The organism is Neisseria sp. P0019.S002 (genome assembly GCF_051957155.1).
GTDB lineage: Bacteria > Pseudomonadota > Gammaproteobacteria > Burkholderiales > Neisseriaceae > Neisseria > Neisseria perflava.
In genome coordinates this window covers 337,322-393,846 of the sequence record NZ_JBQCWS010000003.1, presented here as the reverse complement: position 1 = coordinate 393,846, position 56,525 = coordinate 337,322, and the positions used below count along the sequence as shown (strand labels likewise).

Below are 56,525 nucleotides of genomic sequence, written 5' to 3'. Positions count from 1 at the left end.
CCCGGAAGGGCGATTTCGTCGCCATAAGTTTTATCCGTCTTACTGGCATTAAAGACAAAAGCAGGTTTGCGGTTGAGGCGTACGTCTTTGGCAACGGTCTTGGCACCGCCGAGGTCGGCAAAGAGTGGGAAGGGGATGGGTGGAACGGAAGGGGGAGCGGGTGGAGGCGGCCAACAGAAATCGGGGACGGTAAAGACAACGCGGAACTTGCTACTTTTACGGGCGATTTTATTGACGGCCATGGGGTGCTCCTGTTGTGAATATAGAGGCCGTCTGAAAAGTTGGCTGCAATTGGTTGGGAATCAGACGGCCTTTTAGTTGTTTACGCGAGTGCCGCAAGAGAAGGCGGTATCGGGATAAATTTGTCTTTTGAAATACGGCATGCAACTGCGGCTGCAATTTGTTCTGCCCGTTCATGTCGAGCAATAAACCTGAGTTGACATGCAGAAATTTCAAGCTCTTCTGCAAAAGAAGCCCGGTATGTACAGTCAATGCGGCGTTGCTCTACATCAACGAGTACGGTATCCAACACCATGTCTTTACACAAAGACATATTAGATGCAGTATGGGCATGTACAAATACAGTCTCTACCGGCAGATCGACAGTAAAGTACTGATTGGGCGCTTGAAAGGAATGTACCATGCCGGTAAATCCCAGTGTATAGATATGGTTAGGCTTTAGATGTGGCAATTGAAGGGAAGGATGAGCACCGTTCCAATAAGCCATAGAAAAATCTTTCGGCAATAAAGGTGCACGGTTAGCAATCCATTCTGCATCAGCAGTACCTGAGTGTTGTGCCCGTTGCGCAAAATAACGGGGCATAAAGCCGAATCCTTCGGGAGCAACATTTTCAGCAGGATCTCGTACCGGATGGCTTGGGTCATAAATCTGGTGGGCCTTTAATATTCGTTTGAACCCATTTTGTTTGAGTTGGGATTTGGGATAATAACCAATACCGACAGGATTTTGCTGATGTCCCTCATGATCGTCTTCAACTGCACTACCTCCAAAGGCAAATTCATAGCGGATAGGTAAGGAGAGAATAGGATCTGGTTCGCTTAGAGACCATCCGGCTATCTCTCTTACCCAGTAGCGCTCGCCAGTAAGAGCCAGACTCTTTTGGTAATCGCCAACACTCACCGCTACGGCAAGTTGCCGAGCGGGAGTGTCATCAGGTGCATAGGCGATTGCATTGACCACTAAATCAGTTTTAGGTTTATAAAGGCAAAAGTCGCTTTCAAACTGCGTTGAAGTTTGAGATGGTTCACCGTAAAACGTATCTGCAAATGTAAGAGGAGTCTGCGTTTGGGCAAACTCAAGTACAGTTTTTCCAGTTACAGGATCGATTTCAAACTCATAACTGACTTTAGCAACTACAACATCATACGTTCGATCTAACTGGTCGATGTTTTTAAATTGCTGAGTATGAAAGCAGGTAAAGTTCTCCAATTCGAACATTGATATACCTTTTCTTTTAGTTGATATCGACTTTTTTGCCGTCCATATCTACTACACTAGTGCCAACGATCTTAACTTTTTTACTAACGATAGAGATTTTATTTTTATCTATTACAATCATTGAGTTGCCTACTTGAAGGGTAATTTTGCTCCCAGCAGATAAGGTAATTTTATTGCCGGCATTAAGGCCAATATTTAAACCTGCATTAAGTCCCATAACTAGGCCAACGCTATGCATTTCGGCACCAACAACGTTGGTCATCCAACCACCTCCGACGTTTAGCATATAGCCAGCGCCAATGTTGGTCATTTGTCCGATACCAACGTTGCTCATACCATTTAGGCTGACGGTTTCCTGCTTATTGCCACCAATGCTGCTTACCTCGTTGGATACAATGGTTTTGTTACGATTGGCACCAACGGTCAACGCTTGATTTTTGCCGATAGAAACGTTTTGATCCAAGCCTACGGTTAAAGCCTGATTTTTTCCGATGCCAATGTTTTCATCGAGACCAACAGAATGGGTTCGATTTTTAGCGATAGAAACACTCTGATCTTTACCCACAGAAGTACTTTGGTTTTGACCAACACTAATGCTTTGGTTTTGGGTAATACTGGAAGTTTCGTTTTGGCCGACTGATTTGGTACGGTTTTGGGTAATTGAGGCAGTTTCGTTTTTTTGAACGGTTTTAGCTCGATCACCTACTACTGTTACAGTTTCATTATTACCAATTGTAGTGGTTCGGTCGTTGTTGACGTTACGGGTTTCATTGTTCTTAACAAGTGAGGTCAAGTCTTTCTGTGCCTGGAAGTTGACCATTTCAGACCCAGCAGTATCATTGAACATCAGTTCGTTAAAGTTGGCTAATGGAGAGTTAAAACTTTTACTCTTGATACCGGATTGCTTAGCTGCAGCAGGAAATCCCCATGGTGGCGACATTGCGCTGTTATACAGACGGCCTAATACAATAGGTCGATCAGCATCGCCATTAATAAAATCAACCAGTACTTCTTCGCCAATGCGTGGTGTATTAATAGAGCCATAGCCAGCACCAGCAGAGCCCTGAGTTACTCGTACCCAGTTGGAACTGTTTTCATCCATTTTTCCATAGCGATCCCAGTGGAACTGGACTTTAATATCGCCATATTCATTGGTGTAGACCTCTTCACCTGCAGGTCCTGTTACCGTAGCTGCTTGTGTCCCTAAAACTTTTGGCTTGGGAGTTTTAAGAGGAGGGCGGTATGGATAAGATTTAGGTAATACGCGGAATGAAATTCTAAATTTGCCAATACGGTCTCCAGACGTATAGCCTGCCTCTTCGAAATCATAATCAGCTTTTAAAATAGTATATTCGGTATTGGAAGATGCATGAGGGTGTTTGCTCAGGATAAACGTATAACCTGGAGCAAGTGTCAGTGCAGTGCCTGAGCCAGTAATAATCTTGGTTTGGCTTTTCAAATCTTCACTACGAACCTGACTGTAATTTTGTGCTTCTGCCACATCACTAAAACCTGTGTAGAAGTCATAGTGTTCCATAGATACCGAATTAAAGTCATGAACTGAGTCTGAAGACATCATCGGTACTTTGGCATTTTTATAATTGTATTCTTGAGTAACAAATTGACTAGATTTTAAAGCATCTCGTTCTTCCCAAATATCAATATAGGCAATATTTGGTGCCCCTGGTGCAGTATTTCGAGAGTGGTAGGGGATGTTAGGGGATGAAATAGCTTCTAAAACACCGACATCATCAGTAATAACCAGCTCATGTGAACCGTTACTGTGGGCAAAATAATAGTAGATACCTTCTTGTTCAAATAGGCGGTTTAAGAAATCAAAGCTATTTTCTTGATATTGAACACAAAAGCCTCTTGTTCGATACCCTTTTTGACATTTTATCTGGTATGGGAATCCGAATGGTGCTAAGACTTCATTAGCGATATCTAATACAGACTTATCAACGAAAACCCTGCTGTCCGTATTTTGAGTGAGGTACCACATGAATGGACGAGTGGTACAGGTATAGGCATGATAACCTTCTTCATCCTCATCTTCTCCAATGTAGCCAAAATCGGTAACTAGACCATTTAGGTAACGAGGATTACTTGCTTCGGTATCAATTTCCAATGTTACAGACTGACCAATAATATCTTTGCCTTGTAAATTTGGGTTTTGGGAGACCAATGTAATATTGAACTCAAACAGATTTGAAACGGATTCTGTTCCAAGCATTTTTTTGAATAATAGTTGTGATCCCAAAGGCGTATGAGCAACGATAGTTCTATTCATTTCGGGAAACTCCTTGTCAATCTTAAACCAATATTCCGGTTACAAGTATTTTTATACTATATTTTAAATAGGGATAAAATATGCGAATGTAATATTTTAGACAATATTATTTACATCTCTATTGAGACTTTTAAATACACTGAAAATTCCTTAATTTACTTAAATTAAAGGGATTGAAGGCAGTAGAAGTAGTAAATTCAAGTACAACATTTTTTCCTTTAATATTGTATTCGACAACGGTAGTATTTCCTGTTTGGCGAATAATTTTACCTTTTTCAATAAGGCGAAAGATTGACCAAGGCCCAGTTGAACTAATACCTGCGCTGTTAATTTGGGGAGAGGAGATGTCTATTTTAGCTAAAGCATTTTCACTCTTCGATGGCCAAGTAAAGGTTACAGGATTTACAGGACCATGGCTGTATACATAGCTCTTACCTGCATATGAAATATTTACACTTTCTAAACTGGTATCGAGAATTAAAACTTTAATCGAAAAGTCGAATGTAGGAGTTTCTGACCCTTTATCAAAATACCCTTGTTGAATGTCTGCTATATCATTTAGCTTTGCAAAACGATCTTTAAACGCATCATTTTTAGCAGTTAAAGTTTCCAGTTTTTCTGAGCGTGCCAATACGGCAGCTTCACCAGTCAAGTTGGTAAATTTACTGTAGATACCATTGGGACCAAATATACTGGTGAAACTCTCTAATGCGACATTGTCCTCCGATCCTTTATCGAAAGGGTATCCTTGTTGATGTATTTCTTGACAACTATTAGTCAATGTGGCCATTTGTTTTTCTAAAGTAGATAAAATTTTTTCATCAACAATTTTGTTAGTGTTTTTCAGAATAATTTCAGAAAAGTTATCTAACATTTGGCGAAAGGGAGGTGGCAGTCTATTTACTTCAGCCTTGTATTTTACGAAAGGATCATCAGGTGGTAAGTCCACTCCTTTTTCTACAGCAACATTAACGGCAACTAAATAAACATATAAATCATTTATAGCTTCTGTAACGTTATTAATAGCTGGAGGTTGATCATTAGTGGTTTCAGTTAATATATGGAAATCTGCAAAAGCATCATCGACTGGAGTTGCTTGTTTTAAAGCAGCTAATTCATTCTTTACATTATTCCCCTCTTCACTCTCTAAGAGTTTCGAGAGTCCTGCTCTATTTAACCAATCAGTAATTTTGCTTCCAGCTTTTTCTGTTATTCGTTTGTCAATAGTTAAAGTCGTATTATCACTAATTCCTTTAATAATATTGACTAAAGGTGAGTTCTTTTCAGATAGCAGCTTAGCAATTTGAGTACTCTCTCGTGATGACTTTGGTGTTACTAATGACAAATCAGATAAATAACTATTCCAAACTTTGATGTAATTACTGAAATAGATTCTTTGGGCATCAGAAAGGACAGATGCCTTGCTTTGACTTAAAGAAGCATAGTCACCTAATACCCAGTTGTCTTCATTAAAAAACTGCTCTGCAGATTTAACCATAGCAGGTAAAACTTTAGTAATGTAGGCTTCTTTGGTATAAATAAAGTTAATAGGTTCTTTTAAAGCCCCACCAGTCTTACGTCGGAATAGCAAGTGACTTTGCACACCACCCATACTTGAAAAAGATACAGGTGTAACTCCTCCCTTTCCAGAGAGAGTAACTGTATTTATGGTATCTTCTAATACCATGGTTGCAATGTCTCTTTGCGCAATTTCCTGTCTACGACGTTCTACTAATTCTTCATCATAGGGAACGCTTGGTGTAATGCTTTGTTTTGAAAGAATCTGATTCAGAGCTTTTTCAACAGATTTTTTTTGTTGGTCACTCATACCTGATGATTCTGTTTTAGACAAATTGGACATTAACCAGTTTTGCATAAAAGCAGCATCAAAATGTTCTTTGTGGAACATCATAAGATAAGCTTTTAATGCATCATAGCTATTAATATTGTTGGAGCCATTAGCTGTGCGTAGAAGTTCATCTAACTTATAGCTGATTAATGGCATTACGTTGTCTTGAAGAATTCTATAATAGGCTGACTCCCCAACATCTTTCATTTGGTTGCCTTGATAAAGGCCCATACGATAGCTGAGCGGAGGGGATAATAAATCTGGAATTTCTTTACTGGTAGTTGTATCTCTAACTTGTTCAGCAAATGTTACAGCCTTAAGTAAATCAGGGCCGTCTGTATATTTTTTTACATCTGAAGCTAAGCCAGTTGCTTTTTTATCAACCTGTTCAAGATATGATTGGTTATTGGAGTAACTATTCAGCATCATTGTTAAACATGCAATTACAACAGCTACAATAGCTCCAATACCTAGCCAATACAAGATTTGTTTTTTGACAAACCAAGATTTATTCTCACCAGCTAAATTTGCCTCGCTAAGAATAACGTCAGCAAATAGTTTATTTAAGAAAAAGCTATGTTCGTTATTCTGAGTAGAGGTCTGGTTTGAATCCAAGTATTTTTTAGATAATTGGAAATCACTTTGCAAACCTTCCAGTATAGGGTTGAGATGTTGTCCTGTTTGTGTTGCACTTGAAAAATAAACACCTCTCCATGTGATAGGTTGCTCGAATTTTGAAGATTTAGACAGCTCTTTAAATAGGGAAAGTACTGCTTGATTAAGGCGCTCAAATTCCTCGGGGAATGCAAAAGCTGCAGCCTTATCTTCAGTGGATTCTAATTGATGAACTGTGCCCAACATAGAGGAGCGTAATTTATCTACAATATCTGCTAAGGCATTAGAAGCAGTAGCGATAGGAGTTTCCATTCCTTCGGTATTAGATAGAGGAATCCCTAAATATTGATTTCTTTGTTCTTCAGTTAGATGGTCAAAGAATTCATTAAAACCATGCAATAAATCCAGTTTGGTTATCATAAGATAAACTGGGAAATGTATACCCAATTTAGTATGCATTTCATGGATTCTTTTACGCAGTTCTACTGAGATTTCTGTTATATTGGTTTTCCCGCCCAACAAATCATCTACACCTACAGTAACCAATACGCCATTTATTGGCTGTTTCGGTCGGTAACGTTGTAGCAGCGTTACAAACTCTTCCCAGTCGCTAGAGTCTTTACTGCTATGATTGTCATGTAAAGATAATCTACCAGCTGTATCGAGAAATACTATTTCATCCGACAGAAACCAATCACAATCTCGTGTACCTGCTAGGCCACTTACAGATGTCCCTAAAGTGCTCTCTAAAGGGAAGTTAAGACCAGAGCGTTTGAGTGCAGTTGTCTTACCAGATCCTGCTGCCCCTAGGACAACATACCATGGCATTTGATAAAGGTATTGACCTTCTTCTAGTCTAGCCAACAAACTGTTTTTAGATTTAGAAAATTTAGCATTTTTTAATACTTTGTCCATTTCAGCAAACTGGCGACTCATAGAGCTAACATCATTTGCACTTTTTAAAATAGGCTCTTGTGCTGCTCGAATTTCTTTCAATAAAGCAGCGTTTCGTCGAGATTCACGATATTGGCGAAATATAGCTTTAGCCAACCAAATACCAATAATAATGGTACACACTGCAAAACGAATAGTTTTGCTTACTAAAGGGCGAACTTCACCTATGGAGATCAATGGTCCAATAAACCATACTAATATAATCAGGCCGGTAATACCCAACATCACCCATAAAGAGCGAGAACCTAGAAAATAAATAATTTTTTTCATGTCTATTTTTTCCGTATCAATCTAAAATAGATTATTGTGTGCTTACACTACCGTTTGGTTGAGAATTGGAGGTATCGTTTTTTATTTCGACTGAACTACCTAGTTTGGGTCCAGTTTCTGTAGTAAATAATGTAATTTCAACTCTTCGGTTTTTAGCTCTGTTTTCCAAAGTATCGTTTGGTGCGACAGGATCGGTCGAGCCTCGTCCTTCAGAACGGATGCGTGTTCCGCCATTTTTAACGTAATTCAATAAAATTTCTTTTACTGCGTCTGCCCGAGCCTGTGATAAATGCCAGTTAGATGGAAAATTTAAGCTCTGAATTGGCTGATTGTCAGTGTATCCCGTAACAATAATTTGTCCTTCTACACTATCTAAGGCTTGGCTAACCGCAGCCAAAACAGGATAATATTGGTCTTGAATTTGTGCAGAGCCGGATTCAAATAAGCCATCACCTAAAATAGTAACAGTGCTTCTGTCTTGAAAATCTTCCACAGATACTAATTTTCTAGCAATCTCATTTTCCAATAAAGGCCGTAGTCGGACTGTTTTTTGTGTATCCTGTTGTTTGGTGATTACTGAAGGGAGTTTGAGGCTGTTTACTTTTGTACTGGCTGTATTGAATTTATCTCCTAATGACCATTGCATTGTAAAATAGCCTACACCTAATGCAACAGCTCCTAATACGCCTACTACCCATAAAGGAATAGCAAGCCTGCGTTTCCTTTGAATATTATTTGTAATAATCGGGTTATGTTTAAAAAGATTAACAGTTTGGTCAGGTCGTTTACTGTGAATTAAGGCAAGTAAGTCCCTTTTAATTTTATCGATCTCAAGCTCCCCATTGTTTAGAACCTGGTACTTACCTTTGTAACCAAATTGCAGGCATAAATACATAAACTCTAATAAATCAATATTCTTATCAGAATCTTGTTTCAAATTTTGAATGATTTCAAAAAAACGTTCTCCACCCCAAGTTTCATCATAAAAAGATACCAATAAGCTATTCTTTGACCAAGTTTCATCAGCCCAGCCTGCACGGACTGCTAATTCATCTACAAATGTACAAAGACAGTATTTTGCAGCCTGAATGGCATCATATTTAGCTCCATTTTTTTCAGCATTCTCTTCAAAATTATTAATTAAGAGAGAGAATTTATTAATTAGGCTGTCAGTAGATAATTGACTAGTAGTTTGCTGCATAGAGTTAGCCAAGATAAGAACAGGTTTAGCAGCTTCAATTAAAGGGTTATAAACATTTACTGCGTTGTTTGCAGTATTATTCTGGTTATTCATAATGAAATTCCAAATTAAATCAAATTAACTTAAAGACTTAATCGCCCAAAATTCAACATCTAAATTAGGGAAATTACCAGCCAAATGGAAAGCCATACCTGAGGAAGTATCAAACATATCCCATAATTCATGTTTTTTATCTAATTCAAAATAAACATAACCACTATGGTATGGTAATTCTCTTGGTGCCACGGATAACGCATGAACTTTAATTCCAGGTAAATGGTAAGCAACCAATTCCTTAACTTTTTCTACAGTACCTATTTTTACTACACTTGGAATTTTTTGGCGTAAGGCTTCGTTAGGCATATCAGCTTTGATGGCTAGGACAAATGAAGCTTTATCCAGTAAGCTTTGATCAGGAGTTTGGGCGACTCGGGTTGCTTCATCACGCAGATCTAATGGAATTCTAATTGCTCTTTGTTCAAGTACAATAGACAGTGATTTGCGCAAGTTAAAAAATAATTTACCAAAACATGATGCTAGATCATTGTGTTCATAAATAGGAACATCTCCTACTTTGCGTGAAGGAAGGAAAGTCATTAAATCAGCACATAATTTTGATAAGTTGACAAATAATTGTTCTGGATGAGTTTGACGAGCGCCTTCATTTTCATGATGCAAATAAGCCAGATATCGATTGATGGTCTGAAGCATCATAAAGTCCATTACTTCAACAGAACCTCCGGTATTTGGGTCGTTTACAGCGTTAGCTAGACTATTGCTTTTTTGCATTAATAAGCCGTATATTTCTGAAATGTAAGCTTTTAGGTGTTGTTGCTTTTGGCTTCCTAGGGAAGGTGGAATATATGATTCGTCTAGAATGATTTCAAAGTCTGCTGAACTGGATCGGATAACTGCAATAGGAAGGGCAGTTTGATTGCTAGTTAAATCATTTTCTAAAATCAATGTAGGATTAAGATCTGCTAGTGTAATTTGGCGACCGTCTAATTCAGAGTTTGTTGTATCTGCAAGGGTTTTCTCAAATGCTTTATATCGGTAAGAGTGAGCAGAATTTTGATTTAGAAAGTCAATCTCATTATTGACAGAGGATGGCAGAGTAATGGCTAAGCAAACTTTGGTATCTTTTATGTTTGCAGGTACTTTTAAGCTTAAATTTTCAAGTTGTTTTTGGGAAAACACAAATATAGAACCATCAGGAAAAATACCTTCTGCTTCAAGAATACCGAGAACACCATGTTTAAGGCTGTCTGAATCCAGTACTAAAGATGAAAACCCCCAAAAATAACCTTCTTTAGAAACAGCTAGTTGACGTAATCCAGACTCAAGATAACGTTCAAATTGCTGGAAATGCTGTGGGGTAATAAAGATTCCCTCTGACCAAACTACTTTTGCTTCAATTGCCATGCATTCAACCTCAAATTATTTATATATAAGTATTTATTCCTCGCGGAAAATGCCTTTGCTCAGGTCACTATTATTCTTACGAGTTTTCCCATTTTCTTTGATAAACAGATCATCAGGATGGCGCTCTTTATATTCTTTTAGCATTTCTTGCATCTCTGATTTCGATAATTGATATAATTCATTTTTCCCAATATTCACGTAGAAATAGTGTTTACCAAACTGATACCATCGTTGTTTTTGTTTTAATAAAATTAATTTCCATTGACTATTATCCAAATCACGATAACTGGCAACAACACCTAGGTATTTCAGATGAGAATCCATCTTGATAGGTAATACAGAAACCGTATCAGGGTGTAACATGAATTGGTTTTGTTGAATTAATTTGTCTCCTAAAGTTTCTTTAGCATTATTAGTAAGATCAAAATAGTTTGCTTTTTTAAATTCACCATCAGATGACAGTTGATACAAATCCAATCTGATAGGGGAGGGTTGATCAACTAAATTTGGATTGACATCGGGAGAAACTATAATTTGGACATCGATTTTTTCTCCACTTTCGTCAGATTCTTTTGGCGGTTTATGGTTGGACGCACATGCGCTTACCATCAAAGATATCATTACAAATGATGTGTATTTTATCAGTTTTCCATGCATTTTGGTTACCTAGGTACATCAATAGTGATTGTATTTAATGATAGAAATTTTAAATTAATCGACAGCCTAGACTTTAGGAACTAGTTGGTCTATGACTGTCGATCGAATACTAAGATTTCTTATTCTGCTTAGAATTATAAAGTATTTTTCTTTCTAAGTTTATATTTATATTGGTAATTGAAGTCATGATTGCTTATGTCGATATTTACGCTCAAAACTTGTTTCCCCTGTGTTGCGCAAGTAAGTAGTTCTTGGCTGATTTGTGGTAGAACCGTATTGGTAAGAATTGCATCGATCATGCGGCCACCTGATTCAACTTCTGTACAACGTGAAGTGATTAGTTTTAACACTTCAGGGGTATAGTGTAGATCGATGCCATGATTATCTTTAATGCGTTTTACGATACGGTCTAATTGCAATTCAACAATTTTTGAGAGCATATCATCGGATAGCGGATAGTAAGGAATAACTTGCATCCGGCCTAATAAAGCAGCTGGGAAAGTTTTCAGCAGGGGGGTACGCAGGGCTTTAGTTAGACCTTCTGGGGTAGGCAACATTTCGGGATCATCACACATATCCATAATTAAATCTGTACCAACGTTGGTGGTAAGAATGATAATAGTGTTTTTAAAGTCGATATAGCGGCCCTCGCCATCTTCCATCCAGCCTTTGTCGAATACTTGGAAAAAGATTTCATGAACATCTGGATGTGCTTTTTCTACTTCATCAAGTAAGACAACACTGTAAGGTTTACGACGTACAGCTTCAGTCAATACGCCACCTTCACCATAGCCGACATAACCTGGAGGAGCTCCTTTCAAAGTGGATACAGTATGAGCTTCTTGATATTCACTCATGTTGATGGTAATCACGTTTTGTTCACCACCATATAATGTATCGGCTAGAGCCAGTGCAGTTTCGGTTTTACCCACACCGGAAGGGCCAGCAAGCATGAAAACACCAATAGGCTTGTTGGGATTGTCTAGATTAGCGCGTGAAGTTTGAATACGGCGGGCAATCGCATCCAAACCGTGGCGTTGGCCGATGATGCGTTTATTTAAAGTATCAGCAAGCTGTAATACAGCTTCAACTTCGTCTTTCATCATTTTTCCGACAGGAATTCCAGTCCAGTCTGCTACAACGTCAGCAACCGTACGACTGTCTACTAACGGCATAACCAAAGGTTGGGCGCCTTGCAGTTTTTTCAATTTAGTAACCAGTTCTTTTTGGCGGGTACGCAACTGTTTATTTTCTTCATCGGTTGTTTCTTGTTCAACCTGCATGATTTGTTCACGTACAGCCAATAGCTTGGCAACTAAGTCTGCTTCAGATTTCCATCTGTCTTCTAATTTTTTCAGACGGCCTTCAACCTCAGTTAATTCTTTACCAATATTTGTGATTCTAGCTTCAGAATCAAAACTGAGTTTTTTCTCACGTTCTAAATTTGCTTGCTCAAGTTTTAATGCTTCTGACTTCTTGCGTAGATATTCAATGCTTCCAGGTACAGCATGTTGGCTGACTGCAACACGTGCGCAGGCAGTATCAATCAGGCCTACAGCTTTATCGGGGAGCTGACGTGCTGGAATATAGCGGTGAGAAAGTTTTACAGCAGCCTGGATTGCTTCATCAAGAATGATCACTTTATGGTGTTTTTCTAGAGAAGCATTCAATGCCCTAAGCATGTTGATGGCTTTTTCTTCATCGGGTTCATCTACTTGTACAACTTGGAAGCGACGAGTTAGGGCAGGATCTTTTTCAAAATATTTTTTGTATTCTGCCCATGTGGTTGCACCAATAGTACGAAGTTTGCCACGAGCTAATGCAGGTTTGAGTAAGTTGGCAGCATCACCAGTACCGGCAGCTCCACCGGCACCAATTAAAGTATGGATTTCGTCGATGAATAGCACGATTGGGGTTGGGCTTGATTCTACTTCATCCATAACTGCTCTGAGGCGTGATTCAAATTCTCCGCTAACACTGGCACCAGCTTTGAGCAAACCGATATCCAATAGAATTAATTGAACGTCTTTCAACCCAGGCGGAACATCTCCGGCAGCTAAACGTAATGCCAAAGCTTCAACCACAGCAGTCTTACCAACACCGGCTTCACCTGTAAGAATCGGGTTGTTTTGACGGCGACGCATTAGGATGTCAATCATTTGTCTGATTTCAGTGTCACGGCCTGTGATTGGATCTATTTCGCCATTTTTAGCCTTTTCGGTAAGATTGCTGCCGTATTTAGCTAAGGCACTTTCTTTGTGAGTAGCATTAGGCTCTGAAGATAAGGCATTTTTGGTAACATCAAGATTTTCTTCAGAGTTAGCAGTAATAGCAATAATATTGTTTGCCAATGTCTCTGGTTTGATTTTCAGGAATTCAGATGAAATATTGGCCAAAATACCCTGCAAAGTTTTATTTTGCAGCATGGTATAGAAAATATGAGCCGTACGGATTTTGTCTGTACCAAATTTTAGTGAACTGTATGTCCAAGTTTGTTCGACAAGGGTTTGGATATGTTCTGAGAAGTCAATAACGGCAGTAGCACCAACAGGCAGTTTTTCTACGGCAGCCAATACATCTTTTCGTACTTTGGTTTCATCTAAGTTAAACTGATTTATCAGGCAGAAGATATCTGTTTTTTCAGTTTGAAGTAGAGAGTGTAGCCAGTGTACTAATTCAACATAGCTGTTTTCTCGAAGACGACAGAAGGTATAGGCATTTTCCAAAGTTTTATACAAAGTAGTATTTAACTTACCAAATAATACGCTGCGGCTGATGTTTGACATAAGACGTCCTTAATTAAATTATTTCAAATATGTCCAAAATAGTTTTCTAAAGCTTTTATCGACGATGGCCGTCTGAAAAGCTGATTAATGATTGCTGACAATCAAGTCTTCTGCATCTCGGGAAACATTCCCCAGCCAAGTTGATAAGCCGAGTTGAGTGTTTCCTCCTAAATCCATCAGTGGAACTTCTTTTTGCATCAGAATAGGTTGGATGTCCCATTCATATTCTTCTGCGGCAAATAAACGAACCCATTCGCGTAAACGGGCTGCATTAATACCGTCTTTAAAGAATGATTGGTAGGCTGGTAGAGTAAGGGGGCCAATAATAATCCGGAATTTACTTTGCATATCATAGAGTTTGTCACCTAGTAGTAAACCGTCCCCCAGTGTGTAGTTGCCCATAATCCCAATTTGCGTTTTCTCTTCTTCGACTTCAACCCAGTACCCTACGTTAGTTTGAATGTTAACGGGAACTTGGAAATAGCGAGTGAGCAGTTGTTGCAGGTTGACTGCAGATCGGCTTTGTTTTATTAATAGACCGGAAAAATAACGTTTAGCAAATTCGTGAATTAAACCTTTGTTATGTGTGGTCGGAATATTAAGGCCATTAAAACTGGCAATATATTTTCCGAAGCGGTCTTCAGCATTTTTATCTAAAGATGTAATGCTTTGGGCATTGGCCCATGCCCGATAGAATAAGATAGCCAGGCGGTGTTGCAACATGTTTGCAAAACCTGTCCATGCCCGGTCACCGTGTTGATGTTGGCGTTCATAAGCATACTCGGTTAAATGTAGCGGTAGTGGACCAGATGGGCCAAACAGACCAAATCCATTAATGGAAATTTCTACATAATGTGGTGATAAGGTTACCGATTGGAGATTGCGTGGGGCAAAAGTAAGCGAAGGATTTTGGCGGATCCTTATTTTCTCCATTTTGGGGCTAATGGCTTTGCCTAATATTAGCCCAGCAGTAATAAATTTAACGGATTCAAGCTGGCGCAAGAGTGAAAAATAATCATACTTATATGGTTGAGAGGAAACTTTATTTAAAAAGACTGTAAGTTTTTCATCCCAAGCATTGTCTAATGAGTCACCAAAATCTGTTTTTGGGTTGACTGGACTCATATAATCATCCTCTCCCCAATTTCAGACGGCCAAGTAGCAATATGACCTTGCTGGAGCGTGTCAATTCGCAGTTGTACAAATGAGTTAATAGACACCAAACGTCGGAAATAATGGTTTAAAACTGATCCAAATAGGAAAGGATGGACGCCGCCTAATTGAGCTTCGTCCAGTGTAACGGTAATGTTGATTCCTCGGATAGGGGCGGCAACTCCATAATGACGGACTACTTTGTTAATAATTGAGGTTTCAACTCGTGTAATTGATTCAATCTGTTTTTTCAGTAAATCACTTTCAGAAGAAACAAATACTGTTAAAAGCTCTTTTAAAGCAACAGGTGCATCTTCTTTATCAGTATTTAAAAGAGACAGGTAATTTAAACTTAATTGATTTAAAAATGACCAAAGAGTCCTATCTTCACTTACTGCTTCTTGAGGTCTTGTTAATTTAGAAATCAGTTTAATCGATTTGACTGGCAAAAATCCCTCAATAAGAAAGTCAGATTCTCCGTCTCGAGGCATGATTAGAGGCAAATCTCTGCTTGTACACCAAGCGTCGACAGAAAGGTGCTGTACGTTTGAATTAAAGGCGTAATTCTGATTATTAGCAAGAGATAAAAATACCTCACTACCTAAATAGGAAGAGCGAAAACCATTTTTAGCTGAGTTTTCGGATGGTACTCTATCAGCACGACGAGCAGAAAAATAAGCATGCTGAGTTTGGGCTTCTGGAAAGAGTCCTATATCCGGTGCTTTGTACATCGGTGAAAATACTACGGTTTGAAGGTTGTTGGTATCAAAGCCTTTTACTTGCTCGATAGCGTAGACTTCATAATTCAGGGGCTGGGTACGGTCGATAACGACATGGTGCTCCTGATCTTGAATATTTACCGGAAAGCGTGAGCTTTTTTTTCTGAATAAGTTGACGACTGGTACGGCATTTACAGAAAAATCATCTACACCGATCAGCTCAGTTAATTCAGGTATTTTATTACTGAATAAAAATGAAAGACTAAAATAGCGTTTACGATAAGTAATAATTTTTTTATTTACTCCCTTATCGTTTACGATTTCCTCTAAATGTTCGGGTACTTTAGGCAAGTATCCTTTTTTCTCGGCTTGTTGGATGGCTTGTTTAATATTTTTTTGAGAAATAAATAGAAACTTTTCCGGTAGGCGTGAATACTCCTGCATAATTCGGAATGCACTCACCGATTTATCTAAATTAAATGATAAGGCTTCATCTTCTCGAAAACCACGATGTTCTGGTGTAGTAGGTAATGGGTAATACCATTGTTTTGGATTTTCGTAACTGTGACAAACAACGCCCACGCATTCAGAAGCCAATAGAAACAGCAATGAAGATGATTTGGAAAGCTCTGAACCCAAAAATATAGATAATTCATCTGGCAACATCTCTGAACATGCACCTGGTACGCTCAATGAAAAATCCAAACGCAAGGCAGATTGTACTTTCTTACTAGAGGATTGTTTGAGTGCAGGGAGTGTGTTTGGCAAATAACCTATTGAGTCAGTGTATGTGGCTTTTTCAATACGAAGTGGCAGAATTTCAGTAGTTTTAGTTACAGAAAATGGACAACTTACTTTAAATTCATCAATAGGCAGAGACCTTAATATTTTGCCTCGTTCCAGTAGATTGATCACATCAGCGTTATATTGATTAGTAGGCTCTAGATTGACAATAGCTGCAGCCGGTTTTTGATTGATGAAGTCAGGATAAACAACTTCTAAGATTCTTTGGACAAAACGAGGATACTCCGCATCCAGTTTAAGTTGGGTGCGTGCAGTAAGAAAACTTACCCCTTCCAAGAGTCTTTCAACATAGGGGTCAGGAATATCAGTTGTATCTAAAGCTAATCTTGAGGCTATCTTAGGATATTGGGCTGCAAACTCTTTACCCATTTCCTTTAGAAAAGTTAGCTCTTTGTTGTAGTAAGACAGTAATTTATTATTCAAGCCCCATTTCCCCCATCTAATAAGTCAAACAATCCTGTTTCAACATCCATGCTGGTTCGGAGCAAGAATTCTTTAGGATAAGGATTGAGTTTCAGGTAACCTTTGATTTCAATAATGAGTTTATTGTGTAAAGCATCGTCATCATCGTCTGAGGTATTTACGATCACTTGTAGAGTCTTATTTTCAAGACGCGGTTCAAAATCGATGATGGCTTGTTTGATGTTCTGTTCCACATCTTGCCATTCAATATCAGAAAAATTAATACCAGAAAGGGGAGGGATACCATAATTTAATGTAGAAGAGCGTACATTTTCAGTTAGGTCAATCCCCATAGTTTCTGCTTGCATGTTGCATGTATTCAGTAGATAAAGAATATCACGCAGTACTGCTTGCTGATATTGATCAAGATTAATGACCTGATCGGAGCGTGCCTCTTTTTTTCTGCGCGGTTCTTCATCTGTTAGTCTGTCAAATAAAGAGGGTAACAGTTGATTTTTGAATTGCGACATGTTTAATTGCTGAGTTTGAAGGATGGATAGATTTTAATGATTTTGTTCAAATCTAATATTACGAATATCTAAAAGGCCAAAATCATGGTTATCGGTATACAAAGTTTTTTGACCAACCCCTGTAAAGAGTTGCTCTGCTATTTCAATCCAGTCAGTTTGTGAGCACTTCATTAGCAGATCTGACCATGCTGTTTCCTCACCAGGCATAACAGTATAGCGAGCAGGACTAGTACATTGAATACACTCACCATTAGTAAATTTAATTTCAGACGCTCTCCAGATGATGTCCAGTAAGGAACTTGGAGCCTTAAAAGAAATATTTTCAATAGAATCCCATGTTTGCCAGTAATAGTGACCTTGATAGAAATATTCATAAACGAAGGCAGTACGTACGTCTCCATCCATAATCCAGTTGCTATCAATTTCAGAAACTGATTTATCTGCTAAAAGGTAAGTAATATGTACGGGGGAGCCGTCTATATTCTCAGATAACACAGTATAATCATCGACAAGAGCCTTGTTTTTCTGTTCTGAAACATGGGCAACTAAAGAGAGTTGCTTTTGAAGAATATCAAGTTTACTTGCGTGCTGTTCTAGAGTTTTGGGTTTTTGCTGTGTTTCAAAGACTGCTTGGCGACGTATTTCAGCAGAAATATTTTCAATAAGGTAGAGCATCAGGGGCTTTTGAGTATCGGGAAAGAGTTTTTGGTATTGCCCAATCTGTTTTAAAGCCTGTTCCCATTTTGCGCACAGACACTGATATTGAATCAGCGCTAAACGATGTTCTTGATTGTCAGGATTTGAACGCACAAGCTCAATCATGTCTGATAATTTAGTTTTCAAATCCATTTCAATAATTCCTTATTTATTTAAAAGAATAGCAACTACAGCTAGAACTAATTTTTCAGTAAGAAGTAATGTCGTCTAAAAAGTAAAGTCATTATGTATAAAGCCTGACTTAAAAATGCCTTTTAAGTCAGGCTTATTCAATGAAATCTACATATCAATTATGCAGATTTATTTTCTTTGATGTTGAAGGCCATTTGAACTTCAGCACCTTTAGAACCTTTATCGGTTTGTTCCCAATATTGGTTTTTCACTTTTGCAGCTTGGAATGAATAACGCATTTTCAGCGCATCATTGTCTTGTACGCCGATGAATTTCACACCGGTTACCAAGACATCTTCCAATGTGGTGCGTGAGTATTCAATTTGCTCACCACCAGCTTTGCAAACAGAAATTTCTACTTTGCTCAAGTGTTGGCCGGTAGCGCAGTTTTTCAGAATGGTTGGAGCTGCTTTATCGATAGCGGCAACTACGGTCAAGTCATTGAAATTGACTTTACCGGCACCACCGCCACCACCACTAGTCATTGAACCAGGTTGCTCTGCACCCCAGTCAAAACTTTCGATGTTAGTCCAGTCTTTGTGGTTAGAATCTTTTGATTCACCATTTACACCTTCGACTTTCATGAACATATCAATAGCCATTTTTTACTCTCCTAGTTAAAAAATACAAGCGATTTAACGACAGGGCACTAAATATACCCAACTAAATAAACTAAGCCTGACTATTCTTGTTTAGTCGAAGGCAATTTGGAAACCAAGCGTAGAGAAACGGTAAGTCCCTCAAGTTGATAATGAGGACGCAGGAAGAACTTAGAAGTGTAGTATCCTGGATTATCTTCTACTTCTTCTACAACTACCTCTGCTGCAGCCAATGGTTTACGGGCTTTTGTCTCTTGGGTGGAGTTAGCAGGATCTCCATCTACATAATTCATAATCCATTCGTTCAACCAACGTTCCATGTCATCACGCTCACGGAACGAGCCAACTTTGTCACGAACAATACATTTTAAGTAGTGTGCGAAACGGCAACATGCGAATAAGTAAGGCAAGCGAGCAGATAAACGTGCATTAGCAGTAGCATCTGGATCATAATATTCAGATGGTTTATGCAAAGATTGGGCACCGATAAATGCTGCTAAATCTGTGTTTTTACGATGGATTAATGGCATAAAGCCCAATGCAGCCAGTTCTGCCTCGCGGCGGTCGCTAATAGCAATTTCTGTTGGGCATTTCATGTCTACCCCACCATCATCGGTTGGGAATGTGTGGCAGGGAAGATTTTCAACGATACCGCCTGATTCCACACCGCGAATAGCGGTACACCAGCCATAGTATTTAAATGAGCGGTTAATATTTACTGCCATTGCATAAGCAGCATTAGCCCAAGTATATTTATTGTGATCTGCACCTTCTGTTTCTTCTTCGAAGTCAAATTCGTCTACAGGATTTGTTGTGGCACCATAAGGCAGGCGAGACAGGAAACGAGGTAGGGCTAAACCGATATAACGTGAATCTTCGGATTCACGCAGGCTTCGCCATGGAGCATATTCGGCATTTTGGAAGATTTTGCTTAAGTCGCGCGGATTAGCTAATTCTTGCCAGGATTCCATTTGCATTAACTTGGGAGAGGCACCTGCAATAAATGGGCAGTGCGCAGCCGCGGCAATCTTTTCAAGGCTATTGAGCATTTCTACATCAGGGGCAGAATGATCAAAATAATAGTCACCAACTAAGCAACCAAAAGGTTCACCACCGAATTGGCCGTACTCTTCCTCATAGATACGTTTAAAGAGTGGGCTTTGATCCCAGGCAGTACCTTTAAAGCGTTTTAAGTTACGAGCAACTTCTTTTTTGGAAATAGGCAACACTTTGATTTTTAACAAAGTATCTGTTTCGGTATTAGTCACTAAATGATGTAGGCCGCGCCATTCACCTTCAAGTTTTTGAAAATCCTCATGATGCAAGATCAAGTTGATTTGTTCAGAAAGCTTTCTGTCAATTTCGGCAATAATTGCTTCAATGGTTTGATAGGTATCATCTGAAATGGTTACGGCATTTTGTAGGGCTTGCTGAGCCAATGTTGCGACTGCATTAGTTACAGCGCTTTTAGCTTCTTCCGTTTTAGGTTTGAATTCTTTTTGAAGCAGCTGTTCAAATTCATTGGTTGCAAACACATGTTGCGAACTGCCATTTCCTAGGGTATCTAATTGTTTTTCAGCCATGATTTACTTTCACTTCTAGTTTTATTAGAGACTATTGTTCATCTTTGGATGTTGATTTGGGCGCGGCTGCAAGACTTTTTAGTAATTCGCTGTCTCCTAAGACTTTTCCAATTAGTTCTTCAGCCCCACTTTTACCATCCATATATGAGAGTAAATTAGACAGTTCTGTACGTGCCTGTAAAAGCTCATTTAGAGGTGCTACTTTTTTAGCTATTGCAGCCGGTGAGAAGTCATCCATGCTTTCCAATTCGAGTTCTACATTCAAATTCCCTTCACCTGTCAATGTATTTTTTACGTTGAAGGCGACACGAGGTTTAAGGGCTTTCATGCGTTCGTCGAAATTGTCTACATCAATTTCTAAGAATTTTCGTTCGGCCAAGTCAGGCAGTGGCTCGACAGGTTTACCAACCAAATCTGCCATAATACCCATAACGAAAGGCAGTTCAATCTTTTTCTCTGAGCCATACAACTCTACGTCATATTCAATTTGCACGCGAGGAGCTCGATTGCGGGCAATAAACTTTTGACCTGATGATTTATTTCGTGACATGGTTATAACCTTAGGATAATTAATAATGTTGTATATCTAAAAGATATTTACGAAATTGTGGATGAGGTTTACTAATTTTAGGAATTTGCTGTATCTTCATCTGGTTTGCCAATTAAAACTTCTAAATTGGCAATACTTTCTGGGCTAATATCTTTCATGATGTCATAAAAGTTCATATTCATTTGTCGTTGCACTCTGCGGATAAACAGTGGTGCAGGGTGGCTGGGCTCAAGAGTTTCAAAATAAATGCAGATTTTCTCTAAAGCCAGATCAACATCAGCGCGATTTTTAATATTTAGACGGCGCCATGCATCAGCCTCTTGAATAGATTGTTCTTGCGTAATAGCCAAGCTGTTAGTTTCGGAGGGTAACTCAGGCTGTTCTATCTGTTGTACTGAGGGAGTACTCCCATCATTATAATTGATGGCTTTGTGAATTAGGGTAAGAGGTTTCTGAATAATATCAAAATCAAGTGAGTGTTCATCCTGTAAATTAGACGAGAAAATGCGTTGGATATCTTTCAGGCAGTCCAATGCTTGAATTAATGCGGCCAATTCAGGTTTTCCCGTATCGGCATTCACCCTAATGTCGAGCATTAGCCGTTCTTTACCTCCCGGATAATTTTGTGGATCATTCCCTTGTAGGATAGAAACAGCTTCTTTTACAGTAATTGGCTGTTGGGTTAACCCATTTATCAATAATTTAGATGAAAGAATCTCTTTTATGATGCCATCAAGTGTGGTAAAGGAACTAAGGGCATTGATCCTGTAAAATGGGTCAAATTCACCGTCTTCATCCTCTAGTTTAGGATAAATTGATTCCCAATACAGGTCTATATTAGCTCTGATTGCTTCGCAACCAGCACAGAATCCTACGAGTCCATGTTTGGCAGTAAGAGCTTGTGTATAATAAGCCAAGACATGTAAATCTTTAGACTCGGCTAGCAATTGATTGCATAACTTTTCTACCGTTGCCCAATCAGCTTCTTCTGCCGGAATAATCGTGTCACCATACTGTTGTTCTGGTTTGCCTTCAGCTACGCTTTGTAGTTCTAAAAAGCGGCTATCGTATTCGATATTTACACCTTCAGGACTGTCGATAGAGATAGGTTCGTCCCAGCGAGGAAATGTGTTCATCTACTTATGATCCAAATAACTTATTAAACAGTGAGCATGAGGGGATGCCTTCATGTTTTATGTGGTAACCGCTTTCAATTTCTTGCCAAAAACTACCAATGCCGTCTGAATCAGATAAAAAGTTGTGAAAGGATTCAGAGAGGATAGAGTTCTCTGTTGTATCACTATTGTAAAAATCTTCGATACAACATTCCCCTTCTTTTAATATCTCGCGAAAGGAGTTTTTTTTCTTTAAAAGAAAAAAAAGAGAATCAAGGGATTCGGGAATAGAGCTAGGTTTATAAAATAACACAAATGGGTATTTTCTGCCAATTTTATCAGAACTACCAGCAGCCATACCAGTATAAATAAGACTATCAGGTAATTTGATACAAAATAGCCAAATTTGCAAAGGGGAATATGTTTTTTGAGTGAATGAAATTAATTTGTTTTGGCCGGAGCATCGGTTAAACCAGTTATCCCAAAAGAATCTATCGCTAGTTTGAAGATTCTCGGAGAAAATAAAATCACGTGATTGATTCAGTTTGCCAAAAAAATAGACTTCATTTTGCTTAAGCATAAGTAGTCATCATAAGAAAAGAGGTTTTAGATTCCCAAGTTGCTAATCAGATACAACTGCTAAGCTCGTACTCTAGCATAATTCGATGTGTTGATAAATATAAATTTAAACCGCTTGAAATAATAACCTAAGAAATGTAAATAATCTTTAAAAATATGCGCTTACTATATGAAATATAAATAATAAAGTTTATCAAATACAGTTTTATTTATAGCTTATTGTTTGTTATAATTTTTGCAAAATAATGTGTTCAAAGTCCTCAGAAAGTGATTGAGGTTCCTTGTTTTGAGGTTTCTACTTGTAGATTAATTAGGATTTCGACGGAGTAATCGCATGTCCTCTTCCGGTAACACCATAGGTATTCTTGTTCCTCAACCTTCTGCACCTGCCATGGTGTCCAAAGGATCTGCCAATCCGCCTGAGCCGCTGACTAATGCAGCCGGTCCGGTGGATGTGATAGAGATGGTGGCTGATGTTGCCTCTAGTGCCCTTTCTTTGGTTGCTCCTGACTCTGCTGCAGCTAATGTGGCTGATGCTGTATCTGATGTGGTTTCGCTCGCTTCAATGGTCCCAGGTTTGCCTAGTGTTAGACTGCCTTCACGAAAAATGGTCAGTGGTTTCGGTGGGGGTAGTGGAGCAGGTTCTGATGGCGGGGTAGTTACTTCTGGTCATGGTCACTGTATTCCCTGTAAAGTTGCAGCAGCTATCGGTAATCCTGTCAATGCCGTACTTGGTATCAAAGTCCTATTTGACGATACAGAGACCGACTTTGCCTTTGACTCCCCGCTTCCACTTGTTTGGCAGCGCAGCTACTATTCTGACCAAGTAGGCAACGGCTGGTTGGGACAGGGTTGGTCGCTGCCGTTCTCCATGCGTCTTGTCCGCACTGCCGACGGTTTCCTTTATATTGATGAGCAGGGCAGGGAAATTCCGTTGCCGGATATCAGCGACGAAGCGGACGAGCCTTATTCCGCAGCCGACGAAGATGAAGACGATTTATATGAAGAAGAGGATGCCCCAAGACTTGCTTCCGCCGAAGAAGATCCCTACGGTCTGGATGACGCCTATTTCGATCCTTACGAACAAATCTTCTTTTCTCAGATTTCAGACGACCTCTACCAAATCGCCTCCCCCGACGGCGGCGCACGGCTGCTGTTTGCCGAAGTCGATTCCGGTTGCGGCATTTACCAACTGGTCGCCCAACTCGACCGCAACGGTCGCCATATCCGCCTCTGCTACGACGACAACGGACTGCCGCACAGCATTTACGACGGCAGCGGTCGACACTTCCAACCCGTATTCTCCTCCATCCGGCTGCACGACAACGATCCCGACTTCGACCCGGCTGGAGAAAGGGACGTATTCGTTTCCGAAGACGAACGTTTCTACGTCAACCGCCTTACTTCCGTTACCTTTAATGGCAAGGAGCTGGTACGCTACGACTACGACGGCTACGGCGATTTGACCGCCGTTTACGGACGAGACGGTAAAAAACTGCGCGGTTTCGCCTACCGCAACCACATCATGGTCGAACACAGCCAGCCCGACGGACTGGTGTCCCGCTACGAATACGACCGTTACGACACCGACGGCAAAGTGCTCAAAAGCAGCAACAACCTCGGCGAAGAATGGGCGTTCGACTACCGCAAAGACCATACCGTCGTTACCGACGCATTGGGGAGGACGGAAGTATACGGTTTCGACGAAAACCAAGAACTCGTCTACCGCATCGATGCCGACGGACAACGCAGCGACAGCGAACGCGACGACTACGGCCGCATTACCGTAGAACGCGATCCGCTCGGACGCGAAACCCGCTATCTCTACGATACCGAAGGCAACGTCATCGCCATCACCGCGCCGGACGGCAGCAGCACCCAAATCGACTACCACGAAACCCTCAACCTGCCGGTTGCCGTCAACGATCCCGCCGGCAGGATTACCGCCTATACCTACGACGGACGCGGCAACCTCGTCAGCATCACCGACCCCGCCGGTTACACCACAAGTTACGGCTACAACGCCCAATGGCTGCCCGAAACCATTACCGACGCCTTAGGCAAAACCCGACGCCTACACTACGACACCCTCGACCAGCTTGTCTGCTTTACCGACTGTACCGGCGAAACCACTCGTTTCGCTTACACCGAATACGGCGATCTCGAAACCGTTACCGATGCGCTGGGCCATACCACCCGCCACCACTACGACGCAGCGGGCAACCCCGTCCGTACCGACTATCCCGACGGCAGTCACGAAACCTTCGAATACGACCGCCTCAACCGTCTGACCGCCCACATCGACGGACTCGGTGCCAAAACCGCTTACGAGCTCGCAGTGGACGGACTGCCGCTCAAACGCACCAACGCGCTGGGCCATACCTTCGCCTACGCCTACGACAAAGCTCGCCGTCTGACCGTCCTCACCAACGAAAACGGCGAAACCTACCGTCTCGATTACGACCCGACCGACAACCTGATCCAAGAAACCGGCTGGGACGGCAAAATCACCGCCTACGGCTACGATGCCGCCGGACAACTGGTTCAACAGACCGAATACGGTCAAAGCACCGATAAAGGTCGTCTGAAAGACCGACCCGAGACTTGGCACATCCATCATTTCAAACGCAACATCCTCGGTCAACTGATCGAAAAACAAAGCCGCAAAGTGTCCCACAAAAACGGACAAAGCAAAGACGAAGGCATCAGCCGCACCCGTTTCGACTACGACCCCATTACCGGCAACCTGACCAAAGCCCGCAACCAACACAGCAGCGTCGAACTCGCCTACGACGGACTCGACCGCCTCATCGGTGAAACCACCGTCCACAACGGCCAAAGCGCCACCGTAGGCTACCAATACGACCCGCTGGGCAACCGCATCCGCACCATCCTGCCCGACGGCTGCCAGATTGATTACCTTTACTACGGCAGCGGACACCTGCACCAAATCAGCCTCGACGGCGAAGTCATTACCGACATCGAACGCGACAAACTGCACCGCGAAATCCAAAGGACACAGGGCAGCATCAGCAGCCTGTACGACTACGACCCCATGGGTCGTCTGAAAAGCCAGCGTACCGTCCGGAGCGGCACACAAACGCTTCACGGCAAACAAAATCCGCTGACCGGCGGCGCCGTCAACCGCCGTTACGCCTACGACAAAGCCGGCAACCTGATTCAAAGCGCCGACCAAAGAAGCGGCGTACTCAATTATGTTTACGACAAAATCGGACGGATTCAAGAAGCCCGCAACAGCCAAACCGGCCGCAGCGAAACATTCGCCTTCGACCCCGCCCACAACATCCTTTCCGACAAAATAGCCGAAGGGAAGGGCAAAGGCAGTAACATTAGCAGCGGAAACCGCCTAGAATCATACAACGGCATCGAATACACCTACGACGCCTTGGGCAACCTGATCTACCGCCAGTTGCCCGACGGCGAAAACCAATATTACCAATACGATTTAGAAAATCAACTTGTCCGCGCCGAAATCAAAAAGCCCGTCGGCAACACCGAAATCTGGACATACGCCTACGACCCGTTCGGCAGAAGGCTCTCCAAAGAACGCCAAGACAAACTCGCCTGGACGAGCACCGACCCCAAACGCACCCACTTCGTCTGGGACGGCAGCCGCCTGTTGCAGGAGTACACCTACAAAGGCAGCTATACCTATCTCTACACCGACCAAGACAGCTACGAACCGCTGGCGCAAATCTTTGATAACGCCAAAGATGGCAAACAATACCTCGCCTATTTCCACAACGACCAAGTCGGCATACCGAGGGAGATGACCGACATCCACGGCAATCTCTTATGGTACGGCGAATACACCGCCTGGGGCCGTCTGAAAAAAGACGGGCGGGTTTACAAGGATGCGCATCAGCCGTTCAGATTGCAAAACCAGTACTTCGATGAGGAGACCGGTCTGCATTACAACCTGATGCGGTATTACGAGCCTGAGGTCGGTCGGTTTGTGAATCAGGATCCGATTGGGTTGTTGGGTGGGGATAATTTGTATCGGTTTGCTCCTAATACTCAAGAATGGATTGATCCATGGGGTTTAGTTAAACTTGGTGGTGTTGCTCCCTATGGTTCAAAAAAACATGTAGGGGACAATCTTGATGCTCATGAAATGTTACGAAATGCCTTTCTTAAGGATAGCCCTTTAACGACAATTACCAATCGTCAAGGAGCTAAAGGTAATCCGGCAATGGGCCTTACAAAAGATTTACATAGAGCGGTCCATGATGCAGAAGCTCGGCTAAGAGCTGCAAAAGGAATGGGAAGGAATGATTATTTTAAACGTGGTAAAGACGAAATTAGAATTATGTATAGAGCAATGCAGGAGGTCTTAGTTGAAAATGAAAAAGTTATTACACAAAATCAGCTAAGACAAATGCGTAAGCAGGCAATAAAGTTTGCTAAAAAACATAAATGCTATTAAGGAAATTTAAATGTCAAAATTACTTTTTACTTCTTCTAAAACGCCACATAGTATTGGTTATATTGGGGGAGGAGCTGAGCATATTCCGTTAGAATTATGGCCTAAAATTCCAAATTCTGATGCCTATCAAACGCATCTGTTTACTCTTTATCCCGACTTTTTACCTGAAAATGTATTTCCTCGTAGAAATTATTATATTTCTGTTTTTGTTTCCATAGAGGAGCATGCACTAGGAGGGGTGAAAGACTCTATTTCATCTAAATATACTGTTAATTGTCAGGATGATTTAATTTTACTAAATGATGGTTTTAGTTGCGCTGTCCTTTATGAAAGGGAACAAGCTATCAACAAGCAAGATTTAGGAAATATTTCTTTGGAAAGAAAATTTTTTGAAAGGCTTGATGAAGTTGATAAAGAAGCTGATGCAAAATACAACGAAGATGAACATTTATTCTTTGAAGATAATGGGATGGGATTGGATGTATCCAAAATTTTTGGTAATCCTTATTTTGAACAAGATATAATATATCTTCCTCCTAAGTTTAGTTTTTGCTTACAATTATTAGAAGAAGATATAGATAAAAAGTTACATATTTTCCAGAATGGTATTGGTTATTTTTATTATGACCAAAATATTAAGAAAAAACTTCTATCTGGAAGTCAAGCAGGTATTTTCTTTATCCAAAATACTTAATAATTAACATAAAACCTTCAGTTTCAACTTAGCAAGCCGTAGCCCGGACAAAACTTTCAGTCCTGACGTAGGGTATGTGCAGTACACACTCACGCGGTTTCTGTTTTTCAGACGACCTCACTATCTTCTTTGAGGTCGTCTGAACCATTTGTTCTTTAACAATCTCATTAGCAGTTAACATAGAGGTCGTCTGAAAACCGACTTTCAGACGACCTCTACCAAATCGCCTCTCCCGATGGCGGCGCACCGCCTTACTTCCGTCACCTTCAACGGCAAGGAATTGGTGCGCTACGACTACAACGGCTACGGTGATTTGACCGCCGTTTACGGACGAGACGGTAAAAAACTGCGCGGTTTCGCCTACCGCAACCACATCATGGTCGAACACAGCCAGCCCGACGGACTGGTGTCCCGCTACGAATACGACCGTTACGACACCGACGGCAAAGTGCTCAAAAGCAGCAACAACCTCGGCGAAGAATGGGCGTTCGACTACCGCAAAGACCATACCGTCGTTACCGACGCATTGGGGAGGACGGAAGTATACGGTTTCGACGAAAACCAAGAACTCGTCTACCGCATCGATGCCGACGGACAACGCAGCGACAGCGAACGCGACGACTACGGCCGCATTACCGTAGAACGCGATCCGCTCGGACGCGAAACCCGCTATCTCTACGATACCGAAGGCAACGTCATCGCCATCACCGCGCCGGACGGCAGCAGCACCCAAATCGACTACCACGAAACCCTCAACCTGCCGGTTGCCGTCAACGATCCCGCCGGCAGGATTACCGCCTATACCTACGACGGACGCGGCAACCTCGTCAGCATCACCGACCCCGCCGGTTACACCACAAGTTACGGCTACAACGCCCAATGGCTGCCCGAAACCATTACCGACGCCTTAGGCAAAACCCGACGCCTACACTACGACACCCTCGACCAGCTTGTCTGCTTTACCGACTGTACCGGCGAAACCACTCGTTTCGCTTACACCGAATACGGCGATCTCGAAACCGTTACCGATGCGCTGGGCCATACCACCCGCCACCACTACGACGCAGCGGGCAACCCCGTCCGTACCGACTATCCCGACGGCAGTCACGAAACCTTCGAATACGACCGCCTCAACCGTCTGACCGCCCACATCGACGGACTCGGTGCCAAAACCGCTTACGAGCTCGCAGTGGACGGACTGCCGCTCAAACGCACCAACGCGCTGGGCCATACCTTCGCCTACGCCTACGACAAAGCTCGCCGTCTGACCGTCCTCACCAACGAAAACGGCGAAACCTACCGTCTCGATTACGACCCGACCGACAACCTGATCCAAGAAACCGGCTGGGACGGCAAAATCACCGCCTACGGCTACGATGCCGCCGGACAACTGGTTCAACAGACCGAATACGGTCAAAGCACCGATAAAGGTCGTCTGAAAGACCGACCCGAGACTTGGCACATCCATCATTTCAAACGCAACATCCTCGGTCAACTGATCGAAAAACAAAGCCGCAAAGTGTCCCACAAAAACGGACAAAGCAAAGACGAAGGCATCAGCCGCACCCGTTTCGACTACGACCCCATTACCGGCAACCTGACCAAAGCCCGCAACCAACACAGCAGCGTCGAACTCGCCTACGACGGACTCGACCGCCTCATCGGTGAAACCACCGTCCACAACGGCCAAAGCGCCACCGTAGGCTACCAATACGACCCGCTGGGCAACCGCATCCGCACCATCCTGCCCGACGGCTGCCAGATTGATTACCTTTACTACGGCAGCGGACACCTGCACCAAATCAGCCTCGACGGCGAAGTCATTACCGACATCGAACGCGACAAACTGCACCGCGAAATCCAAAGGACACAGGGCAGCATCAGCAGCCTGTACGACTACGACCCCATGGGTCGTCTGAAAAGCCAGCGTACCGTCCGGAGCGGCACACAAACGCTTCACGGCAAACAAAATCCGCTGACCGGCGGCGCCGTCAACCGCCGTTACGCCTACGACAAAGCCGGCAACCTGATTCAAAGCGCCGACCAAAGAAGCGGCGTACTCAATTATGTTTACGACAAAATCGGACGGATTCAAGAAGCCCGCAACAGCCAAACCGGCCGCAGCGAAACATTCGCCTTCGACCCCGCCCACAACATCCTTTCCGACAAAATAGCCGAAGGGAAGGGCAAAGGCAGTAACATTAGCAGCGGAAACCGCCTAGAATCATACAACGGCATCGAATACACCTACGACGCCTTGGGCAACCTGATCTACCGCCAGTTGCCCGACGGCGAAAACCAATATTACCAATACGATTTAGAAAATCAACTTGTCCGCGCCGAAATCAAAAAGCCCGTCGGCAACACCGAAATCTGGACATACGCCTACGACCCGTTCGGCAGAAGGCTCTCCAAAGAACGCCAAGACAAACTCGCCTGGACGAGCACCGACCCCAAACGCACCCACTTCGTCTGGGACGGCAGCCGCCTGTTGCAGGAGTACACCTACAAAGGCAGCTATACCTATCTCTACACCGACCAAGACAGCTACGAACCGCTGGCGCAAATCTTTGATAACGCCAAAGATGGCAAACAATACCTCGCCTATTTCCACAACGACCAAGTCGGCATACCGAGGGAGATGACCGACATCCACGGCAATCTCTTATGGTACGGCGAATACACCGCCTGGGGCCGTCTGAAAAAAGACGGGCGGGTTTACAAGGATGCGCATCAGCCGTTCAGATTGCAAAACCAGTACTTCGATGAGGAGACCGGTCTGCATTACAACCTGATGCGGTATTACGAGCCTGAGGCCGGGCGGTTTGTGAATCAGGATCCGATTGGGCTGTTGGGTGGGGAGAGTCTGTATGCTTTTGCGCCAAGTACACAGGCTTGGGTTGATCCTTTAGGGCTAGCTAATTTATTTGATATAGGTACCTATGGGAGTCTTAATAGTAGTACTCATGTTGGAGATGGCTTACAAGCCCATGAGTTAATTAGGCATGAAGCATTAGTTCAAAATGGTTATACAACTAAAAATAATCGATTAAGCCAGAATCCAGCTATTGCTTTAGATTTGGATCATCATACAAGAGGGCCAGCAAAAGATACTAGAGGGATTGGTGGCACTCATTACCATGAAGCAGAGATTAGGCGTTCTCATTATGGTTTGGGTAGAAATCAAATGCATACTGATTTACATCGAGAGATTGATATTGCTCAAGGAGGATTGAGAAAAACGGGAACTCCTAAAGCTCAAAGAAAACGATTAAGAAAAGAAGCTAAAAAATTTCTTAGAAAATTGAAAAAAAACAGGTAAGAAATGTCCTTAAATTTTTAGGAGAATTTAAATGAAAAAAAATGGATACGTTAATTTTAACTTTTTAGATAGTAAGTCCAATATAAATGATATATTAGTTGGGCTAGATTTAGACTATTCAAATAAAGTGATAGCGCCAGATGGTCATGAGTTAGCATTGATCGCTTTCATACCGATTGAGAATTTATTAACTATTGCACCTCAATTTAAAACAGATTTTCAGGGGAAGGAATATAAAGATAAAGCAATTTACGTTTTTTCTTATTATGATAAAGAAGATTATTTTCTTGACTACATTACTGAAATTGACGATGCTATTCAAGGATACACGAAAGTTATCGTCGGAGATAAAAGTCAGTTCAAGTTTAACCTAGATGAATTTTATCCAATTAATCCTATTGAGAATTTAGATGAAATGAGTTTTTTAGGAGGACAACCTGAATATTTACAACAAGAAGGTGATGATTTTCTAGAAAAATATATTTTCATAGGTCAAATCTTAGGAATGGATCTACCTAAAGAAGTAAATGAAATTTTTTATTTAACTGAGAACATAGGATATATTTTTATAAATCGAGATCTATCGGGTGGATTATTCTTCGTACAAACGACTTAAACAAATATTTAATCATATAGTAAGTCATCTTCCACATGAAACGTTAAATTCTAGCAAGCCGTAGCTCGGACAAAGCCTTCAGTCCTGACGTAGAGTGTATGTTGCATGCACGCAGTTTCTGTTTTTCAGACGACCTCACTATCTTCTTTGAGGTCGTCTGAACCATTTGTTCTTTAACAATCTCATTGGCAGTTAACATAGAGGTTGTCTGAAAACTAACTTTCAGACAACCTTCATCTTATTTTGTCAAAATTCTGCGCACGAAAGGGTTTTCATATCATACTGCTGCCTTTGAAATAGAATAAAAGGCGTATATAAAATCATGTGGGAGAATGATTTCAGATACTAAACGGCAGGGATTAATTTCTAGGAAACAGGCAGCAAGACTGCGTAGAATTATTGGTAAATGTTCCTATTTTATTAATGTAAATATATTAGAAAGGGTTAATATGACCTACTTGATTAAGCCATATGAATCAATTGGTGATTTTGTATTTGGTACTTCTCTTGAGGAAATACAAGAAAAACATGGAAAACCAGCAAGAATGGTTGAAGATAATATTATGAATAATAAGGTGGAATATAGGAATGCTTGTGAGTTGGTTTATGAAAACGATAAATTGGTTTATGGATATTGCTTAAAAGATTCTAATCCCATATTAGGAGATATTGATATATTTAAAAATTCAATCGAAGACCTTAAAGCTATCGATTCAGAATTTATCGAAGGAAAAAAATATATTCTTTTTAAGAATCTCGGGATTTGTATAGGAGGTATGACAGGAAAAAAATTCCTGAAGGCAAGTTATTAATTGCATTTGATAAAAATCACTTTGATTTTTTTGAATGTTTTATCGAGGTGTAATCGAACTGTAGCCAATGAAACTTCCAATTCCGATGTAGAGCAAGCCGTAGCCCGCATGAAACCTCCATTCCCGATGTAGGGTGTGTGCAGAACGCACGCACGCGGTTTTTGCTTTTCAGACGACCTCAATACTTTCTTTAAGGTCGTCTGAACCATTTGCTCTTTAACAATCTCATTAGCAGTTAACATAGAGGTCGTCTGAAAACCAACTTTCAGACGACCTCTACTAAATCGCCTCTCCCGACGGCGGCGCACCGCCTCACCTCCGTCACCTTCAACGGCAAGGAACTGGTGCGCTACGACTACGACGGCTACGGCGATTTGACTGCTGTTTACGGAGCGGTATGCATGCATGCAGTTTCTGTTGTTCAGACGACCTCATTTCTTCGAGGTTGTCTAAAATATTGGTTCTTTAATAATCTGATTACTGATCAGCATCAAGGTCGTCTGAAACACAACTTTCAGACGACATTTGTTGTACCGTACTTAACCGCCGCTACGCCTACGACAAAGTCGGCAACCTGATTCAAAGCGTCGACCAAAGAAGCGGTGTCCTCCATTACATCTACGACAAAATCGGACGGATTCAGGTCATAAATTCTGCAATCAAATATTTGTCATAATCTACTAAAAGCATTTATTATTATATATCTAATAATCATAATTAAGGAAAAACGTTCATGGCGTGGCGGTTTGTGTTGCCTGCTTGGGTGGTTGGGGTAGTGCTTTCTTTTGCGTTACCGTTTATGCTGCCATGGTGGGTTTGGTTGTCTGTAATCATTGGCACGCTTGCGTTATGTCGAAGATTTGCTGTAGCTTGGTTGGTGCTGGCCGTCTGCGTGGGCATGGCGTTTGGAGTGTGGCGGACAGGGCTGGTTTTGGCTGCTCAATGGCCTGTGGGGGAGGCATCGGCTAAAGTTTTGACGGTTGAAGTGGCGGATATGCCGCGTGATGATGGACGGCGTGTGCAGTTTGCGGCAAGGGCTTGGGATGAACGTGGGCAGGCTTTTGATTTGATGTTGTCGGATTATCAGCGGCGCGATTGGACGGTGGGCAGTCGGTGGTCTGTATCGGCGCGGGTAAAGCCGGTGATCGGTGAAGTGAATGTGCGTGGTTTGAACCGTGAAACCTGGGCTTTGGCCAATGGCATCGACGGCATGGGTACTTTGGGGCGCGACAGGAAACTCGTGCGGCAAGGCGGCGGTTTCGGTTTGGCTAATATGCGTGATGCGGTAAGCCGGAGTTGGCAGAGAACGGCGGACAAATATCCTGAGTTTTCAGACGGCATAGGGCTGATGCGTGCTTTGAGTATTGGCGAGCAATCGGCGTTGCGGCCGCCTTTGTGGCAGGCATTCCGGCCTTTGGGACTGACGCACTTGGTCAGCATTTCGGGCTTGCATGTAACGATGGTGGCGGTATTGTTTGCCTGGCTGATCAAGCGAATTTTCCGTTATTTGCCGTGGATTCCGGCGAAACCGCGTGTGTGGATATTGGCAGGCGGTGTTGCCGGTGCTTTGTTTTATGCGCTTTTGGCAGGTTTTTCCGTACCGACGCAACGCAGTGTGTTGATGTTGGCTGCGTTTGCGTGGGCATGGTGGCGCGGCAGTGGCGGCTCGGGCTGGATGGCGTGGTGGCAGGCTTTGGCTGTTGTTTTGTTGTTGGACCCGTTGGCTGTATTGGGCGTGGGAACTTGGCTGTCTTTCGGTTTGGTTGCTGCTTTGATTTGGACTTCATCAGGCCGTCTGAAAGAGTCGGGCTGGCAGTTGGCTGTACGGGGGCAATGGGCGGCGACGGTATTGTCGGTGGTATTGCTGGGCTATTTGTTTGCTTCGTTACCTTTGCTCAGTCCGTTGGTTAATGCGCTGGCTATTCCTTGGTTTTCTTGGGTGTTGACGCCGTTGGCTTTGCTGGGTTCGGTTTTCCCGTTTGAACTTGTCCAGTTGGTAGCGGCATTTTTGGCGGAATATACTTTACGCGGTTTGGTATGGCTGGCTACGGTATCGCCTGAATTTGCCGTTGCAGCGGCGCCTGTGCCTTTGCTGGTGTTGGCGATGATGGCGGCTTTGCTGTTATTGTTGCCTAAAGGAATGGGCTTGAAACCTTGGGCATGTCTGGTTTTATTGGGTTTTGTGTTTTACCGTCCTGCCAAGTTGGAGGAGGGGGTGGCAAGAGTTACCGTGATGGATGCAGGGCAAGGTTTGTCGGTGTTGATACAAACGCGTAACCGCAATCTTTTGTTTGATACGGGAACGGAGCAAGTGGCGCAAACAGGTATAGTGCCGAGTTTGAACGCTATGGGTGTAAGCCGTTTGGACAGCCTGATTTTGTCGCACCATGATATTGACCATGACGGCGGTTTTCAAAGCGTATCGGCTGTCGGTACCGATAAATTGCTTGCCGGACAACCTGAGTTTTATCCGAATGCAGAGTTTTGCCAAGAAGACAAATGGCAATGGGACGGCGTAGATTTCGAGTTACTCAGGCCGTCTGAAAATTCCGGCAAGGAAGATAACGACCAAAGCTGCGTATTGCGTGTCGTAGCAAACGGCAAAGCCTTGTTAATAACCGGCGATTTGGGCGTGAAGGGCGAGGCAGGTTTGATTGAGAAATACGGCAATGCGCTGTATAGCCAAGTGTTGGTATTGGGACATCACGGCAGCAGCACGGCTTCGTCAGGCAGCTTTTTGCATACGGTTTCGCCGCAATATGCCGTGGCATCCAGCGGCTATGCCAATGCCTACAAACATCCGACTGTTGCCGTACAAAATCGTGTCCGTGCGCACGGCATTACTTTGTTGAGAACAGATTTGTCAGGCGCGTTGGTGTTTGCTTTGGGACAGGACGATATATTTCAAGGCCGTCTGAAAAAGGATAAGTTTTATTGGCAGAAGAAACCGTTTGAGTAAAAAGGCTAAAAGGCCGTCTGAAAGACTTTTCAGACGGCTTTAATATTTTTTATTGACGGGCATTATCCAAATTTTGTGTGAATCCAATTGTGGATAGTTTGGTTTGATATTTGATAATAAAGAACAAATTAATTGTGATGAAAAAATAGGCAGTATAAAAATAGGGGAATAATTACAAAGTCATTTTATAACTGTTGTTAATTTGATAAGCATTTTGAATCTGTTTGGCTGAATAAATTCACTTGTTTTTAGCTTGCTTATATAATCTAAACGCATTATTGCGCATTCAAATTAAATTTAACAAAGGGAAAAGAAATGGCTGAAACTCAAAACCAACCTAATAACGAAGAGTCCGTAGTGATTATCGGCACGCGTCGTGATGATGTGCTGTATGGCAGCTTGGGACACAATATTTTTTACGGCGGTTTAGGAAACGATACCTTTATTGTGAACAACAGGAATGACCAAATCATTGAAAGGTACGGCGAGGGTACGGATACGGTTTATACCCATACGACTTATACGTTGCCGAATTATGTTGAAAACCTGACGATGACCGGCCACGATAATATTTTTGGTTTCGGCAACAATTCCGACAACGTCCTTATCGGTAACAGCGGCAACAACCGTTTGAGCGCCGGACGTGGCAAGGATGTGCTTTACGGTGGGGCGGGTAATGACTTACTGCTGGCAGGCGATGATGACGACAAACTTTATGGTGGCGATGGCAACGATATTTTGCGTGGCGATCATGGCAACGATTATTTGGAAGGAAATGAAGGCGACGATGTTTTAGACGGCGGAATCGGTGCAGACGTAATGCGCGGCGGTAATGGCAACGATACATATTATGTAGACAGTCAAAACGATGTCGTTATCGAAGAAGCCAATGGCGGCATTGATACGGTCTACACAGGTATGACTTACCGTTTGCCGACTCATGTCGAAAACCTGACCTTGACCGGCAGCGGCAATTATTTCGGCTTCGGCAACCATTCCGACAACGTCCTAATTGGCAACAGCGGCAACAACCGTTTGATCGGAGGCCGCGGCAATGATGTGCTTCGCGGAGAGGCAGGTTATGACTTGCTGTTGGCGGGCGATGGCGACGACAAACTTTACGGCGGTACCGGTAACGATATTTTGCGCGGCGATGCCGGTAATGATTATTTAGATGGCGGCGAAGGAAATGACACGCTTGAAGGCGGTAGCGGAGATGATACTTATGTATTCCGCCGTGGCAGCGGCCATGATGTCATTTCAGACAATTTGGGCCATAACAGCATTCATTTTGAAGGTTTGAGTACGAAGGATATCAGTCTTACTACTCGTCCAAGCGCCAGTAATCCTGCCCTTAAAGATTGGGTATTTACGATTCGTGAAACAGGCGAAACGCTGACCCTTAAAGAGCAACACAAGACCTATTCATCTGTATCCAAGTATAAATTCGCGGATAAGGAAATGGATGTTGCTGAAATCTTCAAATATCCTGAGCACGATGCCAGCGAAGACAGCGTAACCATGCGTGTGCTTTATAAAGATGGTCACGCCGTCACACATGCCGCCGAACAAGTGCAGCATCTTCAGACGTCCTCTTTGCAGTATTGGGAAAATATTGCCACTCAAAAAAGAGCCAATGATATTGTCCGACCCAGTGCTAAACAGGCGCAGCATTCTATTTTTACCAAAGACAGTGATGGCGACGGTTTGGTCGATGCCATTGACCGCCATCCGCAGGAGTGGAATGTTTCCGAGCGCGATTTGCGGATGTTCTCGTCGTTGGTTTATGAATCTTCATATGATCTGCATGCTTTATTTACAGGTAATTATTGGTGGAATACGAGATATGCTTCTATTGTCAAAGATATTAACAGTAAATATTTTATCAATCAGGCTAATATCTCTGAACTGACTGGGGAATGGAAATTGCTTAGGGCTGATAGTTTGGGAAGCGGTTTGGATTATGCGATTTTCGGCAATTCGAACAAGAAGGGCGGTTGGGAAAATGTCGTGGTAGCGTTTAGAGGCACGCAGGCTACCAGCATTGAAGATGTTTTAGCTGATTTGAAAATTGCGGACGGTAAGTTGCCGGAGCAAACCAAATATTTGGATGATATTGCCCGTTATATTGATACGCTTCATGCCAAAAATGTGTATTCGACCGGACATTCGTTGGGCGGCTATCTTGCAGAATACTTTGCCGCACATACCATGCAACAGCGTAATGATTGGGCAAGTGATTTCAAACGCAGCAGTCTGTTTAATCCGGCTGTTTTGAATGTGGACAAAGCCTCGCCTGAAGCCTTAAAACAAGCACGAGATATGGCCGATAAAATGGCGGAAACACAGATTACAGATGACTCCGATACAACACAGGCACGCCATCTGTATGAAACCAATTCGTATGTAATCAAAGGCGAATGGGTTGGAGATGGTTTTTCAGGCAAAACAGGTGCGGGTATTGGTGCATTTTTGGGAGGGCTTGTTTTTGGGCCATGGGGCATTGCAGCAGGTGTACTTGCAGGTGCTGCTGCGTCCCAAGTTCATAAAGGATTGGGCAGATATCCGAAAGCCAAGGTTTTGGATTTTAAAAGCGGCGATGTATGGGGCAAACACAATATGACCAGCTTTTATGAGTCTGATACCAAACTTGAACAATACTTCTCCCAAGGTAAACGTATTGACAAGCATTACGACAATCTTTATTTGAAGGATTCTGACCAAGACGGTTTTTCAGACGGCATTGAAAACATATTTGGCACCAGCAGCAACGATGCCCAAGAAACGCCATATGCAACCGGTACCTCTGCCATTTATACCGATGACCGACCCATGCTTGCTGTGGTTCAGACAGAGGATGCAGCCGGTAACATCTTGTCGCTCAAAGGCGTGGAAATGACGGCGCACCAGCAGGGCGATAAGATGGTGTATGCGGCAAACGGTAATGAAATCGACTTGGGTAAAAACGGCTTTGATTGGTCGGTCAGCATCAGTGGAGACAGCAAAGGCGTAGCGGCCTTGCATGGCAGCGCGGCTGACAATGTATTGAAAGGCAGCGATGGCAATGATTATCTGGCAGGCGGGCTGGGTAGCGATACCATTGTTACCGGCGAGGGTAGAGATACGGTGGCATTTACTGCATGGGATGTCCGCGAGGGCAAACTGGATCACTTGTTGGATTTCAATCCAGTCAAAGACAAGTTGGATTTGAGCGCTATGCGTCCGCTGCTCAATGAGAAAGAAAGCCAGGTCGGCTGGGCGGATTTGTTTGTCCGCGATGTGGATACATTCAGCCCCGACCGCTCGTATCTTGTGTTCAACAGCGCTCAAAAAACCTTGGCGTATCGGGGCGCAGGAGCTGAAAGCAGCACAGAGTTCGCACGTTTCTACAATGAAGATGCTGCGCAGCTGACAGCCGCCAATATTATCGGCTGATGGTTGTTTTAAAGTTTAAGGCCGTCTGAACCTGATATTTCATGTTCAGACGGCCTTAAACTTATATAATATCCGACCCATCTGTTTAAAAAGGCAATCCCCATGAACACCATACGCACCAAAATTTGCGGTATTACCCGACCTGAAGACGCGCTGGCTGCGGCCGAATTGGGCGCGGATGCCATCGGGCTGGTGTTTTACGCCAAGAGTAAACGGGCAGTGAGTATTGAGCAGGCGCAGGCGGTTGTGAAAAATCTGCCGCCGTTTGTATCGGTAGTGGCCTTGTTTGTGAATGAAAACGAGCAAACCATTCGCGAGATTTTGCGTCAAGTGCCGATAGATGTGATTCAGTTTCACGGCGATGAAGACGATGATTTTTGCCGTCGGTTTGACCGTCCGTATTTGAAGGCCGTGCGTGTACAGTCCGCAGCCGATATTCAGACGGCCTGTGCCAAATTTCCGAATGCCCGAGCCTTGCTGTTTGATGCCTATCATCCGACTGAATACGGCGGTACGGGACAAAGTTTCGACTGGACCATGTTGCACGGCAATATCGGCAAACCGTGGATACTTGCCGGCGGATTGACTGCGGAAAACGTTGCCGAAGCGGTAAAAATCAGCGGCGCAACAGCGGTGGACGTGTCCGGCGGCGTGGAAATCTCCGGAGGGATTAAGAGCAGGGAGAAAATGGCGGTGTTTATTCAAGCAGTAAAGGCCGTCTGAAATTTTGTTTGAATGAAAAACAACCGGAATACAGATATGCAAGAGCCAATCATCGAGTCTCACCCATTCGCAGCCTTGTTGCCGCTGCAGGCAACGGTCATGATGATGGGGACGTTTCCGCCTAAAGAAGAAAAACACGCGATGCAGTTTCATTATCCGAATTTTCAAAACGATATGTGGCGCGTGTACGGGCTGGTGTTTTTCGGCGATGCGGCGCATTTTCAAAAGCAGGGCGAAAAGGCGTTTGATGCCGATAAAATCAAAGCGTTTTTAAGTGAGAAGGGGATTGCATCCTGTCCGACCGTGTTGAAAGCGATACGCGAACATGGCAATGCTTCGGATAAGTTTTTAAAAGTGATAGAAACCGTCGATTTGGCGGCAGTATTGGCGCAAATGCCTGAGTGCCGCCATCTTTGTACCACCGGTGGCAAGGCAACCGAAGTTTTATTGGAGATTCAAGGCAGCGGCATGAAAATGCCGAAGGCCGGCGAAACAGTACCGTTCCCCTATGCAGGGCGGGAGTTGACCCTGACGCGCTTGCCTTCGACTTCGCGTGCCTATCCTTTGAGTTTGGCGAAAAAAGCAGCGGCGTATCGGGCTTTTTTTGAAATGGCTGGATTGACTGTTTTTCAGGAGTAGGGCGATGGACCGTTATGAAATTTCTTTAATGACGTTTATGGCTTTGTGGTGGCTTTTTAATGTCGTCTCAGTGTGGCTGAAGGCCAAACAATGGCATATAAAGGTATTGCTGGGAGGAACGCTTTTGTATGTGATACAAATATCTGCAGTCATTATGTCTGTTAACGGCCTTAATTGGATATTTTTGAACATAAGCACTATAAATACCAATGAGTTGATTATTGCTTTGCTTGTGCTTAACTTTTTGGGTTGTTGGTTGCTGGCACTGTGGCTGGGGATGTTGGCATTGAAACTATGCCTGAGAAACAAAAACGAAGAAAAATATATCGCACCACCATTGGGTACGGCATTGATTGCAACATCGAGCTGTACGCTGTTGTTCCTATTTTGTCTGCTGATATTATTATTCAATTAGTTGCCGACAAGATGGATGGAAAACGGCTATAATTGCTGACAATTTTACTTTCAGACGGCCTTGTACTGAATCAGGCCGTCTGAAACCATAAAACGAACAAGGAAAAATCCCATGAAAAATTATCACGCTCCCGACGAGAACGGCTTTTTCGGCGAACACGGTGGCCTGTACGTTTCCGAAACCCTGATTCCGGCTTTGCAAGAATTGGCAGAAGCCTATAAAGCAGCGAAAGAAGATCCTTCATTTTGGGAAGAGTTCCGCCATGATTTGAAACACTATGTCGGCCGTCCCAGCCCTGTTTACCATGCCGCGCGCTTGTCCGAGCATTTGGGTGGCGCACAAATCTGGCTGAAGCGTGAAGATTTGAACCACACCGGCGCACACAAAGTCAACAACACCATCGGTCAGGCATTGCTTGCCCGCCGCATGGGCAAAAAACGCGTGATTGCCGAAACCGGCGCAGGTCAGCACGGCGTGGCTTCTGCTACCGTCGCCGCCCGCTTCGGCATGACTTGCGACGTGTACATGGGTGCAGACGATATCCAACGTCAAATGCCCAACGTGTTCCGCATGAAATTATTGGGTGCGAACGTGGTCAGCGTCGACAGTGGCAGCCGCACTTTGAAAGACGCGATGAACGAAGCCATGCGCGAATGGGTTGCCCGCGTGGACGATACGTTCTACATCATCGGCACTGCCGCAGGCCCGGCGCCGTATCCCGAAATGGTACGCGATTTCCAATGCGTGATCGGCAATGAAGCCAAAGAACAAATGTTGGAAGCCATAGGCCGCCAACCTGACGTTGCCGTTGCTTGCGTGGGCGGCGGCTCGAACGCCATCGGTTTGTTCTACCCCTATATCGAAGAAGAAAACGTACGTCTGGTCGGCGTAGAAGCCGGCGGTTTGGGTGTGGATACGCCTGACCACGCCGCACCGATTACCAGCAAAGCCCCTATCGGCGTATTGCACGGTTTCCGCAGCTATTTGATGCAGGACGAAAACGGTCAAGTTTTGGGTACGCACTCTGTTTCCGCAGGCTTGGACTACCCAGGCATCGGCCCGGAACACAGCCATTTGAACGACATCAACCGCGTGGAATACACCGTTGCCAAAGACGACGAAGCACTTGAAGCCTTTGATTTGCTCTGCCGTTTTGAGGGCATTATTCCTGCGCTGGAGTCCAGCCATGCCGTTGCTTGGGCGGTGAAAAACGCGCCGAAAATGAGTAAAGATCAAGTGATTTTGGTCAATCTCTCCGGCCGCGGCGATAAAGACATTAATACCGTGGCAAAACTCAAAGGCATTGAGTTGTAGGAAGTTTATGGTGAAATAATTTTATATTTAGGCATTTACTTGTTTTTGTGTAGATGGGGATTATTATGATAGATTTTGGTACAGTGTTTTGAAATTTATCAATAAATCCCCTTTTGTATAGCAATGACTATAATCAAATTATCCTATTCTTATTTAAATTTGTTATAGGAAATTTTGGATTAAAAGGGATCATCAAACTATGGTATCAGAACAAAAAATCTTAAATTTGGTGAGGTTACATCAACCTATTAAAGCGCGTGAAATCGCTCAGATTTTAACTAAAGAATTTAATCAACATACTGATAGGAGTGATGTTAACTCTATACTTTATCGTATGAAAAAAGAAAATAAGGTTGTGATTAATAAAAACTATGAATGGTCTTTAGCGGAGAAAATGTTAGATTCGGTTCAAGAATCATCGATATCGACACCTGTTAGTAAGGCTGAAATAACGTTTACTCCTGAACAAGAAAGCATCATTAATCTTGATCCAACTGAACATTTGCTTATTCGAGGGCAGGCCGGTAGTGGCAAAACGACCGTTTTAGCAGCACGTGCCGGAAAGATATTAAGTGCTATGAATAAAGGGTCTTTGTTATTTTTGACCTATAACTCATCACTTTGTGCTTATGTCAAAAAAACATTTAAAAAAGCGGGTATGGCTGGAGATATTGATGTTCACACATTTCATGATTGGGCAAAATCGTGTGCTCAATCTATGGGAGCTAATTTTTCAGATTGGGTGGACAGTAAAGAGCGATCGGAAGAATTGGCTAAAATCATTTCTATTTCTAAACAAGAAATTGGTGAGCATAGGCTATATGAAATTCAGACATCATCAGAATTATTGAAATGGTGGGGTGAAGAAATTGCATGGTTATTCGGGCAACACATCACTCGTTTAAATGAATATTTGATAGTAGAACGAACAAATCGTGGTACGGCTATTCGCTTATCCCAAGAAGATCGACGCTTTGTTTGGCACGTATATGAATTATATATGGAATGGTTAGAAGAAAATAATAAGCAAGATTATGATAATCCTGCTGGTTTGATTCTAAATACACTTGAGCAGCAAGGAATTGAATTTCCTGATAATTTGCGTTATGACCATGTTATGGTTGATGAGGTTCAGGATTTTGATAAAAGCTGGTTGTTAGCGGTTGTCAAATTACCACGTGTGTCATTGAGTTTGGCAGGAGATTTGGCTCAGAAAATTTATCGTCGTAATTTTACTTGGAAGTCAGTAGGTATTCGTGTGCAAGGTGGGAGGTCACATAACTTATTGGGTAGTCATCGTACGACATTTGAAATTATGCAGGTAGCTCAGTATTTATTGAAAAATCATATAGCAAGTACTGAAGAGGTTTTTACCCCGCCTATTTATCCCAATCGGCATGGTAATAAAGTAAGGAAGATTCTTGGGAGTTCTGCAAAGGATGCTTACGAGAAAGGGTATGATTTTATTGCAGAAAATTTTAAACGGTTACGTACGACAACAGTGGCGGTTGCATTGCCTTTCTCCAACCAGGTTTATCCTGTTCAACAGGCATTAAAAAAACGTGGTATAGAAACGGTTAAGGCTGCGCGTGGAAAGAGTTTAGGAAATTTTGACGGGGGAATTGTTGTAACGACCTATCATCAATTAAAAGGTTTGGAGTTTGATCATGTTGTGATTTTAGGTTTGCACGATTCTCAATATCCTGCACGATTGTTAACACAAATCCCCGAAGAAGATCAATTAAACGAATTAGAAATGATGCAGCGGATATTATATGTTGTTATGACTCGTGCTAAAGCAAGTGTTACTTTGGTTGGATCAAATCCGTTTTGTCGTTTTTTTAACGATATTTCGAATGAATTATTTGAGAGTATTGAAAACTAACATTGCTATATATGCAAACTTACGCTGTTAATGCAATATATATGTATGGTAGAAAGTATTTTGTAAATTAACATAAAGGGCATCTGAAAACTGAGTAAACAGGTTTTCAGACGACCTTTTCCTTAGCTGAACTCAAAGGCATTGAGTTGTAAGCCTTATTGATTGAGCAGTAAAGGCCGTCTGAAAAAGCTGGATTTCAGTCTTTCAGACGGCCTTTGTTTCCGTAATGAACAGCGTAGTATTTTATCCGCGCAAACTCTATCAAGTATCGGCGTCTAAGGAAATTTGTCCTTCCAGGCTGCGCTTGTACGCTTTCTAAACCGATTATTCAAGTTATTCATTTATTGTGATTATGAAACATTTAGCAATCCATCTAAAACTATTGGGCATGGCGGCGTTTTGGGGCGCATCTTGGCCGATGGGGCGGATGTTGGGACAGGCGCTGCCGCCTTTAACGGGCGGTATGCTGCGCTTTTTGACGGCGGCAATCTTGCTTTTGGGCTGGTTGTTTGCACGGTATCGATTGCGTACTTTGGCGGTTTTGTCGCGCAAACAATGGCTTGGATTGGCACTGGCGGCGGCATTCGGCGTATTTGGTTTTACTGTGTTGTCTATGCTGGGTTTGCAGCGGATTCCTGCTTCAAGGGCAACAGTGTTGGTCACGTTCAATCCTGTGTTGACGATGTTTTTTGCGGCTTTGCTGTTTAGCGAGAAGCTCAACGGCAAGATTGTGTCGGGCATGCTGTTGGCAGTGGCAGGCTCGATATGGGCGGTCACACATGGCGAGATTGCGGCATTTTTGTCGGGCGGCGGCATAGGGTGGGGCGAAGTGCTGGTGTTTTGCAGCCTTTGTTGCTTGGTTACTTATACGATGATAGGCAGGGCGGTGTTGCGGGGGATTGATGCGCTGACGGTCACCGTAGCCACCGCTTGGCTGGGTGCAATGATGTTGCTGTCGCCTGCGTTGATTTCAGACGGCCTGCCGTTTGGTATGCTTGCCGAAATGGATGGCAGGGGCTGGTTTGCTTTGATTGGCCTGTCTGTCGGCGCAACGGTTTTGAGTTATGCGTGGTATTTTGAAGGCGTGAAGACTTTGGGCGCAGGTAGCGCGGCGGCGTACATCACTTTGGTGCCGGTATTCGGCATTTTGTGTTCCGCTTGGTTTTTGGGCGAGGCATTGCATGTTTCCTTAGTTGCCGGCTGTTTGGCGGCGGTGGGCGGATTGGCGTTGATGCAGTACGGAAGACGTGCCGTCTGAAATAGAAAATATGTTATATAATAATGAAACTGATCAAATCATTGTTTTCAACATGTCTGAACATTCTTCCCTACTCGATTTCGACCGCGCCCATCTACTCCATCCCTATACGTCCATGGCTGACCCGTTGCCTGTTTATCCGGTGCGCCGTGCGGAGGGCGTGCACATCGAATTGGCGGATGGTACGCGGCTGATTGATGGGATGTCGTCTTGGTGGTGTGCAATACACGGCTACAATCATCCCGTTTTGAATCAGGCGGTTGAGGCGCAGATTAAGCAAATGTCGCATGTGATGTTTGGCGGTTTGACGCATGAGCCTGCGGTGGAACTGGGCAAATTATTGGTCGGAATTTTGCCGCAGGGGCTGGACCGTATTTTTTATGCGGATTCGGGTTCGGTTTCGGTAGAAGTCGCGCTGAAGATGGCGGTGCAATACCAGCAGGCGCGGGGTTTGACCGCGAAGCAGAATATTGCGACGGTGCGCCGCGGGTATCACGGCGATACTTGGAACGCGATGTCCGTCTGCGACCCGGAAACGGGGATGCACCATATTTTCGGCAGCGCTCTGCCGCAGCGTTATTTTGTCGATAATCCGAAAAGCCGTTTCGACGATGAATGGGACGAGGCGGATTTGCAGCCTGTCCGCGCCTTGTTTGAAGCGCATCATGCGGATATTGCCGCCTTTATTTTGGAACCGGTCGTGCAAGGTGCGGGCGGCATGTATTTTTATCATCCGCAGTATCTTCGCGGATTACGCGATTTGTGCGATGAATTTGATATCGTGTTGATTTTTGACGAAATCGCCACCGGATTCGGGCGCACGGGAAAGATGTTTGCCTGCGAACACGCGGACGTCGTGCCGGATATTATGTGTATCGGCAAGGGCTTGAGCGGCGGCTATATGACGCTGGCGGCGGCAATCACTTCGCAAAAAGTCACCGAAACGATTTCGCGCGGCGAAGCGGGCGTGTTCATGCACGGGCCAACGTTTATGGCGAACCCGCTGGCGTGTGCCGTTGCCTGCGCTTCGGTCAAACTGCTTTTGTCCCAAGATTGGCAGGCAAATATCCGCCGCATCGAAAGCATCTTAAAAGGCCGTCTGAAAACCGCATGGGACATTCGCGGCGTGAAAGACGTGCGTGTTTTGGGTGCCATTGGCGTGATCGAGCTGGAAAAAGGCGTGGATATGGCGCGTTTTCAAGCGGACTGCGTGGCGCAGGGCATTTGGGTGCGCCCATTCGGCAGGCTGGTGTACCTCATGCCGCCTTACATCATTTCAGACGGCCTCTTGACCGAAATTGCCGACAAAACCGTACAAATCTTGAAGGAACACAGCAAATGAAAGGCGTTTACTTCGTCAGCGGCATAGATACGGACATCGGCAAAACCGTCGCCACCGGCGTATTGGCAAAACAATTGTTGCAGCAGGGCAAAAGCGTGATTACGCAAAAGCCCGTGCAAACCGGTTGCCAAAACATCGCCGACGACATCGCCGTCCATCGTAAAATCATGGGTAAACCCATGCAGGAAGCCGACAAACAAGGGCTGACCATGCCTGAAATCTTCAGCTACCCGGCCTCGCCTCATCTCGCTGCCCGTCTGGACGGCAGGGCTTTGGACTTGGAGAAAATCCGTACCGCCACGCAGCAACTGGCGGCGCAATACGAAATTGTCTTGGTCGAAGGCGCGGGCGGATTGATGGTTCCGCTGACGGAAGATTTGTTGACTATTGATTATATTCAGCAACAGGCTTATCCCGTCATTCTCGTTACCAGCGGACGGCTCGGCAGCATCAACCACACTTTACTCAGTTTCGCCGCGCTCAAACAATACGGCATCCGGTTGCACAGCCTGATTTTCAACCATATTCACGACAGCAAAGATGAAACCGTTGCCGGAGATACCTTGGAATATCTTAAAGGCCGTCTGAAAGATGAGTTTCCCGAAGCCAAATGGCAGGAGTTGGCCAAAACAGAGGTGTCAGATGGAGCTTGATATACCGCGTGGCACGCTTTGTTCACATGCCGAAGCTTCAAGTCTTTTGTCGTCTAAGGCCGGACATTTGCTGACCGTTTCTTCGCTAACTGCCGCTTTGCGCGCTTCCGGTAAGGATTTTTCAGTTGAGCCTCTGTATTTGGGTTTGACGAAGGGTGCGGAAAACGGAGACGAAATCTTTGTGCGCGATGTTTTGCTCAAACTGGACGGCGAAACAGTGATACAGGCCAGAAGCGCATGCCGACCGGATAGCCGTCTATGGACAGAATTATTAGATTGCGGAACGCAGCCTTTGGGCGAGCGCCTGTTTGACGGTACATTGCCGTTGAAACGTTCGGATTTTGAGTTTCTTCGTTTTGAAGATTTCGACCATCCATCTTTCAGACGGCCTGTTACCGCGCGCCGTTCCTATTTCGATTGGAACGGCGAAACATTGGAATTAACAGAATATTTCTTATTGAAATTAATAGATTTATACCGCTAAGGCCGTCTGAAAATAAAACCAATTACCGATGTTTGTCATAATTCTGTTATAATACAATAAATTAAATTGTTAAGATCTGTTTGATTTCAGGCGGCAATAAATTATAATAAGAGCTAAGGCTCTAAAAAGCCTTTCCTTCCGAATCGACACATAAACAACGACACATTACATCAATGAACATACGGCGCTTTTTCCTACAATTTTTACCGCGTTACGCAGTCGGACGGATGGTGATATACGCCAAGCTGATGCGCGTCGACAAACCCATCGGCACCCTGCTTTTGCTATGGCCGACTTATTGGGCATTGTGGATTGCGTCTAAAGGTGTTCCCGACGCGGATATTTTTATTGCCTTTACCGCAGGTACATTTCTGATGCGCAGCGCAGGTTGCGTCGTGAATGACTTTGCCGACCGCAATTTTGACGGTGCAGTAGAGCGCACCAAAAACCGCCCGTTTGCCAAAGGTTTGGTTTCCAAAACCGAAGCGCTGCTTTTGACTGTCATGCTGTGTCTGATGGCCGCTTTATGCTTGGTACCGCTCAACCGTTTTACTTGGCTGATGAGCCTTCCTGCCTTATTTCTGGCCATCACATATCCCTTTACCAAACGCTTTTTCCCGTTGCCGCAGTTTTATTTAGGACTGGCATTTTCGTTCGGCATTCCCATGGCCTTTGCCGCTGTGCAAGGCCGAGTGCCTCCCGAAGCATGGCTGATGTTTACCGCTAATGCCTTATGGACGCTGGCTTACGACACGATTTATGCCATGGCGGACAAAGAAGATGATTTGAAAATCGGTATTAAAACTTCGGCAATCACATTTGGTCATCACGATATTACCGCTTCTATGCTTTGCCATTTTTGGTTTACCGTATTGATGGTGGTGCTGGGTATTAAAATCGGCGCAACTTGGCCTTATTGGCTGGTATTGCCGATAACCGCGTATTGGCAGTATCAGCAGTATGCCGCCATCCGTACGCGCGACCGCCAGTTATGCTTCCAAACGTTTTTGGCCAACAACCGCATCGGTTTGGCGTGGTTTTGCGGATTGGTCTGCCATTATTTCTGGTTGTTTTTGGTTTCCAAATTGTTTTAAAAAACTAGGTTGAGGCCGTCTGAAAAGAAAGGGAAAAGGGGTATGCCGGACATACCCCTTTTCATTTGAAGTATAGTTTGGTCAGTGATAGGATTTTTAATTTAAATTCTATATAAACAAATAGTTGGCTTATTTTTAGCTTGTTAAAAAATATCAAAAACAACATGGAAAATGTTAGCAGGGCGAGTGTAAATTACGCCTTCAGGATTGAGATTTGCACCGACAATCGGTACAATCCCATTGTTTTGCGACATTTAAAAGAGATACACATGAGCCTGATCGGCGAAATTTTACCTTTGTCCCATATCGTTTTGGATTTGGAAGTCAGCAGCAAAAAGCGTCTGTTTGAAGAGGCTGCACAGCTGCTGGAGAATGAAGCAGAATTACCGAATACCAACGTGTTCGACTGCCTGTTTGCCCGTGAAAAACTTGGTTCGACCGGTTTGGGGCAGGGGGTGGCGATTCCTCACGGTCGTCACGCATGCGTGAAAAAAGCCACCGGTGCGTTTATCCGCACCAAAGAGCCGGTTGCCTTTGATGCGCCTGACGGTAAACCCGTTTCCCTGATTTTCATCCTGCTTGTGCCTGAAAACGCTACCGGCGAACATTTGGAAGTCTTGTCCAAACTGGCCGGCAGATTCTCTCAAAAAGCCGTCCGTGAAGCATTGATGGCCGCAACTTCTGCCGAAGAAGTACGCACACTTCTGACCGAAGAGTAATTCATGCCCAGCATATCCGTCCGCCGCCTGTTTTCCGACAATCAGCACAAACTCGAACTTGCTTGGGCTGCCGGCAATTCTGGCGCGGACAACCGTATCGGTGTCGAAGCCGATAAACCCGTCTTGGCCTTGGTCGGTCACTTAAACTTTATCCATCCCAACCAAATTCAAGTTGTCGGCGTAGCTGAAGCCGAATATTTGCGCCGCTTGGAGTCGGGCGAGCTCAACTACGATTTCGGAGAGCTTTTCGACATCCCCATGTCTTTGGTCATTGTCGCCAACGGCTTGCCGGTATCGCCCAAATTGCGCGATTATTGCCATACCAACAGTATCCCCTTGCTGACTTCCAAACAGGAAAGCCCGCACCTGATGGACGTTTTGCGGATTTATCTGCAACGGACATTGGCAACTTCCACCATCAAGCACGGCGTATTTTTGGATGTATTTGAAGTGGGCGTACTCATTACCGGACAATCCGGCTTAGGTAAGAGCGAATTGGCATTGGAGCTGATTTCGCGCGGCCACAGCCTGATTGCCGATGATGCGGTCGAGCTCTTCCGTACCGGCCCGGAAATGTTGGAAGGTCGTTGCCCGCCGATGCTGCGTGATTTCCTCGAAGTACGTGGCTTGGGTATACTCAATATCCGCCATATTTTTGGCGAGACCTCTATCCGTCCGAAAAAAATCCTTCAGCTGATTATCAATTTGGTTCCGGCCGACGACGGATACATGAAACAACTCGATCGATTGAGCATCCGTACCGAAACTGAATCTATCCTCAACGTCAGCATCCGTTCCGTTACCCTGCCTGTTGCAATCGGTCGAAACTTAGCAGTATTGGTTGAAGCTGCAGTGCGCAATTACATCCTTCAATTGCGCGGTAAGGACAGCACCAAAGAATTCCTCGAACGCCATCAAACACAACTCAAAGAAAACGAACAAAACCATGAAAATCGTCCTGATTAGCGGCTTATCCGGCTCAGGAAAATCCGTAGCCCTCAAGCAGCTTGAAGATTTGGGCTATTACTGTGTCGATAACCTTCCTTTGGAAATGCTTCCGTCGTTGGTCTCGCTCCATATCGAACGTGCCGATGAAACCAAACTCGGTGTCAGCGTTGACATCCGTTCCGGTATCAATATTCAGGAAGCGCAAGAGCAAATCCAATATTTGCGTAATGAAGGGCATCAAGTTGAAGTCCTGTTTGTTGAAGCAGAAGAGGGCGTTTTGGTTCGTCGCTTCTCAGAAACCCGTCGCGGACACCCTTTGTCCGGTCAAAACCTGACTTTGTTGGAAAGCCTGCAAAAAGAACGCGAGTGGCTCTTCCCACTTAGAGACATCGCATATTGCATCGATACGTCCAAAATGAATGCGCAGCAGCTGCGTTATGCCGTACAACAATGGCTCAATATTGAACGTGTCGGTTTGCTGGTCATTCTTGAATCCTTTGGTTTCAAATACGGCGTCCCCAACAATGCCGACTTTATGTTTGATATGCGCAGCCTGCCCAATCCGTATTACGATCCGGAATTACGCCCCTTTACCGGCATGGATAAGCCTATTCAAGATTATTTGGGCCAGCAGCCGTTGGCTCAAGAAATGGTTGATGACATCGACCATTTTATTAGCCGCTGGTTGCCGCGCCTGCAACAAGAGAGCCGCAGTTATGTAACGATTGCCATCGGTTGTACCGGCGGTCAGCACCGCTCCGTTTATGTTGTGGAAAAACTGGCCGAACGCCTCAAAGGCCGTTACGAACTCCTTGTCCGCCACCGTCAGGCACAAAGCTTGGCAGGACGCTAACTTGCCGTTTCAGACGGCCTCAAAGGAAGAAACCATGAAAAAAATCAGTCTGACTGCATTATCCCTGCTTATCTTGACCGCCTGCGCGACAGAGCCTGTCACTGCTTACCGTTGGCACCGTACCGGCGCGAGCGAAGCTGAAGTTTCTCGCCAAATCAATACCTGCAAATCACAAGTTCAAAATGGAACCAAACGTGGCAATACATCCAAAACTTTTGAGCAGTGTATGGATGAGGCAGGTTATTACAGCTACGAGCATGGCAACCTCTAAATCCTGATTGACCGATTATCCAAATGCCGAGGCCGTCTGAAAAACAATGATTTTTCAGACGGCCTCAGATACGAATAGAAAGAATAAAAAGACATGGCTATCCAATGGTTTCCCGGCCACATGAACAAGGCAAAAAAAGCCATTGCCGAACGCATTAAAAGCGTTGATATGGTGATTGAGATGTTGGACGCGCGTATGCCTGCTTCCAGCGAAAACCCCTTGCTTGCCCAGTTGTCCAAAGGCAAGCCAAAACTCAAAATCTTAAATAAGCAAGATCTTGCTGATCCTGAGCGTACCAAAGTTTGGCTCGAACACTACAACAGCCGCCAAGATACCCGCGCCATTGCGCTTGATTCTTCCGAAACCGGCGCACATGGCAAAATTACCCAAGCCTGCCGCGCCATGATTCCGCACCGCCAAGGTATTGAGAAGCCGCTGCGTGTCCTGATTTGCGGTATCCCCAACGTCGGCAAATCCACCTTGATTAACGGCATGATCGGCAAAAAATCTGCCAAAACCGGTAATGAACCCGGTATTACCAAAGCCGAACAGCGCCTTTTCCTTGCAGACGATTTCTGGCTTTACGATACACCTGGTATGTTGTGGCCAAAAATTATCGTCGAAGAAGGCGGCTATAACCTTGCGGCCGGCGGTGCAGTTGGACGCAACGCGCTAGATGAAGAAGAAGTGGCACTTGAGCTTTTGGATTACCTCCGCCGCCATTATCTGGCTTTGTTGCAAGAGCGCTATCAAGCCGACAAAGATCCAAGCAGCCATTGGGACGATACTTCTTGGCTGGAGTGGATTGCTAAAAAACGCGGTGCGGTTTTGAGCGGCGGACGGGTTAACTATCAAAAGGCCGCTGAAAATATCCTGACTGATTTCCGCGAAGGCAAAATCGGCAGAATCACGCTGGAAACGCCAAACCAATGGGAAACTTGGCTGAAAAAAGCCAGACAGAAAGAGGCCGAACTTAAAGCCATTCGCGAAGCCAGAAAGGCGGAAAGAAAAGGGTAGCAGCCTTCAGCCGATTAATATAAAAGGCCGTCTGAAATGTATTTTCAGACGGCCTTTTGTTGGGATAGACAATTTAGAGGGCGGTACGGCTGAAGCTGTCTAGGGCTTTATCGGTTTGGATTTGGTTGAATTGCATGATGGTTTTGTCGCCTTGCTTTTCGTCCAATTCGATTTTACGTACCAGTGTATCGCCGTTGATTTCGATACGGTTGAAGATTTGGCGGGTAATGGCGGTTTTCGGAGTTAAGGTCAACGTCCATTTTTTCTCGTTGCCGTTCAATTTCAAATCAAATTGTTTTTCTAGGCCTTGGGTATTGCCGCCCAAAAGGTCGAGGAAGAGTTTGATTTGGCGGCTTTGGCCGTTGAGCTTGCTGGCATTTGGGTTGACCCATTGACTGCCGTTCCATTGCATGATGCCGTCTGAACGCACGCGCAGGGTGGTTTCAAATGGTTTTTGCATTTTCCAGAGTAGGCCTTTTTGTGGGACAAGGGTAAAGCTGCCGCTGGTGGTCATGGGTTTGCTGAGGGATTTGAGCTGGCGTTGTTGGACAAAATTGCCTTGCACGTTTTGCGGTTTTTGCAGGGTTTGTGCCAATTCGGTAGGGGAAAATGCCCACAAAGCTGGAGCGCTGATGAGGAGAGTAAGAGAAAGAATGGTTTTTTTCATTGTGCTTCCATAAGGTTTGAGGCCGTCTGAAAGTTCAGACGGCCTTTTATTGCTTTAATTATAAGGCTGATAAGGCCTGATTAAAGGTTGCGCTTGGACGCATTGCTTGTGCAGCTTTTTCAGGATTGGCTGCGTAGTAGCCGCCGATGTCGACCGCTTTGCCTTGTACGGCAGAGAGTTCTTCAACGATTTTGGCTTCGTCGGCAGTCAAAGCGGCTGCCAATGGAGCAAATGCGGCTTTCAGTTCGGCATCTTTGTCTTGCGCCGCCAATTCTTGTGCCCAGTAGAGGGTGAGGTAGAAATGGCTGCCGCGGTTGTCGAGTTCGCCTGCTTTGCGTTTAGGCGATTTGTCGTTCAACAGCAGTTTTTCGGTGGCTGCATCCAAAGTGTCAGCGAGGACTTGGGCTTTGGCGTTGCCGGTTTTTTGCGCCAGATGTTCAAACGATACGGCAAGTGCGAGGAATTCGCCCAAAGAGTCCCAACGCAAGTGGTTTTCTTCGAGGAATTGTTGAACGTGTTTCGGTGCAGAACCACCCGCGCCGGTTTCAAACATACCGCCGCCGTTCATCAATGGAACGATGGACAGCATTTTCGCGCTGGTACCCAGTTCCAAAATTGGGAACAAGTCGGTCAGGTAGTCACGCAGGACGTTACCGGTTACGGAGATGGTGTCTTCGCCGTTTTTCAGACGGCCTAAGCTGAATTTAGCGGCTTCTTCAGGAGCGAGGACGCGGATGTCGAGGCCGTCGGTATCCAGTTCGGCAAGGTAGGCTTTAACCTTGGCGAGCAGGCTCTTGTCGTGCGGACGGTTTTCGTCGAGCCAGAATACGGCTGGTGTATTGCTCAGACGGGCGCGGTTGACGGCGAGTTGTACCCAGTCTTTAACCGGAGCGTCTTTGGTTTGGCACATACGCCAGATGTCGCCGGCTTCAACGTCGTGTTGCATCAGGACATTACCTGCTGCATCAATGACTTGAACTTGGCCGTCGGCTTCGATTTCAAAAGTTTTGTTGTGCGAACCGTATTCTTCGGCTGCTTGCGCCATCAGGCCGACGTTAGGAACGGTACCCATGGTTGTCGGATCGAATGCGCCGTGTTCGCGGCAGAAGTCGATGGTTGCTTGGTAAACGCCGGCGTAGCTGCTGTCAGGAATCACGGCTTTGGTGTCTTGCGCTTTGCCGTCTTTATCCCACATACGGCCGGAGTTGCGAATCATCGCAGGCATAGAAGCATCGACGATGACATCGCTAGGAACGTGCAGGTTGGTGATGCCTTTGTCGGAATCAACCATGGCCAAATCAGGGTTGGCGGCGTAAACGGCGGCGATTTCAGCTTCAACGGCTGCGCGGGTGTCCGCATCCAGTTTGTCCAGATTGGCAAGCAGGTTGCCGAAGCCGTTGTTGACGTTGACGCCTGCGGCAGCCAGTTTGTCGCCGAATTTTTCAAATACAGGCGCGAAGAATACTTTGACGGCGTGTCCGAAGATAATCGGGTCGGACACTTTCATCATGGTGGCTTTCATGTGCAGCGAGAACAATACGCCTTTTGCTTTTGCGTCTTTCACTTGTTCGGCAAGGAAGGCGAGCAGGGCTTTTTTGCTCATCACGGTCGCGTCGATGATTTCGCCGGCTTTCAGGGCGACGGGCTCACGCAGCTCTTTTTTGTTGCCTTGTTTGTCGGTGAACACGATGGATACGGAAGTCGCATCAGGTACGGTAACGGATTGTTCGTTATGGAAAAAGTCGCCGCTTTGCATGGTAGCAACATGGGTTTTGGAATCTTTGGTCCATGCGCCCATACTGTGCGGATGTTTTTTAGCAAAGTTTTTCACTGCTTTAGGCGCGCGACGGTCGGAGTTGCCTTCGCGCAGGACAGGGTTTACCGCGCTGCCTTTGATGCGGTCGTAGCGTTCGCGTACGGCTTTTTCTTCATCGGTTTGAGGATCGGCAGGATAGTCGGGAACGGCAAAGCCTTTAGACTGCAATTCTTTAATCGCGGCAGTCAGTTGAGGTACGGATGCGCTAATGTTCGGCAGTTTGATCACGTTTGCATCGGGTTGTTTCACCAGTTCGCCCAATTCGGCAAGCGCATCAGGTACGCGTTGCGCTTCGGTCAGGTATTCGGGAAACGCCGCCAAAATACGGCCGGAGAGAGAAATGTTGCTGGTTTTGACATCAATATCGGCATGGCGGGTAAACGCCTGCACGATTGGCAACAGGGATTGAGTGGCCAATGCAGGAGCTTCGTCGGTGTAGGTATAGATAATGGTGGATTTAGTCATGGGATTATTCTCTATGTAGGTTAAGTTTTTCTTTTCGGGCACATCGCGAGATGAAATGTGCTAAGTCTAATTATGGCATATTTCGGCGGATTTGGTTGTTGTTTTGATGTTATTGTTTTTTAAGTTGCGGAAAAGAAAAAGGCCGTCTGAAAAGACAGCCTAAATATAAGGACTTATCCGATAATCAAAACGGCATTGCTGCCGCCGAAGGCAAATGATGAGCTGGCGGCAATGCGTTTTTCAGACGGCCAGCGGCTGTTTTCGTCGGTCAAAGCAATGTTTGGCAGCTCGGAATCGGGTACGTTGTCCCATTGTTGCGGCGGCAGTTTGCCTTCCGGATTGTATTGGCGGTTGGCCATTAACCAGGCAAATGCGGCTTCAATCGCACCGGCTGCACCCAAGGTATGACCGGTAGACGGTTTGGTTGACGTGCAAAGGGTATGGCTACCAAATACTTCGGCAACAGCTCGGCTTTCCATACTGTCGTTGTGTTGCGTGCCGGTGCCGTGCAGATTGATCCAGCCGATGTCTTCTGCTTTCAAACCGGCTTTATTCAAAGCGGCCTGAAAGGATTGGGCTGCACCCAAACCGTCGGGGCGGGGCGAAGACATATGGTAGGCATCGCTGCTTGCACCATAGCCCAGCAACTGCATTTCGCCGTCAAAATCTGCATCGCGCGTCATCACGAAAAATGCGGCCGCTTCGCCGATATTGATGCCGTTGCGGTTGGCAGAAAAGGGCTTGGCGATGCCGTCTGAAAGCACTTCCAAAGAGGCAAAACCATTAATCGTCAGCGGAGAAAGCGTATCCGCGCCACCGCAAATTACGGCATCACACAATCCGGCACGAAGCAGTCGGGCTGCGCTGATGAGGGCGCGTGCGCCGGAAGTGCAGGCGGTGGAGACGGTATAGCGCAAGCCGTCCAAGCCGTAAACTTGGGCGATAAATTCGGAGGGCGAAGCCATGGTGTGTTGCAGCTGTTTGAACGAAACATCCGTCCACTCACCACCTTCGACAACGTGTTGGAACAAGGGGATATTTTCGTCTGCGCCACTAGTTGACGTACCGGTCACGACAGCAACCCTTTCTTTGCCGTAACGGGTAATAGCCGTCTGAATCAGTCCGTCTATTTGCGAAAGCGCGTGCAGGATAAGCTGGTTGTTGCGGCTGCGATGCGCTTCGGGAATGCTGTCGGGCAGAGGCATCAGGGTTTC

Annotated in this window: 43 protein-coding genes (1 of these 43 cut by a window edge); 22 read left to right on the top strand and 21 right to left on the bottom strand. The window is 44.5% G+C overall.

Going from position 1 to position 56,525, the window contains the following annotated elements; translation table 11 throughout:
* The 17 genes from ACTHTY_RS07165 to ACTHTY_RS07085 form a co-directional block, all read right to left on the bottom strand.
* The coding region (locus ACTHTY_RS07165; RefSeq protein WP_440367025.1) for a PAAR-like domain-containing protein at positions 1-242 on the bottom strand (242 nt) is incomplete at its 3' end.
* A gap of 80 nt (positions 243-322) precedes the next feature.
* A complete protein-coding gene (locus tag ACTHTY_RS07160) occupies positions 323-1,459 on the bottom strand; it encodes a DUF2169 family type VI secretion system accessory protein (protein ID WP_440367023.1) in 1,137 nt (378 codons plus the stop codon).
* A gap of 16 nt (positions 1,460-1,475) precedes the next feature.
* Positions 1,476-3,749, bottom strand: a complete 2,274-nt coding sequence (locus ACTHTY_RS07155; protein WP_440367022.1) for a type VI secretion system Vgr family protein — start codon at positions 3,747-3,749, stop codon at positions 1,476-1,478.
* 130 nt (positions 3,750-3,879) lie between these two features.
* On the bottom strand, positions 3,880-7,437 hold the full coding sequence (gene tssM / locus ACTHTY_RS07150) for a type VI secretion system membrane subunit TssM (protein WP_440367021.1): 3,558 nt from the start codon (positions 7,435-7,437) through the stop codon (positions 3,880-3,882).
* Positions 7,438-7,468: 31 nt separating this feature from the next.
* Positions 7,469-8,731 (bottom strand): type VI secretion system protein TssL, long form, encoded by a 1,263-nt coding sequence (tssL, locus tag ACTHTY_RS07145; protein WP_440367020.1) that lies wholly within the window; start codon positions 8,729-8,731, stop codon positions 7,469-7,471.
* A gap of 24 nt (positions 8,732-8,755) precedes the next feature.
* Positions 8,756-10,099, bottom strand: a complete 1,344-nt coding sequence (gene tssK, locus ACTHTY_RS07140; RefSeq protein ID WP_440367018.1) for a type VI secretion system baseplate subunit TssK — start codon at positions 10,097-10,099, stop codon at positions 8,756-8,758.
* A 33-nt stretch (positions 10,100-10,132) separates the two neighbouring features.
* Positions 10,133-10,756: a type VI secretion system lipoprotein TssJ gene (gene tssJ, locus ACTHTY_RS07135; RefSeq protein WP_440367016.1), complete on the bottom strand. Its 624-nt coding sequence runs from the start codon at positions 10,754-10,756 to the stop codon at positions 10,133-10,135.
* Positions 10,757-10,890: 134 nt separating this feature from the next.
* Positions 10,891-13,542 carry a type VI secretion system ATPase TssH gene (gene tssH / locus ACTHTY_RS07130; protein WP_440367014.1) on the bottom strand — a complete coding sequence of 884 codons (2,652 nt, stop codon included), beginning with the start codon at positions 13,540-13,542 and terminating at the stop codon, positions 10,891-10,893.
* Between the two features lie 84 nt (positions 13,543-13,626).
* Positions 13,627-14,667, bottom strand: coding sequence for a type VI secretion system baseplate subunit TssG (tssG, locus tag ACTHTY_RS07125; RefSeq protein ID WP_440367013.1), 1,041 nt, complete (start codon positions 14,665-14,667; stop codon positions 13,627-13,629).
* The gene (locus tag ACTHTY_RS07120; protein ID WP_440367010.1) at positions 14,664-16,640 is read right to left on the bottom strand and encodes a type VI secretion system baseplate subunit TssF; all 1,977 of its coding nucleotides are present in this window, start codon (positions 16,638-16,640) and stop codon (positions 14,664-14,666) included. The genes tssG and ACTHTY_RS07120 overlap by 4 nt, the downstream gene beginning before the upstream one ends.
* Positions 16,637-17,149, bottom strand: coding sequence for a type VI secretion system baseplate subunit TssE (gene tssE, locus ACTHTY_RS07115; RefSeq protein WP_440367008.1), 513 nt, complete (start codon positions 17,147-17,149; stop codon positions 16,637-16,639). Before tssE ends, ACTHTY_RS07120 begins: the two co-directional genes overlap by 4 nt.
* 33 nt (positions 17,150-17,182) lie before the next feature.
* A complete protein-coding gene (locus ACTHTY_RS07110; protein ID WP_440367006.1) occupies positions 17,183-17,998 on the bottom strand; it encodes a type VI secretion system accessory protein TagJ in 816 nt (271 codons plus the stop codon).
* Between the two features lie 158 nt (positions 17,999-18,156).
* Entirely contained in the window at positions 18,157-18,639 is a 483-nt protein-coding gene (locus ACTHTY_RS07105; protein WP_003761730.1) for an Hcp family type VI secretion system effector, read from the bottom strand.
* Positions 18,640-18,719: 80 nt separating this feature from the next.
* Complete coding sequence (tssC, locus tag ACTHTY_RS07100; RefSeq protein WP_204788583.1) at positions 18,720-20,219, bottom strand: type VI secretion system contractile sheath large subunit; 1,500 nt, start codon at positions 20,217-20,219, stop codon at positions 18,720-18,722.
* Positions 20,220-20,250: 31 nt separating this feature from the next.
* Positions 20,251-20,769, bottom strand: a complete 519-nt coding sequence (gene tssB, locus ACTHTY_RS07095; protein ID WP_371510096.1) for a type VI secretion system contractile sheath small subunit — start codon at positions 20,767-20,769, stop codon at positions 20,251-20,253.
* Positions 20,770-20,846: 77 nt separating this feature from the next.
* Positions 20,847-21,905 carry a type VI secretion system protein TssA gene (gene tssA, locus ACTHTY_RS07090; RefSeq protein WP_440367002.1) on the bottom strand — a complete coding sequence of 353 codons (1,059 nt, stop codon included), beginning with the start codon at positions 21,903-21,905 and terminating at the stop codon, positions 20,847-20,849.
* Positions 21,906-21,909: 4 nt separating this feature from the next.
* Positions 21,910-22,464, bottom strand: coding sequence for a TagF domain-containing protein (locus ACTHTY_RS07085; RefSeq protein ID WP_440367001.1), 555 nt, complete (start codon positions 22,462-22,464; stop codon positions 21,910-21,912).
* A 333-nt stretch (positions 22,465-22,797) separates the two neighbouring features.
* Between ACTHTY_RS07085 and ACTHTY_RS07080 the strand changes: the two genes are divergently transcribed.
* From ACTHTY_RS07080 to ACTHTY_RS07060, 5 genes are all read left to right on the top strand, one after another.
* A complete protein-coding gene (locus tag ACTHTY_RS07080; protein WP_440367000.1) occupies positions 22,798-26,910 on the top strand; it encodes a DUF6531 domain-containing protein in 4,113 nt (1,370 codons plus the stop codon).
* Between the two features lie 10 nt (positions 26,911-26,920).
* Entirely contained in the window at positions 26,921-27,604 is a 684-nt protein-coding gene (locus ACTHTY_RS07075) for a hypothetical protein (RefSeq protein ID WP_150538162.1), read from the top strand.
* 376 nt (positions 27,605-27,980) lie between these two features.
* Positions 27,981-30,926, top strand: a complete 2,946-nt coding sequence (locus ACTHTY_RS07070) for an RHS repeat-associated core domain-containing protein (RefSeq protein WP_440367039.1) — start codon at positions 27,981-27,983, stop codon at positions 30,924-30,926.
* 31 nt (positions 30,927-30,957) lie between these two features.
* A complete protein-coding gene (locus ACTHTY_RS07065; protein ID WP_004521126.1) occupies positions 30,958-31,542 on the top strand; it encodes a hypothetical protein in 585 nt (194 codons plus the stop codon).
* 449 nt (positions 31,543-31,991) lie between these two features.
* The gene (locus tag ACTHTY_RS07060) at positions 31,992-32,354 is read left to right on the top strand and encodes a hypothetical protein (protein WP_440366998.1); all 363 of its coding nucleotides are present in this window, start codon (positions 31,992-31,994) and stop codon (positions 32,352-32,354) included.
* On the opposite strand, the gene ACTHTY_RS07055 is transcribed toward ACTHTY_RS07060, so the two are convergent.
* Entirely contained in the window at positions 32,351-32,761 is a 411-nt protein-coding gene (locus tag ACTHTY_RS07055; RefSeq protein WP_440366996.1) for a hypothetical protein, read from the bottom strand. The genes ACTHTY_RS07060 and ACTHTY_RS07055 overlap by 4 nt on opposite strands.
* Positions 32,762-33,087: 326 nt before the next feature.
* On the opposite strand from ACTHTY_RS07055, the gene ACTHTY_RS07050 reads away from it, so the two are divergent.
* The 17 genes from ACTHTY_RS07050 to ylqF all read left to right on the top strand — a co-directional run bounded on the left by ACTHTY_RS07050 (position 33,088) and on the right by ylqF (position 52,363).
* Positions 33,088-35,313, top strand: a complete 2,226-nt coding sequence (locus ACTHTY_RS07050) for a DNA internalization-related competence protein ComEC/Rec2 (RefSeq protein ID WP_440366995.1) — start codon at positions 33,088-33,090, stop codon at positions 35,311-35,313.
* 315 nt (positions 35,314-35,628) lie between these two features.
* A complete protein-coding gene (locus ACTHTY_RS07045; protein ID WP_440366994.1) occupies positions 35,629-38,748 on the top strand; it encodes a M10 family metallopeptidase C-terminal domain-containing protein in 3,120 nt (1,039 codons plus the stop codon).
* A 102-nt stretch (positions 38,749-38,850) separates the two neighbouring features.
* Positions 38,851-39,471: a phosphoribosylanthranilate isomerase gene (locus tag ACTHTY_RS07040; protein WP_440366993.1), complete on the top strand. Its 621-nt coding sequence runs from the start codon at positions 38,851-38,853 to the stop codon at positions 39,469-39,471.
* 36 nt (positions 39,472-39,507) lie between these two features.
* Positions 39,508-40,110, top strand: coding sequence for a DNA glycosylase (locus ACTHTY_RS07035; protein ID WP_440366992.1), 603 nt, complete (start codon positions 39,508-39,510; stop codon positions 40,108-40,110).
* Between the two features lie 4 nt (positions 40,111-40,114).
* Positions 40,115-40,525: a hypothetical protein gene (locus tag ACTHTY_RS07030; protein ID WP_440366991.1), complete on the top strand. Its 411-nt coding sequence runs from the start codon at positions 40,115-40,117 to the stop codon at positions 40,523-40,525.
* Positions 40,526-40,636: 111 nt separating this feature from the next.
* Positions 40,637-41,839: a tryptophan synthase subunit beta gene (gene trpB / locus ACTHTY_RS07025; protein ID WP_107848694.1), complete on the top strand. Its 1,203-nt coding sequence runs from the start codon at positions 40,637-40,639 to the stop codon at positions 41,837-41,839.
* 199 nt (positions 41,840-42,038) lie between these two features.
* Complete coding sequence (locus ACTHTY_RS07020; protein ID WP_440366990.1) at positions 42,039-43,724, top strand: UvrD-helicase domain-containing protein; 1,686 nt, start codon at positions 42,039-42,041, stop codon at positions 43,722-43,724.
* Positions 43,725-44,076: 352 nt separating this feature from the next.
* Positions 44,077-44,982, top strand: a complete 906-nt coding sequence (locus ACTHTY_RS07015) for a DMT family transporter (RefSeq protein ID WP_440366989.1) — start codon at positions 44,077-44,079, stop codon at positions 44,980-44,982.
* 52 nt (positions 44,983-45,034) lie between these two features.
* A complete protein-coding gene (bioA, locus tag ACTHTY_RS07010; RefSeq protein ID WP_440366987.1) occupies positions 45,035-46,324 on the top strand; it encodes an adenosylmethionine--8-amino-7-oxononanoate transaminase in 1,290 nt (429 codons plus the stop codon).
* Positions 46,321-46,977: a dethiobiotin synthase gene (bioD, locus tag ACTHTY_RS07005; RefSeq protein WP_440366986.1), complete on the top strand. Its 657-nt coding sequence runs from the start codon at positions 46,321-46,323 to the stop codon at positions 46,975-46,977. Before bioA ends, bioD begins: the two co-directional genes overlap by 4 nt.
* Positions 46,967-47,461, top strand: coding sequence for a chorismate--pyruvate lyase family protein (locus ACTHTY_RS07000; RefSeq protein ID WP_440366984.1), 495 nt, complete (start codon positions 46,967-46,969; stop codon positions 47,459-47,461). The genes bioD and ACTHTY_RS07000 overlap by 11 nt, the downstream gene beginning before the upstream one ends.
* A gap of 227 nt (positions 47,462-47,688) precedes the next feature.
* Positions 47,689-48,555, top strand: a complete 867-nt coding sequence (ubiA, locus tag ACTHTY_RS06995) for a 4-hydroxybenzoate octaprenyltransferase (protein ID WP_440366983.1) — start codon at positions 47,689-47,691, stop codon at positions 48,553-48,555.
* A 269-nt stretch (positions 48,556-48,824) separates the two neighbouring features.
* Complete coding sequence (gene ptsN, locus ACTHTY_RS06990) at positions 48,825-49,274, top strand: PTS IIA-like nitrogen regulatory protein PtsN (protein WP_049344012.1); 450 nt, start codon at positions 48,825-48,827, stop codon at positions 49,272-49,274.
* 3 nt (positions 49,275-49,277) lie between these two features.
* Positions 49,278-50,240 carry an HPr(Ser) kinase/phosphatase gene (gene hprK, locus ACTHTY_RS06985; RefSeq protein ID WP_004520066.1) on the top strand — a complete coding sequence of 321 codons (963 nt, stop codon included), beginning with the start codon at positions 49,278-49,280 and terminating at the stop codon, positions 50,238-50,240.
* A complete protein-coding gene (rapZ, locus tag ACTHTY_RS06980; protein ID WP_128581735.1) occupies positions 50,221-51,075 on the top strand; it encodes an RNase adapter RapZ in 855 nt (284 codons plus the stop codon). Before hprK ends, rapZ begins: the two co-directional genes overlap by 20 nt.
* Before the next feature lie 34 nt (positions 51,076-51,109).
* The gene (locus tag ACTHTY_RS06975; RefSeq protein ID WP_003684875.1) at positions 51,110-51,346 is read left to right on the top strand and encodes a lipoprotein; all 237 of its coding nucleotides are present in this window, start codon (positions 51,110-51,112) and stop codon (positions 51,344-51,346) included.
* 93 nt (positions 51,347-51,439) lie between these two features.
* Positions 51,440-52,363, top strand: a complete 924-nt coding sequence (gene ylqF, locus ACTHTY_RS06970; protein WP_440366981.1) for a ribosome biogenesis GTPase YlqF — start codon at positions 51,440-51,442, stop codon at positions 52,361-52,363.
* 73 nt (positions 52,364-52,436) lie between these two features.
* Here ylqF and ACTHTY_RS06965 read toward each other — a convergent pair whose 3' ends face one another.
* From ACTHTY_RS06965 to ACTHTY_RS06955, 3 genes are all read right to left on the bottom strand, one after another.
* The gene (locus tag ACTHTY_RS06965; protein WP_440366979.1) at positions 52,437-53,030 is read right to left on the bottom strand and encodes a LolA family protein; all 594 of its coding nucleotides are present in this window, start codon (positions 53,028-53,030) and stop codon (positions 52,437-52,439) included.
* Positions 53,031-53,088: 58 nt separating this feature from the next.
* Positions 53,089-55,311, bottom strand: a complete 2,223-nt coding sequence (locus ACTHTY_RS06960; protein ID WP_440366977.1) for an NADP-dependent isocitrate dehydrogenase — start codon at positions 55,309-55,311, stop codon at positions 53,089-53,091.
* Positions 55,312-55,484: 173 nt separating this feature from the next.
* Positions 55,485-56,525 carry the 3' portion of a beta-ketoacyl-ACP synthase gene (locus ACTHTY_RS06955; RefSeq protein WP_440366975.1) on the bottom strand. 162 nt of this gene lie beyond the right edge of the window, so 1,041 of the gene's 1,203 nt are visible here — the last part of the coding sequence; its start codon lies beyond the right edge, outside the window — the gene reads right to left on this strand; its stop codon occupies positions 55,485-55,487.

Excerpts from the sequence above, each read along its gene's own strand:
- ACTHTY_RS06965 (WP_440366979.1), bottom strand. The coding sequence starts at position 53,030 with ATGAAAAAAACCATTCTTTCTCTTACTCTCCTCATCAGCGCTCCAGCT.
- ACTHTY_RS07055 (WP_440366996.1), bottom strand. The coding sequence starts at position 32,761 with ATGCATGCATACCGCTCCGTAAACAGCAGTCAAATCGCCGTAGCCGTC.
- ACTHTY_RS07035 (WP_440366992.1), top strand. The coding sequence starts at position 39,508 with ATGCAAGAGCCAATCATCGAGTCTCACCCATTCGCAGCCTTGTTGCCG.
- ACTHTY_RS07105 (WP_003761730.1), bottom strand. The coding sequence starts at position 18,639 with ATGGCTATTGATATGTTCATGAAAGTCGAAGGTGTAAATGGTGAATCA.
- ACTHTY_RS07075 (WP_150538162.1), top strand. The coding sequence starts at position 26,921 with ATGTCAAAATTACTTTTTACTTCTTCTAAAACGCCACATAGTATTGGT.
- ylqF (WP_440366981.1), top strand. The coding sequence starts at position 51,440 with ATGGCTATCCAATGGTTTCCCGGCCACATGAACAAGGCAAAAAAAGCC.
- tssB (WP_371510096.1), bottom strand. The coding sequence starts at position 20,769 with ATGTCACGAAATAAATCATCAGGTCAAAAGTTTATTGCCCGCAATCGA.
- tssE (WP_440367008.1), bottom strand. The coding sequence starts at position 17,149 with ATGTCGCAATTCAAAAATCAACTGTTACCCTCTTTATTTGACAGACTA.
- ACTHTY_RS07065 (WP_004521126.1), top strand. The coding sequence starts at position 30,958 with ATGAAAAAAAATGGATACGTTAATTTTAACTTTTTAGATAGTAAGTCC.
- ACTHTY_RS07085 (WP_440367001.1), bottom strand. The coding sequence starts at position 22,464 with ATGCTTAAGCAAAATGAAGTCTATTTTTTTGGCAAACTGAATCAATCA.
- ACTHTY_RS07050 (WP_440366995.1), top strand. The coding sequence starts at position 33,088 with ATGGCGTGGCGGTTTGTGTTGCCTGCTTGGGTGGTTGGGGTAGTGCTT.
- tssJ (WP_440367016.1), bottom strand. The coding sequence starts at position 10,756 with ATGCATGGAAAACTGATAAAATACACATCATTTGTAATGATATCTTTG.
- ACTHTY_RS07155 (WP_440367022.1), bottom strand. The coding sequence starts at position 3,749 with ATGAATAGAACTATCGTTGCTCATACGCCTTTGGGATCACAACTATTA.
- tssC (WP_204788583.1), bottom strand. The coding sequence starts at position 20,219 with ATGGCTGAAAAACAATTAGATACCCTAGGAAATGGCAGTTCGCAACAT.
- bioA (WP_440366987.1), top strand. The coding sequence starts at position 45,035 with ATGTCTGAACATTCTTCCCTACTCGATTTCGACCGCGCCCATCTACTC.
- tssM (WP_440367021.1), bottom strand. The coding sequence starts at position 7,437 with ATGAAAAAAATTATTTATTTTCTAGGTTCTCGCTCTTTATGGGTGATG.
- ACTHTY_RS07000 (WP_440366984.1), top strand. The coding sequence starts at position 46,967 with ATGGAGCTTGATATACCGCGTGGCACGCTTTGTTCACATGCCGAAGCT.
- ACTHTY_RS07040 (WP_440366993.1), top strand. The coding sequence starts at position 38,851 with ATGAACACCATACGCACCAAAATTTGCGGTATTACCCGACCTGAAGAC.
- tssK (WP_440367018.1), bottom strand. The coding sequence starts at position 10,099 with ATGGCAATTGAAGCAAAAGTAGTTTGGTCAGAGGGAATCTTTATTACC.
- ACTHTY_RS07045 (WP_440366994.1), top strand. The coding sequence starts at position 35,629 with ATGGCTGAAACTCAAAACCAACCTAATAACGAAGAGTCCGTAGTGATT.
- tssH (WP_440367014.1), bottom strand. The coding sequence starts at position 13,542 with ATGTCAAACATCAGCCGCAGCGTATTATTTGGTAAGTTAAATACTACT.
- tssL (WP_440367020.1), bottom strand. The coding sequence starts at position 8,731 with ATGAATAACCAGAATAATACTGCAAACAACGCAGTAAATGTTTATAAC.
- ACTHTY_RS06975 (WP_003684875.1), top strand. The coding sequence starts at position 51,110 with ATGAAAAAAATCAGTCTGACTGCATTATCCCTGCTTATCTTGACCGCC.
- ubiA (WP_440366983.1), top strand. The coding sequence starts at position 47,689 with ATGGTGATATACGCCAAGCTGATGCGCGTCGACAAACCCATCGGCACC.
- ACTHTY_RS06960 (WP_440366977.1), bottom strand. The coding sequence starts at position 55,311 with ATGACTAAATCCACCATTATCTATACCTACACCGACGAAGCTCCTGCA.
- ACTHTY_RS07030 (WP_440366991.1), top strand. The coding sequence starts at position 40,115 with ATGGACCGTTATGAAATTTCTTTAATGACGTTTATGGCTTTGTGGTGG.
- ACTHTY_RS07110 (WP_440367006.1), bottom strand. The coding sequence starts at position 17,998 with ATGGATTTGAAAACTAAATTATCAGACATGATTGAGCTTGTGCGTTCA.
- hprK (WP_004520066.1), top strand. The coding sequence starts at position 49,278 with ATGCCCAGCATATCCGTCCGCCGCCTGTTTTCCGACAATCAGCACAAA.
- trpB (WP_107848694.1), top strand. The coding sequence starts at position 40,637 with ATGAAAAATTATCACGCTCCCGACGAGAACGGCTTTTTCGGCGAACAC.
- tssA (WP_440367002.1), bottom strand. The coding sequence starts at position 21,905 with ATGAACACATTTCCTCGCTGGGACGAACCTATCTCTATCGACAGTCCT.
- ACTHTY_RS07020 (WP_440366990.1), top strand. The coding sequence starts at position 42,039 with ATGGTATCAGAACAAAAAATCTTAAATTTGGTGAGGTTACATCAACCT.
- ptsN (WP_049344012.1), top strand. The coding sequence starts at position 48,825 with ATGAGCCTGATCGGCGAAATTTTACCTTTGTCCCATATCGTTTTGGAT.
- ACTHTY_RS07060 (WP_440366998.1), top strand. The coding sequence starts at position 31,992 with ATGACCTACTTGATTAAGCCATATGAATCAATTGGTGATTTTGTATTT.
- ACTHTY_RS07080 (WP_440367000.1), top strand. The coding sequence starts at position 22,798 with ATGTCCTCTTCCGGTAACACCATAGGTATTCTTGTTCCTCAACCTTCT.
- rapZ (WP_128581735.1), top strand. The coding sequence starts at position 50,221 with ATGAAAATCGTCCTGATTAGCGGCTTATCCGGCTCAGGAAAATCCGTA.
- bioD (WP_440366986.1), top strand. The coding sequence starts at position 46,321 with ATGAAAGGCGTTTACTTCGTCAGCGGCATAGATACGGACATCGGCAAA.
- ACTHTY_RS07160 (WP_440367023.1), bottom strand. The coding sequence starts at position 1,459 with ATGTTCGAATTGGAGAACTTTACCTGCTTTCATACTCAGCAATTTAAA.
- tssG (WP_440367013.1), bottom strand. The coding sequence starts at position 14,667 with ATGAGTCCAGTCAACCCAAAAACAGATTTTGGTGACTCATTAGACAAT.
- ACTHTY_RS07015 (WP_440366989.1), top strand. The coding sequence starts at position 44,077 with ATGAAACATTTAGCAATCCATCTAAAACTATTGGGCATGGCGGCGTTT.
- ACTHTY_RS07070 (WP_440367039.1), top strand. The coding sequence starts at position 27,981 with ATGGTCGAACACAGCCAGCCCGACGGACTGGTGTCCCGCTACGAATAC.